This window comes from Pseudomonas sp. ANT_J12 (assembly GCF_008370045.1).
Taxonomy (GTDB): Bacteria; Pseudomonadota; Gammaproteobacteria; order Pseudomonadales; family Pseudomonadaceae; genus Aquipseudomonas.
Genome location: NZ_VOBN01000032.1, coordinates 1 through 55614 on the forward strand (window position 1 = coordinate 1; position 55614 = coordinate 55614).

Here is a 55614-nt window from a genome sequence, read left to right on the forward strand (position 1 = left end):
CGGCGACAGAGACTTCAGACTAACAATGCAAACCTGCGTCGCTGCGCTCCGACTGCCTGTCCGAATGAGCGTGGAATGAGTGTCCGGATGTTGGTGGGCTGAGTGTCCGGATGGCGTGGAATCCGCACACAGCAGGCTGGCGCTAAAATAGAGGGCATTGAGGGCGCAACCAAACGATGTCATCATCTTGCCATCAATAGGGAGAGGGATTTCCAAGATGACGCCATTCGGATCAGCGAGCTACCTGGCCATGAAAGGTGGGCGCCTAAATGGCTGAGCCTACACTTGAGTGCCGTCATACAGGGCAGCAGATTCCCTATCAAATCCATAAGGGCTTAGCGCCCTTGTACGTGTTTCAGCTGAGTGAGCAGTGGGACACTGAGAAGCATCGGATTATGGGGCAGCTGTTAGCTGACATCCCTGCCGCCGCCACCGACCCCAACGTACTTTTCGATCAGTTGCCCACCTATGGGTTGTCTGATTTCCATTGGAGTTGGCTGGATAAAGCATTTGCGTTCCGGAGCGACGATTACCACTGGTTTTTCTTGACCGCGCTGGGACGGATTCAAGCGACTTGCGTCATCTACCATCCCAAGGAAAGCCGACTGGATGGCGAGCGTATTTTCTATATTGATTACGTTGCCTCGGCTTATTGGAATAGAGATCGACCGAACTATGGAAAGCAGTTCGGAAGTGTCAGTCGAATTCTGATTGCCCACGCCTCCCACTTCGCCATCAATACCCTCGGCTACCGGCCAGGCTTCTGCTTACATTCACTGCCGACTGCCGAGGGGTATTACCGCTACCTTGGCATGATTGAGTATGAAGTTGATGCCGAAAAAGAGAATCTGCGGTATTTCGAGGCGTCTCCAGAGATAGCAGGGAAGCTCGCAGGGGAGGCTCATCATGTCTGACACGCCAGAGATTCTCCCAGAGGATTTCGAGGTCTACCCATCCTCGCGGGCTGCTGCAGTGGAATTCACAACGGCTCTTTCTGGCTTAAGGAAAGCCTTGAAGCCAGCCGATGCCAAAACGCACGCAAGACCAGGTGAAGCCTATGACGACTTTATTATCCGGCTTGCGCTCAATGCAACTAACAATAGTAAAACTGTGCTCTACAGAAAGAATCACTCTGCTGAAGAGACCAAAGTTCAAGCCTGGTTGTCGTTGGTCAATGAGACATCGAAATTCGCCATGTTGAAACGAGCTGTCCCTGAGTTCCAAGGTTTGAGCCTTGAGCAACTTAGGGAGATCGCACTTCTAAGCCTAGAACCAGACAACACTACGTCTCTCATCGAGGTCTTGGCGGACGCCTATGGGATTCTCTTGGTAGTGGAGCCAGGTTTCAAGTCTATGAAGATGGACGGATGCACCTTCAAGCTTCCGCAGGGTACACCGGTTGTGGGAATAGCGCTTCGGTACAACCGGTACGATAGCTTTTGGTTCACGCTAATGCATGAGTTGGCACATATTTCTTTACATTACCAACAGCTTGATCAGCCAATTCTGGATGACTTTGAAGAAGATGATGAATCTGAAGTAGAGGTAGAAGCTAATATCATCGCTAAAGATAGTCTAGTCTCGCGAGAAAATTGGCGATTAATTTGGAATGCGCGAGCCGAAAAGCGTCAGTTCCTCATGTACTGTGAACGAGCAAGGGTTCATCCTGCTATCGCCGCCGGGATGCTGCGTCATCAAGCCAAAAACTACAAGCTTTACCCTGAGTTTGTCCCAATCATGAATTTGCGTGAAGCTTTTGGGTTTATCGATGATTAAGTACATCCCGTTTTTGAAATTTAAGCAAAATGAGATTCAAGGTGTTGCTCAGCTGGCGCCAGGAATTAGAAGTCAAATAACGCCATTGTATGATGTGCCGCGATCACAAAACATAATGACCGAGATCGAGATTTTAAAGCGAATTAGGTTGGCGTCGGCTGAGCTAAAAAAGTCTAAAGATGCAGATTCTGAGTATTGGTTTTTTGTAGACAACCTTGATATCGATGAAAGTATAAATCTTGCTGGATCTTTCCAGTATCGGTATATACTCGGTGCTCTCAAGGACTACAGCTTGATGCCAGTAGTTGCTCTGGATCGCAGCCCTGATCATAACTCTGCAGCTTTCGACTTCATTCGAATGAAGCCAGGCTCGCTAGGTGTGCGTTTACAAGAAACAGATATCGAAAGCTACGGCATCACTAAGCCAAGACTCGACCTACTTTGGAATGAAATTCAGGCCGCCCAGCCTGCTGGTGTCGTTCTTCTGATAGACCTTAGAATTGTTGATGACCATGTTGAGTCTAAAAGAAAAGTCGAACGCTTTTTGTCTAGATTCAATTTGGACTTCCAAGTTGACGCGACTTCAGTGTCAGGGTCTGTAATCCCAGGCAATATTGCAACGTTGATAGGAACGGATGTAAAAAAACATGTGATTCGAGAAGAATACCGGCTCTGGCGCACCTTGACGAGCTCGCCTGACTACCAAAACGTCCTTTATGGGGATTATGGCGTAGTTAGTCCTGAGTATTCGGATCTTGATCTCAATCCTGAGCTGATGAGTGGTGTATCAACGCCTAAAGTTTTCTACACGCACAGTGACCAATTCTATATATCACGTGGCAGGCGTTTCAAGACTCACGGTTACCAGCAGTATTTTACTATTTCCGATGATATTGTTGGGCAGGCTTTTTATCGAGGTGCTGCTTATTCATATGGCGATAACTATATTCATGAGCGAAGCTATCTTTCCGCGCATAGACCACCCAAAGGTGGAAGCCCCAGCACTTGGATAAAATCACTCACTGCTGCTCACATCACGTTCATCGTGAACAACATTTAATGTTCGACTGACGATGGCGCTCTGAATCCCGCTCAGGGCGTCCTCTTTAGTAACCCTCATGCTAATTGCCGTGGCAATGTCTGCCCGTGTGAAGGATTTTTTTACTAAGACTTGAGGGTGTGCGTTAGCAATAGCAGTCAGTTCGGCCTTCCAAAGCATCAGCAAAGCTTTTTGCTTACAAAAACTAGGGTTTGTGCCAGCCTTCCGAATATAGCTGAGCACGACACGATCCCTTTGCATTTTAGCTAGCATTAAGCCCCAATGCTCGGGAGCATGCGCAGCAGCCCACTTCATATGATTCTCAGTTGTAACCAAGGTAAGTTTAGGAAACGACTGAGAATAGAATTCAGATTGGGCTAGTAATCGCCTGACGTTGTCAGTCTGCCCTTTAATCTCGTAGCAATGCATTTCTCGATAGCACGCAACTACATCAGCAATGGCATTACCATTGTCGATGGTTAGTTCTTCAAGCACCCGAGCAGGCTTAGGCGACCGCCTTATCAAGTGGTCAACCAAGGCATATCGAATTTCTTTATCTCTGAGCACTTAGAACTCCAAGCAGATGCAAGCGTAGGATTTTAGCCGATGAGGCTCATTGTTGGGAGCCTAACGGAGGTGTGTGGTGAGGGTTCTGGACTTAGCGCCAAGGTCATTCGGATCGCTATAAGCCCTACTGGCCGTGCTAGAAAGCGGTTCGAGTGATAGCCTATTGGAGCGCCTCGGCTTCAACCAGCGCCACTGGAGCACAACATGATCACTGTCCAACGCCTCACAGCTTGGCTGTTCCCCGACCGCCGCCCCGAGCGGGAAAAAACGCGTGAGCGCGAGTTCATCCGTGCAGCGAACAGCTTCAAGACCCTCAGGGTGACACCAGAGGGAGGGATGTTTATCGATCCCGAAGAGCTCCGCGACCAGATAGTCGCCTCGCGTGAGCAGTTGAAGCATCTTGTCCGCAAACCAGGAGCGCCTAGCACACTGAGCTACATCCAAAGCTCAAAGGACTCAACTGATAATCAGTAACCACTTGGAATCAGAGCCCAACAGTAGAGGTTGTTCGCCTAAAGATCGCGTTGCTGGCTAGGTTTACCTAGGGCATCAAGCCCGTGCAAAATCGGACGACGGCGAAGTTCTATAGGAGCGTTTCATGGAACAGGATAAGGGGAAGGAAGATCGTCAGTCCTTGGTCGATAAAGGCTCACTTGGCGCAGAACCATCAGAAACATATCAAGAGAGAGTGAAGGGCTTAGACAACATTGTGCGGGAGTGCATGCACATCTCCCAAGACTATGCCGGGATCGAATCCCCCTCTGGAAAGCATTTCTACGCGTCTGTCCTATTCACGGCGCTTTGCACGAGGTCTGTTTCACTCTTGACCCTGGTGCCTCACACCCCTTGGGCATCAAAGCTGATTGAGCACTGGGACTACGCTTCGGTCGCTGGAATTACCAGAACGATTTTGGAGCTCCGGTTAGCTTTCCACTACCTATGTGCTGAGGCGTGCACTCAAGATGAATGGGATTGCCGCTGGAACATTTTCAATCTACATGACTGCACTTCTCGTCGCCGAATGTTCGAGGCGACAGAAGGTGAAGCGGAGCAGGTCGAGGGTTTCACAGCTCAAGCGGAAGAGCTGCGTGATCGGCTTCGAGCCAATCCTTTCTTCCAGTCCCTGCCAGCTAAGAGTCAAAAGAACCTGCTCCATGGCCAAACTGCATACTTAATGCCTCTTGAGGATATCGGAGAGCGAGTGGGTGTCGACAAGCAAACATTCCGCTGGCTCTACGTTTTGCTCTCCAGCCATGTTCATGGCCTTCCTATGTCGTTCTACCGGATAGGCGAAGGCGCTGAGGAACGAGGTCGTGGCCTACCTAGCGCAACTGAAGAAAGCTACACGTGCCTTTTCCTATCGTTTTCCATGAGCCTCTTGGTAGGCGCTCGAGATGAACTGCACGAGCTTTTCAGAGGTTTGATTCCCAAGAAGCCTAGGGAGAGCACCACCGCTCCCGTTCTCGACATTGAAGAGTCAGAACAGAAACTTCAGATAGGTGAAACAGTTGTTCTCCCTAACCAGGGAACGATACAAATAGAGGTTACTCGGGAGTCCGAAACGGCTCTTTCCATTGTCTTCATTGACATGGACTCTGGTGAACAGGTGCTTCGACGTCGAGAGTCTGAGGACGAAGGGCAGAGCTTGGAGTGGTTCGATCCACTTTTCTGGAGTAACCGTCCGGCCAAGTCATCTACCCAGTCCCGCAAAGCCAAGACATGGTGTGCACTTAAATTTAAGTGGACACCACTTCTAGCCTTTCAAGAGGGTCTTTCATGCAGCCACAACGCCGTTCCTATTCCAGGTCGTTCAAGGCCCAAGTCATTCAAGAGTGCGCCCAGCCCGGCGCTTCGATTGCCAGCATCGCGCTCAGCCATAGCCTCAACGCAAACCTCGTACACAAATGGATTCGGGCGCAGGAGCAGAAAAGCACCGTGCTGCAACCTGCATTTATTCCATTACCCATGCCGTTGGCCGGAGCAAGTTCGCACGCAGCGTCATCGAATATATGCGTTGAGATCCAGCACCCACGCGGCACCGTTAAAATGAACTGGCCAACTGAAAGTGCTGATGCCTGCGCGACCTTTCTTCGAGACCTGTTGCGATGATCCGCATCGACGCCATCTGGCTCGCCACCGAGCCCATGGATATGCGAGCTGGCACCGAGACCGCGCTGGCCAAAGTCGTTACGGTATTCGGTGCGGCGGAGCCGCACTGCGCTTATCTCTTTGCCAATCGACGGGCCAACCGAATGAAAGTGCTGGTACACGACGGGATTGGCGTCTGGCTGGCGGCACGCCGGTTGAATCAAGGCAAATTCCACTGGCCAGGCATTCGACAAGGTTGCGAGCTGGAGCTGGATACCGAACAACTTCAGGCCTTGGTGCTTGGTCTTCCGTGGCAGCGCGTTGGCGCTGGCGGCGCAATCAGGATCCTTTAAAAAGGCTGAAATTAACGCCTGATCCTGCTGCCGTAGGCGGTCTGTTTTGGTAAAATCCACGACATGACTTCTATGCCCGACCTCGACCAAATGACCCCCGACCAACTGCGTGCACTCGCTGCGCAGTTGATGTCGAAGGTCGACACCATGGGCAGAAAGAACCACCGCGATCAAACCATCATCGAACAGCTGACCCACGAGATCGCGATCCTCAAGCGGCACAGGTTTGCCAAGCGCAGTGAGCAGATCAGCCCTGAGCAAGGCAGCTTGCTCGACGATCTGCTTAACACCGATCTTGAAGCTATCGACGCCGAGTTGACGGCATTGCTTCCGACTTCTGCTCCTGAAGAAGTGCGCCAAAAACCAAAGCGCGCGCCGTTGCCGCCACAGTTTCCACGCACCGTCATTCATCATGAGCCAGAAAATACTCAGTGTTCCTGCGGTTGCCAACTCCAGCGCATCGGCGAGGACATCAGCGAGAAACTGGATTACACGCCAGGCGTCTTCACCGTCGAGCAACATGTACGTGGAAAATGGGCCTGCCGTCAGTGTGAAACGCTGATCCAGGCACCGGTGCCAGCCCAAGTGATCGACAAGGGCATCCCAACCGCAGGTCTGCTGGCTCATGTGATGGTGGCGAAGTTCGCTGACCACTTGCCGCTGTATCGGCAGGAGAGAATCTTTGGTCGTGCCGGTTTAGCAATTCCGCGCTCCACACTGGCTCAATGGGTTGGACAGACCGGTGTACAGCTTCAGCCGCTGGTTGATGCCTTGCGAGAAGCCGTACTGGCACAGCGAGTTGTCCACGCCGACGAGACGCCGGTGCAGATGCTTGCGCCCGGACAGAAGAAAACTCACCGTGCTTATGTTTGGGCTTACTGCACCACGCCGTTTTCGGCGCTCAAAGCAGTGGTCTATGACTTCAGTCCGAGCCGCGCCGGTGAGCATGCGCGTAACTTCCTCGGCACGTGGAACGGCAAGCTGGTTTGCGATGACTTTGCTGGCTACAAAGCTGGTTTCGAGAAAGGCATGATCGAAATCGGCTGCATGGCCCACGCCCGCCGCAAGTTTTTTGATCTGCACGTGGCGAATAAAAGTCAGTTGGCCGAACAGGCGCTTAACTCGATTGGTGGCCTATACGAAGTTGAACGCCAAGCGCGCGATATGAGCGATGAGGATCGCCGCCGAATACGGCAAGAAAAAGCAGCACCATTGGCGAAAGCACTGCACGACTGGATGTTGACCCAGCGCGATCTTGTGCCCAACGGATCAGCGACGGCCAAAGCCTTGGATTACAGCCTTAAACGCTGGGTAGCGCTGACGCGCTACCTGGGAGATGGGGCTGTACCCATAGACAATAATCCGGTCGAAAATCAGATCAGACCGTGGGCACTTGGACGTTCCAACTGGTTGTTTGCCGGGTCGCTTCGCAGCGGCAAACGGGCGGCGGCGATCATGAGTTTGATCCAGTCAGCGCGCATGAGCGGGCATGATCCGTATGCCTATCTTAAAGATGTGCTGACGCGGTTGCCGACGCAGCGGGCGAGTGAGATTGATCAGTTGCTGCCGCATAGATGGCAGCCGGTCTAATCACGCAAGGGGTGATGCCCTGACGCAATCAAGGAAGGAGCATTCGTTGAATATAATCAGCCTCAAAGATTTGACTGCACGGGACATCTTGGAAATATGGACGCTGTCAAAGCAGCCTGCCAAACCCTGCCACGGCACTGTGGGCTGGTCATTCGAAGGAAACGGTATTCGTACCCGTACCACGTTCATACAGGCGTTTGGACAGCTTGGTTTAGAATTCATAGAGCTTCCAAATCTTCTCAAGTCTAGAGAGCGTACAGCAGATCTGGCAGGCTATATTGATCCCTTTTATTCCATTTATGTTATCCGGGAATCCAACCACCAGAGGCTGATGGAGTTTGCTTCGGCAAGTAAAAGGCCCGTAATAAATGCAATGTCGACTATGGGCCATCCCTGCGAGGTGCTCTCTGATGGCTTTTATATCCACTCTAAATTTGGTGACATCCGTAGGCCAAAAATAGGTCTCTGGGGCCCAACAACAAATGTTATGCGCTCCTGGCACGAACTGGCGGAAGCACTAGGAATAGTGATCGTGCATTTCTGCGGCGAAAATTTTCATGATTTGAATCCCAGCGTTTCCTTTTCCGACGTTACGGATCGGCAAGTCGATATTTTGATTACCGATTCATGGCCAGCCAGTTACACAGGAGTTGAGTGGTCGCTCACAGAGGAGCATCTGAGGAAGTTAGGCAACCCAATTCTGCTACCAACGCCCCCCTTTTTTATCGGTGAAGAAATTAGCTTTGATCCTATCGGATATGCTGGGTTTGCTGGGTATGAACAGAAGGGCGCGCTGCTTCAGGTTCAGCGCGCAATCGTGGAGTACGCCATACGGGCATGACTTGCCAACCGTCATCTCGGTGCTGCTGAGCCATCAAACCAACGGGGAATAAGCACTTCCCGGTCGCAGCCCAGAATCTCTCCCGTCGGAGAGGTTTGCTGGGCGTATCGATTAAGTAGTCAAGGTGAGTTGGCCGTGCGCTTACTTTCTGGAGACTAATCATTAACGACAAGCCTGCTACCAGTGCTGCTTTCGACAAACTGCAGGAATTACCTTTCGCATTTCGCGTTGACTTCGAAGCACGAGAGATCCTCTTCAAGAGCTGAGCAAGCGATCACCCACGGCCCGTATGGCCACGATATCAGCTGCACACCTGCATGCTTCCGGCCCCCTCACAGGGGGCTGCATAGCTCCACCCAAGGGATGGATGGCTTGGGCAGCTTGAGGTTACCAGTCTTCGAGATGATCCTAAGCTGTGCATGCTTGAGATGATAGTCTTCCCAGGCTATGCGCAGATTTGTGTCCTCCAGAAAGGCGACCACACCATCACGCGATCCCACGACCACACCAAGTGGATTGATTTGGCTTGACTGACAGAAGCTGAAAAGTACCTGATCAAATGTGCTGGGGGCTATGTGATCGACGGCCACGTTATGTCGCCCCAGTAATTCTCCTGTCACTGGACACGAAACAGCACCAACCAACCTCTGGTCACGGAAAAGTCGGATCTGTTCCGTGATAGCTGTGCGAGCACCTGAACGAAAGTCCAGGAGCTTTTGGGGCTGGCGCTCTTTTGCTCGGGTGCTAGGGATAAGTTTTACCGAGTGCGTAAAGCCAATATCAATTTCCGTATCGCAATGCCGACGAAGCATAAAGCAGCGAGTACCGTGAGATGTCAGTTGGGTGGTGATGCCCTTGACGCCATCTCCGGCTTTCTCTGCCCACTCATCGTGGTGTTGGAAAAGTCCGTACAGAAAATCAGAATCAGCGTCACCTACCATCGTGCCGTCAGGTGTTCTAGCCAAGATCTGTCTGCAACGATCTGTAACAGCGTCCTTGGTTGCAAACCATTCATCATTGATCAGATATGGCACCGTCTTCCCTCAGGTAATGTCTCACGCAAGTTAATCGGTATAGCACGGAGAGTTAACCACATCTTTGAAAGCTCAAGCTCTAAAAAAAGCGCGGCAGGCGTTCATCAACGCAGTCGCGTCCGGGAGCGCTCGATGGTGCTTGGTTGTTGGCAGTAGGCGGTAGATCTCACTGGCAGTTTCACGCCCTACAAACACCTCCAGAGGCTTCAGCTGGAAGGTGGGCATCAGATCTGCTGCTTCGTATAGGACATCAAGCCAAAAGCTGTCTAGTGGCGAATCGCTGCAGAGAAGCTGCCCTGAAAACAGTTGATTCATATGTCTCGCCACAGTGACCGGCGTATCACCTTGCTGACGCAACCGATCCTGACTGAGGCCATGCATGTCTTGTGCATCAAACGACCAGTGCGTCCAGTAGCGGGCTGGCTTGACCAGCGTGCGGAAGGAGATCTCACTCGACACGACTGCCACCTCAATGGGATAGCTATCCGGGGCTATCCCTGAGGCCTCGAAATCGATAAAAAACGAAGGCCTTGCCACCTGCTACTCCTGTTTGGATATTGAGACTTCAGCGGGCTACACCGACTGTTTATGCATACGTGTTCCCATCGCTCGAACTAGCCGCTCTAGCCTCGAGCAGCCTGTGCATCACGGTGGTTCTGCAGATGCTGCATCTCATGCTCCCATTCATTCAAGAACTTCTCCCAATCGTGCACGTAAGCCCCTTCTGTTGCTCGCGTTGACCCCACGCTCGCATGCAGGAATCGCTCTCGCCAGGGTTGAGGGATGTTTTCTTCGCGGACTATGCGGCAGCCAATCGGATGAGGCTCGCTAGGAATGGCATCACGGAGCTCGCCAACACTGAGTACCGTTACCGAGCCTAAGATTTCATCGGCCTCGCTTAGCTCAATATCGTCGAGAACATCCAAGACGTCGAGCGCCCTAGGATCTCCTGGTGGAAGAGAGGCCAACGCCCAAAAAGCCTTCCGCCTGGCCTTTTCTCGATTCCGGAGTTCTTCGTTGTGATTCATCTTCCTGATTCTCCAACCCACCTGGAGGTCGCTGCTGGGCGTTGATAGGACGCAATATGCCCATCATACCTACCTCACTGATGTCCCCCTGAAGGCTCTTCGTACAGAGGATCCATATCAACATTCGTGAAGCCCCAGAAATACGCCAGATTCCGGGCCGCCTCTGGAGACGTCTGTAGCGCTGTGTGGCCTTTTGGGAAAAGCTCCGCGTAAAACGCTATCGCTCGAGCCAACACATGGACGCAGGTTTGCAAGGGCTGGCTTCAGCAAAAAATACTTTCAGAATGTGTACTCCCATTTTTGCGGGTACGCGCACACGTCCTACATCAGCTCAATGCAAATGGGACAAGCCCAGTCAATTGAGGATCAGCGAATGCTTGGCTTAGTCGCTTTCAAACAGATACTTCAAAGCGGCGATACACGCGTCCTCGAAAGCAGCCGCCATGTTTCGTCCAGGTCTAATACCCAGAAGTGTATCGGCCAATCTGCGCCCAGTCTTCTGGGGCATCTCTTTAGTTTCGGAAAGACCGGTCTCTAGGGCCAAGGCTGGCTTGGTGTAGGGAGATGTCGTTGCTTCGAAGAAGTGCTCCAGCTTCCGCGTAAGCCCTGGAAATCCAGCAGCGCGCCTGAATAGTTCCGCAGCATCCCAAATTTCGACCAGAGGGAATGCCTTTGCGGCTTCTGCCAAGCTAGGTGTTAATGGGCACGAAAAAGCGAGGATAGCAACGCGAGCTCCTACCAGCTCTCTTACGCTATCTGCCTGTCTGAGAGCCTTTAGAAATAGACTGGGGGTGGGAGGAGACAAATATCTGTAGTGCTTAACTTCGGCTACGCCAACCTCACCGTCCCTAATAAAGGAAACGTCGATCTCATAATGCCTTCCCAAGGCAGTCATGCCTCGAGGGTTGTTGCGAACATCCTCGTAACCCAGCGCCCGAAATATCTCGGCTACAAGCCGCTCCAGGTACTCTCCGTTTGAGTTGATATCGTGCACAAAAGCTCCTGTAAGCTACCTATAGAAGACCATCAAAAGTCTGCCATCGGTCGTCCATAATTTTTTGATAAGAAATCCGACTGATGCCGCGCAGGTTGGTGTAGCACACCACAGCCACCAAAATCTCATGACTTTGTTTCGACCTAAAAACCGCCAAGGCAGGGCCGCTGATTTGAGGTAGCTTTAAGTCATCAGGGAGCCACCTTTATGATGTGCTCGTACTGTCTCTAAGTTCTCCATGACAAGTTTAAAATCCGCTACGAATTCCGGGTCACGATCCTGCCCGCGATCTCCGAACCGGTTTGCCTTTCTTTTAACCTTAACCACTGACAGCCATCGACTGAGCCTGAGCTGGGAGCGCCACACAAAATGTTGGGCTGAGAGCTTATCTCCGCCGATGGGTACGGGCTCTGTGGTATCCCAATTGCTTTGAAAGAGTGAGTCTGGCTCAAGCCTTTGGCAACTGTCTTTGACATACCGAGTTTGAGAGCTCGAACTAAAAATCACTGAAGACGTCCGACTGCGGAACTGCAGCGAGTTCAATAACCTGACGTCTTCTGCAGCATTTAACTTGGTGAAGCCATCCCGCCCATTGCCCACCTTATAGGTACGACTATCATAAAAGGTAAGCATTAAGCGATTTGATATGGGTAGAAAAATGTGTACCCCCTGCTTCGTCAGGCTGGTGGCACTCATACCCGTTTCGTCTCTTAAATACCAGTTATAAAAGCAGGATGGATTGTCTGAAAGTACAAAATCCAAGGGTGTTGAGTTGATAAATACGTGGGGCTCTAGATCTCGAATGAGAGGCCAATTCAAAGCGCTTCCGACTGCTGAGATCCTTAACAGATCCTTCTCATCCTCAAGCACTATCGATACCCCTTCAAACTCCTTGGGATCATGACCAAGGATTTTAAGCTGCTGGGTCACATATGAGTCTGTGTAGCTTTTCAAATTACCCCTTGCCGTCCCATAAGCGCCGGGTGTTCTTCCTAACTGAACCAAAATAAAACGAAGAAGATCGATGTCCTGACGCGGAATTCTCTCAGTTGGGCTGGCTAATATCTGAGCAATCTTCGGGGCTGCCAGCGCCTCAACGGTACAAAGAAAATTTTCAACTTGGTTATCTTTGTCGTAAAAGAAGTTTTCTGATAAAACACCTTCAGGCTTGGTGGAGCGAAGAATATCGCGAGAGCCATCGTATGTCCAAACTTTGCCTTTGATAGCAAAGTTTCTAATTAATAATCGGGGGACATAATGCTGATTTTTTGTGATGTTAACCATGTGAACTTCCGTATTTATCCCATGTAGCAATGTCTGCCTACCAGAAATTTCGACAGGAGCATGAGGCTGGACACCCGGCACTCACTCTATGTGCCAAAGCCGCCCAACGGTGCTGCGTGGCAGTCCCAACTGCCGACTGACTTCCAACTGGGAAAGCCCAGTATTCTTCAGTTCCCGTACCGCCTTCAGTTTTTCTGCAGCAGCGGCTGATTGGGGGGCTACAAGTTTGTTTGGCTCACCAGGAAGCACCTCGTCGAGAACACCCAAGACAACCAATTCAGCGAGCGTCTCATTCAAAGCTGAGCGTGCCGTCTTACCCTCATGGGAGGCAGCCACCAGTGTGAGAAATGTAAGTGGTGTTACACCCAATGCCTGAGCGATATCAGCAGTTAGGTCGACACTGGCTGATCTAGTCGATGCCTCCAATCGGCTAATGTGGCCTTGATCGGTCTGAGCTTGGAGCTCTGTCTGCGATAAGCCCCGCCGCATCCTTAGCCACTGTAATGTTGCTGCGTACGCCTTGCGCAAAGACATCCGGGCTGTTCTCCCCCAAAAGGAGACGGTATGCCGCGTTTGATTGATCCCATTCAAATGTATATAGTCATAGCGATGGGATTTGCGGCCAGCCTGCGCCAATCAACACGTGCGCCGCACGCTGAATTTTGCTGTCGTCATGAGGATCATCAATTTATGGGTAATTCTTCGGAGCAAGAGTTGCTCCGGGAGGGTGAGATATCGTCCTTCGGAATAGAGCTACCTCAAGCCGAAATAGAGGCATTGGTGGCGGATCGCTTCGGTCGGAAACCGTACTGTCTGGTCGAGGATTGGCTCATATTTCACGTGGACGAGCCACCTGAATCGCTCGCCAGAGTGCGCGCCATAGGCCTGCAGACAATGTTCCTTTATTCCCATTGCGTCACCTACGACAGCCAGGGTCGGTTCCCTCCAGGGGGCTGGGTACGCTCGACCCTGTGCAAGTCGTTCGACGGCGTTTGCCTGTTCGAAACCCGGAATACGGTGTACGCCTTGGTAGGCAAAGGGCGCGAGATGACCGCATCGCTCAAGACAATATTCGGCTTATGTTAATCGCAGGCGCTAAGCAGGCCTGCTCCACACGAGATACACGATGTTCAGGATTAGCATGCAAGACCAGGCCGGCCCGGTGGGTATGTTTGGGGACGGTCTCGCTCATTTTCACGCCATGTCGCGATCCTTGGCTACTCATTGGTATCACGTCAGTCTCAAGCGCTGGCATGAGGGACGGTTCGTAGCTTATGAAGAGATGCTGAACGATGAGCCTCGCTTGGTGGAGCTGCTGGTCTCGCAAGACGAAAGCATGGTGATTCAAGATGTCCAAGTCGTTACCCCAGCATGGATGAACAAAGGGTCAGGCTGGAAGATGGAAAAGCTGAAATCACTTTCCATGGGGTTCAACCAGGCAGAAGTGCCGATCTGTGTTCTGCAGGTCGAGAGTGGTGATATGTACGTCAATACCCATCAGCGCGACCTCGATGTTAATGCCTTAGTTGGCGTCAGGGAGCTATATCGGCGCAGTGCTGCGACCACCGGCGTAGCCTCGGCTTCGGAGGCTGTGTAAGCGTCTATGAATGCTTTGGCTACCTTCTCACGCATCGCGGTCAAATTAATCCGCAACGCTTCACCTGAAGAAGGAGAAGCGGTCAGCTCGTCGATGTACCAGAGAAGATGTTGTGATGCTGTATTAAGGCGTTTGTTGCGGGTATCAGGACTAACGGCGAGTTTTGCGACTTTATTGCTGGTGGGCTGTGGCCGGCTCAGCTCTTCAATCAGACTGGTCAAGTCAGCCTCAGTAAATTGTTTACCAGAGCGAATACGGTCGTAAATATTCATACGGCGCTTGCGCGCCCATCGGTGAATTACCAACACTTCGCCGCTATTGCGCATCAGAGTTTGAAGTGCAAGGTGACGACGGCGAAGGAACCATTCACACGCCTCCGGAACGGGAAGATCATCGTCATCTAACAACATAGGCAAACGCTCGCCTGACGAAAAAATCACCTGTTCCACTCGCATAACCGCGCCCCCGTTCTTTACATTTCGGTTTAGCGCGTTTCCTTTTCTTGTCAAAACCGTTTGTCCGGTTTATCTCGCGTTGCTTTACACACACGCAAAAAAAACCTCCAAGATCTTTACAAATCTTGGAGGTCTTTCATCATAAAAATACTAGGTGGTTCAGTCAGTTATGCAACTTTGTTTACATACATGACTTTTATCCGGGCTAGAACGGGATATCGTCATCAAAGCTGTCGAAATCCGGAGCCGGCTGCGGTGCTGCCTGCTGTGGCGGCGGAGCCTGGCGCGACTGCTGCGGTGCCGACTGCTGCGGACGCGGAGCCTGCTGCTGGCGTGGGGCTGGAGCGGACTGCTGGTAGTTGTTGCCCCCGCCTTGTTGGTCGCCCTGTTGTGGACGGCCGCCCAGCAGTTGCATGGTGCCTTGCATGTCGACCACGATTTCAGTGGTGTAACGCTTGATACCGTCTTTTTCCCACTCGCGGGTCTGCAGCTTGCCTTCGATGTAGACCTGCGAACCTTTACGCAGGTATTCGCCGGCGATTTCGGCCACTTTGCCGAACATCGAAACACGGTGCCATTCGGTCTTCTCGACCTTCTGACCGGTTTGCTTGTCAGTCCACTGTTCGCTGGTCGCCAGACTCAGGTTGGTCACGGCGTTACCGTTAGGCAAGTAGCGAACTTCGGGATCCTGGCCGCAAGTGCCGACCAATATGACTTTGTTAACCCCACGGGCCATAACGTTCTCCTAGGCTACGCACGCTGCCTCGGCCGGGTTGTTCACCAAGCGCTCAAGGGTCGTGCGATCCAATAGTTCTGTGTCCAATTTGATGTAAATCGCCGCTTCGTCTGCGACGACCACTGCATCTGTTACCCCTACGACGGCCTTCAGGCGCTCGACCAGACCCGCTTCGCGGATCGCCTCGGGCGACAATGGCAAGCGCAAGCTCGTCACGTAGGGAGGTTCGCGCATGGTAACAGCAAAGGCCAGCCAGAGGGCAGCCAGGCCGGCGCATCCGAGGAAGACAACCGACAAACCGCCATGCTGGAATAGCCAACCACCGAGGATCCCGCCCAGCGCCGAACCGAGGAACTGGCTGGTGGAATAAACCCCCATCGCCGTGCCTTTGCCGCCCGCCGGTGAAACCTTGCTGATCAACGATGGCAAGGACGCTTCCAGCAGATTGAACGCGGTAAAGAACACCACCGTCCCGATCACCAGAGCCCGCAAGCTGTCGCCGAACTGCCAGAAGAATAGCTCAGTGAGCATCAGCGTCGCGACGGCGCCCAGCAAAACTCGTTTCATTTTGCGTCGCTTCTCGCCATAGATGATGAACGGGATCATGGCGAAGAAGGAAATCAGCAGCGCGGTCAGATACACCCACCAGTGCTGCTCTTTCGGCAGCCCGGCTTTTTCCACCAGGGCCAGGGGCAATGCGACGAAGCTCGACATCAACATCGCATGCAACACAAAAATGCCCAGGTCCAGGCGCAACAGGTCCGGGTGCTTGAGCGTCGGGATCAGCGCCTGGCGCGCAACGCCGGACTCGCGATGCTGCAGCGGCCCGGTGGCGCGCGGCACCATGAACATCACGATGACGATGCCGAACAGCGCCATGCCGCCCGTCGCCAGGAACAACCCGGACAGGCCGAAGGCGCGGGTCAGCAAGGGGCCGACCACCATGGCCACCGCGAACGACAGACCGATGGTCATGCCGATCATGGCCATGGCCTTGGTGCGATGCTGTTCCCGGGTCAGGTCCGACAGCAACGCCATGACCGCCGCGGAAATCGCCCCGGCGCCTTGCAGGACGCGTCCGGCGATGACGCCCCAGATTGAATCGGCATTGGCCGCCAGCAGGCTGCCGAGGGCAAAAACGATCAGACCCAGGTAAATCACCGGGCGCCGACCGATACGGTCGGAAATGAAACCGAACGGAATCTGGAACAGCGCCTGGGTCAGGCCGTAAGCGCCAATCGCCAGCCCGATCAGGGCCGGGGTCGCTCCGGCCAGGTCCATGCCATAGGTCGCCAGTACCGGCAACACCATGAACATGCCAAGCATACGGAAGGCGAACACCAGAGCCAGACCGCTGGCTGCGCGGGTCTCACTGCCACTCATGCGTTCGCTGTTGGGATCGTGCATGGAAAAACCTCATGTGAACCGGCGGCGATTCTACCAGTCCCATCGATTGACGGGGTATATCGCGACGCTATGACGCGCATAGATGACGCAGTCTTCATGTAAGCCTGCGCACTCCGTATTTGATAGTGTGCATCCATCCAGTATTTGGCCGTATACTCCTACGTTTTCGACGCCCGCCGAGCGAGGCCACTTTGGACAAGATCCTGATTCGTGGGGCCCGAACCCACAACCTGAAGAACATCGACCTGACCCTGCCACGGGACAAACTGATCGTCATCACCGGCCTGTCCGGATCCGGCAAGTCGTCCCTGGCTTTCGACACGCTGTACGCCGAAGGCCAGCGCCGCTATGTCGAATCGCTGTCGGCCTACGCCCGGCAATTCCTGTCGATGATGGAAAAGCCTGACGTCGACACCATCGAAGGCCTGTCGCCAGCGATTTCCATCGAGCAGAAGTCGACCTCGCACAACCCGCGTTCGACGGTCGGCACCATCACCGAAATCTACGACTACCTGCGCCTGCTGTACGCCCGCGTCGGTATTCCGCGCTGCCCGGACCACGACATTCCACTGGAAGCCCAGACTGTCAGCCAGATGGTTGACCTGGTGATGGCGCAACCGGAAGGCAGCAAACTGATGCTGCTGGCGCCGGTGATTCGCGAACGTAAAGGCGAGCACCTGTCGGTCTTCGAAGAACTGCGTGCCCAAGGTTTTGTGCGGGCGCGGGTCAACGGCCGGCTCTGCGAGCTGGACGAGTTACCGAAGCTGGATAAACAGAAGAAGCATTCGATTGATGTGGTGGTGGACCGCTTCAAGGTCCGCGCCGATCTGCAACAGCGTCTGGCCGAGTCGTTCGAGACCGCGCTGAAACTGGCGGACGGTATCGCCCTGGTGGCACCGATGGACGACGAGCCCGGCGAAGAGATCATCTTCTCCGCCCGCTTCGCCTGCCCGATCTGCGGCCACGCCATCAGCGAGCTGGAACCGAAGCTGTTCTCCTTCAACAACCCGGCCGGCGCCTGCCCGACCTGCGATGGCCTGGGGGTTAAGCAATTCTTCGACATCAAGCGACTGGTGAACGGCGAACTGACCTTGGCCGAAGGCGCGATTCGCGGCTGGGACCGGCGCAACGTCTATTACTTCCAGATGCTCGGGTCGCTGGCGTCCCATTACAAGTTCAGCCTCGAAGTGCCGTTCAACGACCTGCCGGCCGATCAGCAGAAGTTCATCCTGCACGGCAGCGGTTCGCAGAACGTCGACTTCAAATACCTGAACGACCGTGGCGACATCGTCAAACGCTCGCACCCGTTCGAAGGCATTGTGCCGAACCTGGAACGCCGCTACCGCGAAACCGAGTCCGCCTCGGTCCGTGAAGAGCTGGCCAAGTTCCTCAGCACCCAGCCTTGCCCGGATTGCCGTGGCACCCGTCTGCGTCGCGAAGCGCGGCACGTGTGGGTGGGCGAGAAGACTTTGCCAGCGGTCACCAACCTGCCAATCGGCGACGCCTGTGAGTATTTCGGCGTGCTGAAGCTGACCGGGCGCCGTGGTGAGATTGCCGACAAAATTCTCAAGGAAATCCGCGAGCGCCTGCAGTTCCTGGTTAACGTGGGTCTGGATTATCTGTCGCTGGATCGCAGCGCCGACACGTTGTCTGGTGGTGAGGCTCAGCGTATTCGCCTGGCCAGTCAGATCGGCGCAGGTCTGGTCGGGGTTCTGTACATCCTCGATGAACCGTCGATTGGCTTGCACCAGCGGGACAACGATCGGTTGCTCGGTACCCTCAAGCACCTGCGGGACATCGGTAATACCGTGATTGTGGTCGAGCACGACGAAGACGCGATTCGTCTGGCGGACTACGTGGTAGACATCGGCCCTGGTGCCGGCGTACATGGCGGGCACATTGTTGCTGAAGGCACCCCAGCCGAAGTCATGGCTCACCCGGATTCGCTGACCGGGAAATACCTGTCGGGCCGAGTGAAGATTGCCGTACCGGCCAAACGTACACCGCGTAACAAAAAGCTGACCCTGTCGCTCAAGGGTGCTCGCGGTAACAACCTGCGCAATGTCGATCTGGAGATCCCTCTGGGTCTGCTGACCTGTGTGACGGGCGTGTCCGGTTCGGGCAAATCGACGCTGATCAACAACACGCTGTTCCCGCTGAGCGCCACGGCACTCAATGGCGCCACGACCCTTGAAGCTGCCGCTCACGACAGCATCAAGGGCCTGGAGCATCTGGACAAGGTTGTGGACATTGACCAGAGCCCGATCGGTCGGACGCCGCGCTCCAACCCGGCGACTTACACCGGGCTGTTCACGCCGATTCGCGAGTTGTTCGCCGGCGTGCCGGAGTCGCGCTCCCGTGGTTACGGCCCGGGACGCTTCTCCTTCAACGTGAAGGGCGGACGCTGCGAAGCTTGCCAGGGCGATGGCCTGATCAAGGTGGAAATGCACTTCCTGCCGGACATCTATGTCCCGTGCGACGTCTGCAAGAGCAAGCGCTACAACCGCGAAACCCTGGAGATCAAGTACAAGGGCAAGAACATCCACGAAACCCTCGAGATGACGATCGAGGAAGCGCGGGTGTTCTTCGACGCGGTTCCGGCGTTGGCGCGCAAGCTGCAGACGTTGATGGATGTCGGCCTGTCGTATATCAAGCTCGGGCAGTCGGCAACGACGCTGTCTGGTGGTGAAGCCCAGCGGGTGAAACTGTCCCGTGAGCTGTCCAAGCGCGATACCGGCAAGACCCTGTATATCCTCGATGAGCCGACTACCGGCCTGCACTTCGCGGACATCCAGCAATTGCTCGACGTGCTGCATCGTCTGCGTGACCACGGCAACACCGTGGTGGTGATCGAGCACAATCTGGACGTGATCAAGACTGCCGACTGGTTGGTGGATCTGGGGCCGGAAGGTGGTTCCAAAGGTGGGCAGATTATTGCCGTCGGTACGCCGGAGGAAGTCTCGGAGATGAAGCAATCTCACACCGGCTTCTACTTGAAACCGCTGTTGGCTCGCGACAAGGCCTGATCAAGGCCCATGAAAAAGCCCCTGTCACTTCATCGGTGACAGGGGCTTTTTTATGTCTTGCACCTGTAGGAGCAAAGCTTGCTCGCGATGGCGACTTCTAAAACGCCATCGCCAGCAAGCCGTGCTCCTGCAAAGCAGAATCAGGTGTGCGATTGCAGGTAGTTCTCGAGACCGATCAACTTGATCAGACCCAACTGCTTCTCCAGCCAGTAGGTGTGATCTTCTTCAGTGTCGTTCAGCTGGATGCGCAACATCTCGCGGCTGACGTAGTCCTTGTGCTGCTCGCAGAGCTCTATGCCCTTGCAAAGCGCGGCACGGACCTTGTATTCCAGTCGCAGATCCGCAGCGAGCATGTCAGGTACCGTGGTGCCGACATCCAGGTCATCCGGACGCATGCGCGGCGTACCTTCAAGCATCAGGATGCGACGCATCAGGGCATCAGCGTGCCCGGCTTCTTCTTCCATCTCGTGGTTGATACGTTCGTAGAGCTTGGTGAAACCCCAGTCCTCATACATCCGCGAATGAACGAAATATTGATCACGCGCGGCCAGTTCGCCGGTCAGCAACGTGTTGAGGTAATCGATTACGTCTGGGTGGCCTTGCATCGCCCTACATCTCCCTGCTTGAAAGTCTGTAGTTTGAACCAAGGCGACTGTTTGGTCACGCCGATAGCGCGATAAAAGCGAAGATATTCTGAGAAAAGTAGTTTAAATAACGCAAAAACCGCCCAAATGAGGGCGGTTCTGCTTCTCGTTTAGACTTAGTTAAGCTGTACGCCCAACGCCTTTGCGATTGCTTCTCCATACGCCGGGTCAGCTTTGTAGAAGTGCTGCAACTGACGATCAACCACGTCGCCGGAAACCTCGGCCATCGCTCCGGCGATGTTGCTGATCAGCAGATGTTTTTGCTCATCATTCATCAGGCGGAACAGCGCACCGGCGTGGCTGTAGTAATCGGTGTCTTCGCGATGATCGTAACGATCCGCTGCACCGCTCAAGGCCAGCGCAGGTTCGGCGTAACGCGGCGCTTGTTTCGGCGACTCTACGTAGCTGTTCGGCTCGTAGTTGGGTGCAGCACCACCGTTGCTGCCGAACGCCATGGAACCATCACGCTGATAGCTGTTGACCTGATTGCGCGGCGCATTCACTGGCAGTTGCTGGTGATTGGTGCCTACGCGATAGCGGTGAGCATCGGCGTATGCGAACACGCGACCTTGCAGCATGCGATCCGGCGACAGACCTACACCTGGAACCATGTTGCTCGGGCCGAAGGCCGCTTGCTCTACCTCAGCGAAGTAGTTCTGCGGATTGCGGTTGAGTTCCAATTCACCGACTTCGATCAGCGGGAACTCTTTCTGCGACCAGGTCTTGGTCACATCGAACGGGTTCTCATAGTGCGCAGCGGCTTGAGCCTCGGTCATGATCTGAATGCACACACGCCATTTCGGGAAGTCACCACGCTCGATTGCACCGAACAGATCGCGCTGAGCGTAATCCGGATCGGTACCGGCCAGGCGTGCAGCATCTGCCGGCGCCAGGTTCTTGATCCCTTGCTGAGTCTTGTAGTGCCATTTCACCCAGTGACGCTCACCTGTGGCGTTGATCAGGCTGTAGGTGTGGCTGCCGAAGCCGTGCATGTGACGGTAACCGTCAGGGATACCGCGATCCGAAAACAGGATAGTGACCTGGTGCAGCGCCTCTGGGGAGTGCGACCAGAAGTCCCACATCATTTGTGCGCTTTTCAGGTTGCTTTGCGGCAGGCGCTTTTGCGTGTGGATAAAGTCAGGGAATTTCAGTGGATCGCGAATGAAGAACACCGGGGTGTTGTTGCCAACGATGTCCCAGTTGCCTTCTTCGGTGTAGAACTTGAGGGCAAAGCCTCGTGGATCGCGCTCGGTATCAGCCGAACCGCGCTCGCCGCCTACAGTGGAGAAGCGCAGGAAGGTCGGGGTTTGTTTGCCGACGGATTCGAACAGTTTGGCGCTGGTGTACTCAGTGATGTCGCGGGTAACGGTGAACGTACCGTAAGCACCCGAGCCTTTAGCGTGTACGCGGCGCTCTGGGATGTTTTCACGGTTGAAGTGGGCAAGCTTCTCGATCAGATGAAAATCGTCGAGCAGCAGCGGGCCACGAGGGCCGGCGGAGCGGGAATTCTGGTTGTCGGCGACAGGAGCGCCACTGGCGGTCGTAAGCGTTTTGTTTTGGCTCATGCGATCTTCTTCCTCTGTCAGTTTTGGAACTGCCGGCTCATCGGCTTGGGACGGAGTATTGACCATTGATCAGGAAGGCTACAAATTCATTAATTTGTGGCGATCAATAGAAAAATACTACCAACGAATCCCGCTCGCATCATGACGGCGTGAACCGCAGGGAAGCTTGTATAAACAGCGCGTTTCTTACAGGCACAAAAAACCGGGCACTAGGCCCGGTTCTTCGTTTCAGACTGACGTCTTACTCAGCGGATACAGCTTCACCGCCAACTGGACGATCAACCAACTCGACGTACGCCATAGGCGCGTTGTCGCCAGTGCGGAAGCCGCACTTGAGGATGCGCAGGTAGCCACCCTCACGGGTAGCGTAACGCTTGCCCAGGTCGTTGAAGAGCTTACCAACGATAGCTTTCGAACGAGTACGGTCGAAAGCCAGACGGCGGTTAGCCAGGCTGTCTGTCTTGGCCAAAGTGATCAGCGGCTCAGCAACGCGACGCAGTTCTTTAGCTTTCGGCAGTGTAGTTTTGATCAGCTCGTGCTCGAACAGCGACACTGCCATGTTTTGAAACATGGCCTTGCGGTGCGAGCTAGTGCGGCTCAGGTGACGACCACTTTTACGATGACGCATGGTTCATTCCTTACCAAACACAACGTTCGGTGATTACGACGATCAGGCAGTCGCCTTGTCGTCCTTCTTAAGACTTGCAGGCGGCCAGTTGTCGAGGCGCATGCCGAGGGACAGACCGCGGGAGGCCAGAACGTCCTTGATTTCAGTCAAGGATTTCTTGCCAAGGTTCGGAGTCTTCAACAGCTCTACTTCGGTACGCTGAATCAGGTCACCGATGTAGTAGATGTTTTCCGCCTTAAGGCAGTTAGCCGAACGTACAGTCAGTTCCAGATCGTCAACCGGGCGAAGCAGGATCGGATCGATCTCGTCTTCCTGCTCGACAACCACTGGCTCACTGTCACCTTTGAGATCGACGAACGCAGCCAGCTGCTGTTGCAGGATGGTTGCAGCACGGCGGATAGCCTCTTCAGGATCCAGGGTACCGTTGGTTTCCAGATCAATAACCAGCTTGTCCAGGTTAGTACGCTGCTCGACACGGGCGTTTTCCACCACGTATGCGATACGGCGAACCGGGCTGAACGAAGAGTCAAGCTGCAAGCGACCAATGCTGCGGCTTTCGTCTTCATCGCTCTGACGCGAGTCTGCCGGTTCATAACCACGACCACGAGCTACGGTGAGCTTCATGTTCAGGGCGCCGTTAGACGCCAGGTTAGCGATTACGTGATCGGGGTTAACGATCTCGACATCATGATCCAGCTGAATATCGGCAGCGGTAACCACCCCCGAACCCTTCTTCGACAAGGTCAGCGTAACTTCGTCACGGCCGTGCAGCTTGATAGCCAGACCTTTAAGGTTCAACAGGATTTCAATTACGTCTTCCTGTACACCTTCGATGGCGCTGTACTCGTGGAGCACACCGTCAATCTCGGCCTCGACTACTGCACAGCCGGGCATTGAGGACAACAGGATGCGTCGCAGCGCGTTGCCCAGGGTGTGGCCGAAACCACGCTCGAGAGGCTCGAGTGTGATCTTGGCGCGGGTTGGACTGACAACCTGCACATCAATATGGCGGGGTGTCAGGAACTCATTTACCGAAATCTGCATGGATGCACCTATTTTCTAGCCCTTACTTGGAGTAGAGCTCGACAATCAGGCTTTCGTTGATGTCGGCGGACAGATCACTGCGAGCAGGAACGTTCTTGAAAACGCCCGACTTCTTCTCAGTGTCTACTTCTACCCATTCTACGCGGCCACGTTGGGCACACAGATCGAGAGCTTGGACAATGCGAAGTTGGTTCTTTGCTTTCTCGCGAATCGCGACCACGTCACCAGCACGAACCTGGTACGACGGCACGTTTACGGTCTGACCGTTAACGCTTACGGATTTGTGCGATACCAGCTGACGGGATTCGGCACGAGTAGAGCCAAAACCCATACGGTATACAACGTTGTCCAGACGGCATTCGAGCAGCTGCAACAGGTTTTCGCCAGTTGCGCCTTTCTTGCCAGCAGCTTCTTTGTAGTAGCCGCTGAATTGACGCTCGAGAACGCCGTAGATACGACGGACCTTCTGCTTTTCACGCAGTTGGGTGCCGTAATCGGACTGGCGACCGCGGCGTTGGCCGTGGATACCAGGTGCTGCTTCAATGTTGCACTTCGATTCGATCGCGCGCACGCCGCTCTTCAGAAAGAGATCGGTGCCTTCACGACGAGCGAGTTTGCATTTTGGACCAATGTAACGAGCCATTCTTTACAATCTCCTGGATTACACGCGGCGCTTCTTCGGCGGACGGCACCCGTTGTGCGGGATTGGCGTCACGTCGGTGATGCTGGCGATCTTGTAGCCACAGCCGTTCAAAGCGCGGACTGCGGATTCACGACCTGGGCCTGGACCTTTGACGTTAACGTCGAGGTTTTTCAGACCGTATTCCAGCGCAGCTTGACCAGCACGTTCAGCAGCTACTTGAGCAGCAAACGGCGTGGACTTGCGGGAACCGCGGAAACCCGAACCACCGGAGGTAGCCCAGGAAAGAGCGTTGCCTTGACGGTCGGTGATGGTCACGATTGTGTTGTTAAACGACGCGTGGATGTGGGCGATGCCATCAACCACTGTCTTTTTAACTTTTTTACGAGGACGAGCAGCAGGTTTAGCCATGATTAATTTCCTGTCGATTCGCTGGGGCGATTACTTGCGGATCGGCTTACGCGGACCTTTACGGGTACGCGCGTTAGTCTTGGTACGCTGACCGCGCACTGGAAGACCACGACGATGACGCAGACCGCGATAGCAACCGAGGTCCATCAAACGCTTGATTTTCATGTTGATTTCGCGACGCAGGTCACCTTCAGTGGTGAACTTCGCCACTTCGCCACGCAGCTGTTCAATCTGCTCGTCGCTCAGATCTTTGATCTTTGCGGCTGGGTTTACCCCAGTCACTGCACAAATCTTCTGTGCAGTAGTGCGACCAACACCATAGATGTAGGTCAGCGAGATAACAGTATGCTTGTTATCTGGAATGTTAACGCCTGCAATACGGGCCATTCAGTGGGACTCCAATTGACAGCTACCTACGCCCCGGAAGCCAAGAAATAGGGCGCGAGATAATATCGCTGTAATAACAAATAATCAACCCGGCAGCGCACTAGCTGCCGGGCTTGAAGCACAATCACACTCAGCCTTGGCGCTGTTTGTGACGCGGTTCCGCGCTGCAAATTACTCGAACAACACCTTCGCGGCGAATAATCTTGCAGTTACGGCACAGCTTTTTCACCGATGCACGAACTTTCATCACCAACTCCTCGAACCTTATGGGTACTCAGCGCAACATGCCGCTGCCGTAACCCTTCAGGTTGGCTTTCTTCATCAGGGATTCGTACTGGTGCGAAACGAGGTGCGATTGTACTTGGGACATGAAGTCCATCACAACCACGACGACGATCAGCAACGAGGTCCCGCCAAGGTAGAACGGTACGTTTGCCGCAACCACCAGAAACTGGGGCAGCAGGCACACGGCCGTCATGTAAAGAGCACCGAACATGGTCAAACGAGTCAGAACGCCATCAATGTAGCGCGCAGACTGCTCGCCTGGACGGATGCCCGGAATAAAGGCACCGGACTTCTTCAGGTTTTCCGCTACGTCTTTCGGATTGAACATCAACGCCGTATAGAAGAAGCAGAAGAAAATAATCCCTGCACTAAACAGCAGAATATTCAACGGCTGACCAGGAGCGATCGACTGCGAGATGTCCTGCAACCAGCCCATACCTTCAGACTGACCGAACCAGGCACCCAACGAAGCCGGGAACAGCAAAATGCTGCTCGCGAAAATAGCCGGAATAACACCGGCCATGTTCACCTTCAGCGGCAAGTGGCTAGTCTGCGCAGCAAAAACCTTGCGGCCCTGCTGACGCTTGGCGTAGTGAACAGCAATACGACGCTGACCACGCTCAATGAACACCACGAAACCGATAATCGCTACTGCCAGCAAACCGATGGCTACCAGGGCGAAGATATTGATATCACCCTGACGTGCAGACTCGAAAGACTGCCCGATCGCTCTCGGAAGACCGGCGACGATACCCGAAAAAATCAACATCGAGATACCGTTGCCAACACCACGCTCAGTAATCTGCTCACCCAGCCACATCATGAACATCGCACCAGCCACAAAAGTGGATACCGCGACGAAATGGAAGCCAAAGTCACCAGTGAACGCAACACCCTGCCCCGCCAGACCAATGGACATGCCAATAGCCTGAACGAGAGCGAGGATGACAGTGCCGTAGCGGGTGTACTGGCTGATCTTGCGACGGCCAGCTTCACCTTCCTTCTTCAACTGCTCCAGCTGCGGGCTGACGGCGGTCATCAGTTGCATGATGATCGATGCCGAAATGTACGGCATGATCCCCAGTGCAAAGATGCTCATCCGCTCCAGCGCGCCGCCGGAAAACATGTTGAACAAGCTAAGAATGGTCCCCTCATTCTGTCGAAACAGGTCCGCGAGTCGGTCCGGGTTGATACCTGGAACCGGGATGTGTGCGCCTATTCGGTAGACGATAATCGCCAGGAACAGAAAACGCAGACGAGCCCAGAGTTCAGACATACCGCCTTTGCCGAGCGCAGAGAGAGCACCTTGCTTAGCCATTTATTCCTCGAACTTGCCGCCAGCTGCTTCGATAGCCGCACGCGCACCTTTGGTGGCGCCGATTCCCTTTCCGATGGTGACAGCGCGAGTAACTTCGCCGGACAGCATGATTTTCACACGCTGTACGTTGACGTTAATCACGTTGGCATCTTTCAGGGACTGCACGGTGACGATGTCGCCTTCCACTTTGGCCAGCTCGGACAAACGCACTTCTGCGCGATCCATGGCTTTCAGGGAAACGAAACCGAACTTCGGCAGGCGACGATGCAGCGGCTGTTGACCGCCTTCAAAGCCTGGAGCAATGGTGCCACCGGAGCGGGAGGACTGACCTTTGTGGCCACGGCCACCGGTCTTGCCCAAACCACTACCGATACCACGGCCCGGACGATGCTTTTCGCGACGGGAACCCGGCGCTGGACTCAGATCATTGAGTTTCATCGATTAACCCTCGACACGCAGCATGTAGTAAGCCTTGTTGATCATCCCGCGATTCTCGGGAGTATCAAGTACTTCTACAGTGTGACCGATGCGACGCAGACCCAGACCCTTAACGCACAGTTTGTGGTTAGGGATGCGGCCGGTCATGCTTTTGATCAGCGTAACTTTAACGGTAGCCATGATCAGAAGATCTCCTTGACGCTTTTGCCACGCTTGGCGGCAATGGATTCAGGAGATTGCATAGCTTTCAAACCTTTGAAAGTGGCGTGAACCACGTTTACCGGGTTAGTCGAGCCGTAGCACTTGGCCAGAACGTTCTGAACGCCAGCAACTTCGAGGACAGCACGCATAGCGCCGCCAGCGATGATACCGGTACCTTCAGAAGCAGGCTGCATGTACACCTTCGAAGCGCCGTGACCGGACTTCATTGCGTACTGCAGCGTGGTGCCGTTCAGATCAACTTGGATCATGTTGCGACGAGCAGCTTCCATTGCCTTCTGGATCGCGGCAGGCACTTCACGTGACTTGCCACGGCCGAAGCCAACACGCCCTTTACCATCACCCACCACGGTCAACGCGGTGAAAGTGAAGATACGGCCGCCTTTTACGGTTTTGGCTACGCGGTTAACTTGAACCAGCTTCTCAATGTAGCCTTCGTCGCGCTTTTGGTCGTTATTTGACATAACTTAGAACTCCAGCCCAGCTTCACGAGCAGCATCAGCCAGCGCCTTGACGCGGCCGTGGTACTTGAAGCCAGAGCGGTCGAAAGCCACCTGCGAGACGCCAGCGGCTTTAGCACGCGTAGCGACCAGCTGGCCAACCTTAGTGGCCGCGTCGATGTTGCCAGTGGCGCCATCACGCAGTTCTTTATCCAAAGTCGAGGCAGATGCCAGGACTTTGTTGCCGTCGGCCGAAATGACCTGGGCGTAGATGTGCTGCGACGAGCGGAACACGCAGAGACGCACGACTTCGAGTTCGTGCATTTTCAGGCGTGCTTTGCGAGCGCGACGCAGTCGAGTAACTTTTTTGTCGGTCATTTGCTATGCCCTACTTCTTCTTGGCTTCTTTACGACGGACGACTTCGTCCGCGTAGCGCACACCTTTGCCTTTGTACGGCTCTGGTGGACGGAAGTCGCGGATCTCGGCGGCCACTTGACCTACCAGCTGCTTATCGATGCCCTTGATCAGGATATCGGTCTGGCTAGGAGTCTCAGCGGTGATGCCTTCCGGCAGTTCATAATCCACTGGGTGCGAGAAGCCAAGAGCCAGGTTCAGCACTGTGCCTTTTGCTTGCGCTTTGTAACCAACACCGACCAGCTGGAGCTTGCGCTCGAAGCCTTGGCTTACGCCTTGGACCATGTTGTTTACCAACGCACGAGTGGTACCAGCCATTGCGCGAGTTTGTTGATCGCCATTGCGAGCAGCGAAACGCAGCTCACCAGCTTCTTCAACGATCTCAACGGACGAATGGATGTTCAGTTCGAGAGTGCCCTTGGCACCCTTCACCGAAAGCTGTTGGCCTGCGAATTTGACTTCGACACCGGCTGGCAGCTTAACGGGGTTCTTAGCGACGCGTGACATGCTTATCCCCCCTTAGAACACAGTGCAAAGAACTTCGCCGCCGACACCGGCAGCGCGCGCAGCACGATCCGTCATCACACCTTTGTTGGTGGAGACGATAGACACACCGAGACCGCCACGAACTTTTGGCAGATCATCGACGGACTTGTACTGACGCAGGCCTGGACGGCTAACGCGCTTCACTTCCTCGATGACCGGACGGCCTTCGAAGTACTTCAGCTCGATGGACAGCAGTGGTTTGATTTCGCTGCTGATCTGATAACCCGCAATGTAACCTTCGTCCTTCAGGACTTTGGCAACAGCTACCTTCAAAGTAGAAGATGGCATGCTTACGACGGACTTTTCAGCCATCTGGGCATTACGGATTCGAGTTAGCATGTCCGCTAACGGGTCCTGCATACTCATGGGCTAGACGCTCCTAATACAAAAAAATTAGCCTTGCGGCTACTACTTGTCGCCGAGCTCATCCATGCGAAAAAAGCACGGGCTCAGGCGAGCCGGGTATTCTAGACACACCCCACAAATGAATCAAGCCCCAAAAGGGGCTTGATTCAAGTTCAAGGTCACCGGCGGTCAGGATCTTGCGAACCTGGACGCCGAGACTTTGATAGTGCTTACCAGCTGGCTTTAACCAGACCAGGTACGTCACCACGCATTGCAGCTTCACGCAGTTTGTTACGGCCGAGGCCGAACTTGCGGTAAACGCCGTGTGGACGACCGGTCAGGCGGCAGCGGTTACGCATGCGCGAAGCGCTTGCGTCACGTGGCTGCTTCTGCAGAGCTACTGTAGCTTCCCAACGCGCTTCTGGACTTGCGTTCAGATCAACGATGATAGCTTTCAGTGCTGCACGCTTTTTGGCGTACTTGGCAACCGTGAGCTGACGCTTCAGCTCGCGGTTTTTCATGCTCATCTTGGCCATTTTCCTACTCCAATCAGTTGCGGAACGGGAATTTGAAAGCACGCAACAGGGCGCGACCTTCATCATCGTTCTTGGCAGTGGTGGTCAGGGTAATGTCCAGACCGCGGAGAGCATCGATCTTGTCGTAGTCGATTTCCGGGAAGATGATCTGCTCTTTAACGCCCATGCTGTAGTTACCACGACCATCGAAGGACTTGGCATTCAGGCCGCGGAAGTCGCGAACCCGAGGCAGGGAGATCGACAGCAGACGATCCAGGAACTCATACATACGCTCACGGCGCAGGGTCACTTTGACGCCGATCGGCCAACCTTCACGGACTTTAAAGCCAGCGATGGATTTCCGAGCGTAAGTCACAACGACTTTCTGACCGGTGATCTTTTCCAGGTCGGCAACAGCGTGCTCGATGACTTTTTTGTCACCGACCGCTTCGCCCAGACCCATGTTCAGGGTGATCTTTGTAACGCGTGGAACTTCCATCACGTTCGAAAGCTTAAGTTCTTCCTTAAGCTTCGGTGCGATTTCCTTCCAGTAAATCTCTTTTAGTCGTGCCATGGTCTTCTACCTAGCAGTGTTCAAGCATCAACCGCTTTTTGGGTCGACTTGAAGACACGAATTTTCTTGCCGTCTTCTACTTTGAAACCAACGCGATCAGCCTTGTTGGTTTCGCCGTTGAAAATGGCGACGTTAGAAGCGTCCAGTGGAGCTTCTTTTTCGACGATACCGCCTTGTACGCCCGACATCGGGTTAGGCTTGGTATGACGCTTAACCAGGTTCAGACCACCAATAACCAGACGGTTATTAGCGAGAACCTTAAGCACCTTACCGCGCTTACCTTTGTCTTTGCCGGCGATCACGATGATCTCGTCGTCACGACGAATCTTTTGCATGTCGGATCTCCTTACAGCACTTCTGGGGCGAGCGAGACGATCTTCATGAACTTCTCAGTACGAAGTTCACGGGTCACTGGCCCAAAGATACGGGTGCCGATCGGCTCTTGCTTGTTGTTCAGAAGAACAGCAGCGTTGCCATCAAAGCGGATAATGGAGCCATCAGCACGACGTACGCCGTGACGAGTGCGGACTACAACAGCAGTCATCACTTGGCCTTTTTTCACTTTACCGCGAGGAATTGCTTCCTTCACGGTAACTTTGATGATGTCACCGATACCAGCGTAACGACGATGGGAGCCACCCAGCACCTTGATGCACATAACGCGGCGTGCGCCGCTGTTATCGGCCACATCGAGCATGGATTGAGTCTGAATCATATAATTTCTCCGACCCCTAGTCCTTAGACTTCCACAGCGCGTTCGAGAACATCAACCAGCGCCCAAGACTTAGTCTTGGCCAAAGGACGAGTTTCACGAATAGTGACTTTGTCGCCGATGTGGCACTGATTGGTTTCGTCGTGCGCGTGCAGCTTAGTCGAACGCTTAACGTATTTACCGTAGATCGGGTGCTTAACGCGACGCTCGATCAGAACGGTGATGGTCTTGTCCATTTTGTCGCTGACAACACGGCCAGTCAGCGTACGGACGGTTTTTTCGGCTTCAGCCATGATTACTTACCTGCCTGCTGTTTGAGCACAGTCTTCACGCGAGCGATGTCACGCTTAACTTGCCGGAGCAGGTGAGACTGCCCCAACTGGCCAGTTGCTTTCTGCATACGCAGATTGAACTGGTCGCGCAGCAGGCCGAGCAGTTGCTCGTTAAGCTGCGGCGCGTCTTTTTCACGAAGTTCGTTCGCTTTCATCACATCACCGTCCGTTTAACAAAGGCGGTGGCGAGCGGCAGCTTTGCAGCAGCCAGGGCAAAAGCCTCACGCGCCAGCTCTTCAGAAACGCCCTCGATTTCATACAGGACTTTGCCTGGCTGAATCTGGGCAACCCAGTACTCCACACTACCCTTACCTTTACCCATCCGAACTTCGAGGGGCTTTTTGGAAATAGGCTTGTCCGGGAATACACGGATCCAGATCTTGCCGCCACGTTTAACGTGACGGGTCAGTGCACGACGCGCTGACTCGATCTGACGAGCGGTGAGACGACCACGAGCTACAGACTTCAGCGCGAACTCGCCGAAGCTGACTTTGCTACCGCGCTGAGCCAGACCACGGTTGTGGCCTGTCATCTGCTTGCGGAACTTCGTACGCTTTGGTTGCAACATTTGGCGTACCCCTTACTTAGCAGCTTTTTTACGAGGCGCTGGTGCTTGTGGTTTCAGTTCTTCTTGGCGACCACCAATTACTTCGCCTTTGAAGATCCAAACCTTTACACCGATCACACCGTAAGTGGTGTGAGCTTCGTAGTTGGCATAGTCGATGTCGGCACGCAGGGTGTGCAGTGGCACACGACCTTCGCGATACCATTCAGTACGTGCGATTTCAGCACCGCCGAGACGACCGCTCACTTGGATTTTGATGCCTTTGGCACCAATGCGCATGGCGTTCTGTACAGCGCGCTTCATAGCGCGACGGAACATTACGCGACGCTCCAGCTGCTGAGCTACGCTCTGCGCAACCAACATACCGTCGAGTTCCGGCTTGCGGATTTCTTCGATATTGATGTGCACAGGCACACCCATTTGTTTGGTCAGGTCCTGACGCAGTTTCTCAACATCTTCACCTTTCTTCCCGATAACGATACCTGGACGAGCGGTGTGGATGGTGATACGTGCAGTTTGGGCCGGACGATGGATATCGATACGGCTTACGGACGCGCTTTTTAGTTTGTCTTGGAGATACTCGCGCACCTTCAGATCAGCGAACAAATAGTCCGCATAAGTCCGACCGTCTGCGTACCAGACGGAGGTGTGCTCCTTGACGATTCCCAGGCGAATGCCAATGGGATGTACTTTCTGACCCATCTCTTCGACTCCGTTACTTGTCAGCAACCTTGACAGTGATATGGCAAGACCGCTTGACGATGCGATCAGCACGGCCTTTGGCACGTGGCATGATTCGCTTCAGCGAACGCCCTTCGTTGACGAAAACGGTGCTGACTTTAAGGTCATCAACGTCTGCGCCTTCGTTATGCTCGGCGTTGGCTACGGCCGACTCCAGCACTTTCTTCATGATCTCGGCGGCTTTCTTACTGCTGAAAGCCAACAGGTTGAGCGCTTCGCCCACCTTCTTCCCGCGGATCTGGTCGGCGACCAAGCGGGCTTTCTGGGCGGAGATTCGAGCGCCCGACAACTTAGCGGCTACTTCCATCGTTCCTTACCCCTTAACGCTTGGCTTTCTTGTCTGCCACGTGCCCACGATATGTGCGGGTACCGGCAAACTCGCCTAGTTTGTGGCCGACCATGTCTTCGTTCACGAGAACTGGAACATGTTGACGACCGTTATGCACAGCAATGGTCAAACCGACCATTTGTGGCAGGATCATGGAACGGCGCGACCAGGTCTTAACTGGTTTGCGATCGTTCTTTTCCGCCGCCACTTCGATCTTCTTCAGTAGGTGAAGATCAATAAAAGGACCTTTTTTCAGAGAACGTGGCACTGTCGTATCCCTCTATTTACTTGCGACGACGGACGATCATTTTGTCGGTACGCTTATTACCACGAGTCTTCGCGCCCTTAGTCGGGAAGCCCCATGGCGATACCGGATGACGACCACCAGAGGTACGACCTTCACCACCACCATGTGGGTGGTCAACCGGGTTCATGGCAACACCACGAACGGTTGGGCGAACGCCACGCCAGCGTTTGGCACCAGCTTTACCCAGCGAACGCAGGCTGTGCTCGGAGTTCGAGACTTCACCCAGGGTCGCGCGGCATTCAGCCAGCACTTTACGCATCTCACCAGAACGCAGACGCAGGGTCACGTAGACACCTTCACGAGCGATCAGCTGAGCCGAAGCACCAGCGGAACGAGCGATTTGCGCGCCTTTACCTGGCTTCAATTCGATGCCGTGTACGGTGCTACCAACTGGAATGTTACGCAGTTGCAGAGCGTTGCCCGGCTTGATCGGCGCCAAAGCACCTGCGATCAGCTGATCGCCAGCACTCACGCCTTTAGGGGCGATGATGTAGCGACGCTCGCCATCTGCGTACAGCAGCAGAGCGATGTGAGCAGTACGGTTTGGATCGTATTCAATACGCTCGACAGTGGCAGCGATGCCATCTTTGTCGTTGCGACGGAAATCGACCAGACGATAATGCTGCTTATGGCCACCACCAATGTGACGAGTGGTAATACGACCATTGTTGTTACGACCACCAGTCTTCGATTTTTTCTCGAGCAGCGGTGCGTGAGGAGCGCCTTTATGCAGCTCCTGGTTGACCACCTTGACCACAAAACGGCGGCCAGGGGAAGTCGGTTTGCATTTAACGATTGCCATGATGCACCCCTTCCTTACTCAGCACTGCTGCTGAAATCGAGATCTTGGCCTGGCTGAAGGGAGATAACTGCCTTCTTCCAGTCATTACGCTTGCCCAGACCGCGAGCAGTGCGCTTGCTCTTACCCAGAACATTCAGGGTAGTAACACGCTCTACTTTCACGCTGAACAGGCTTTCGACGGCCTTCTTGATTTCCAGCTTGGTTGCGTCAGTTGCAACCTTGAAAACGAACTGGCCTTTCTTGTCAGCCAGAACCGTAGCCTTTTCGGAAACGTGCGGGCCAAGCAGAACTTTAAATACGCGTTCCTGGTTCATCCCAGCAGCTCCTCGAATTTCTTCACGGCCGACACGGTGATCAACACCTTGTCGTATGCGATCAGACTAACTGGATCGGAACCTTGAACGTCACGTACATCAACGTGTGGCAGGTTACGAGCAGCCAGGTACAGGTTCTGATCAACTACTTCAGACACGATCAAGACGTCAGTCAGGCCCATGCCAGTCAGTTTGTTCAGCAGATCTTTGGTCTTCGGTGCATCAACAGCGAAGTCCTGAACCACAACCAGACGATCAGTACGCACCAGCTCAGCAAGGATGGAACGCATTGCTGCGCGATACATCTTCTTGTTCAGCTTCTGGGTGTGATCCTGAGGACGAGCTGCGAAAGTGGTACCGCCGCCACGCCAGATTGGGCTACGGATGGTACCGGCACGAGCACGGCCAGTACCTTTCTGACGCCAAGGGCGCTTACCGCCACCACGAACGTCGGAACGGGTCTTTTGCTGCTTGCTACCTTGACGGCCGCCGGCCATGTAGGCCACGACTGCTTGGTGAACCAGCGTCTCGTTGAATTCGCCGCCAAATGTCAGTTCGGAAACTTCGATCGCTTGAGCGTCATTTACATTTAATTGCATGTCAGCTTCCCCTTAACCGCGAGCCTTGGCTGCTGGACGTACAACCAAGTTGCCGCCAGTAGCGCCAGGAACAGCACCCTTGACCAACAACAGATTGCGTTCAGCGTCCACGCGCACTACTTCCAGGGACTGCACGGTCACGCGCTCAGCGCCCATATGACCGGACATTTTTTTGCCCTTGAATACACGACCAGGAGTCTGGCACTGGCCGATAGAGCCTGGAACGCGGTGGGACACGGAGTTACCGTGGGTATTATCTTGCCCGCGGAAGTTCCAACGCTTGATCGTACCCTGGAAGCCTTTACCCTTGGACTGACCGGTTACATCAACCAGTTGACCAGCGGCGAAGATTTCAGCGTTGATCAGATCGCCGGCCTGGTACTCGCCTTCTTCAAGACGGAATTCCATTACGGTACGACCAGCGGCAACGTTCGCTTTAGCGAAGTGGCCAGCTTGAGCAGCTGTAACACGCGAAGCACGACGCTCGCCTACAGTGACTTGCACTGCACGATAGCCATCGGTCTCTTCAGTTTTGAACTGGGTGACGCGATTCGGTTCGATCTCAATGACCGTGACCGGAATGGAGACACCTTCTTCGGTGAAAATACGGGTCATACCGCATTTACGACCGACTACACCAATAGTCATGTTGTAAACCTCATGAGTGTACGGGGCTTTCACCCGCTATGGCCGCCCATTTCAGAGCGTTACACGACTAAGACCGAGTCTTAGCCGAGGCTGATCTGCACTTCCACACCGGCCGCAAGATCAAGCTTCATAAGAGCATCAACGGTTTTATCCGTTGGCTGGACGATGTCCAGAACGCGCTTATGAGTACGGATCTCGTACTGGTCACGCGCGTCTTTGTTGACGTGCGGGGAGACCAGAACGGTGAACCGCTCTTTACGGGTAGGCAGTGGAATTGGACCACGCACTTGAGCACCAGTACGTTTCGCGGTTTCCACGATTTCCTGGGTGGATTGGTCGATCAGGCGATGGTCAAAAGCCTTCAACCTGATACGGATTTGCTGATTTTGCATTGGATTTCAGACTCCGGCTGCTATTCCCAGCGAGCGCAATACGCCCGTTAAAAGGAGGCGCAATTCTATAGACGGGTTTCTACAGTGTCAACCCAATAAAAAAGCCCCCGCTAGGCGGGGGCTTTTTCAAGTCATCACTTATTAAGCGATGATTTTGGCTACGACGCCAGCGCCGACGGTACGACCGCCTTCACGAATAGCGAAACGCAGACCATCTTCCATTGCGATGGTTTTGATCAGGGTGACAACCATTTTGATGTTGTCGCCTGGCATTACCATTTCAACGCCTTCCGGCAGTTCGCAGTTACCGGTCACGTCAGTGGTCCGGAAGTAGAACTGTGGACGGTAGCCTTTGAAGAACGGAGTGTGGCGACCGCCTTCTTCTTTGCTCAACACGTACACTTCAGCTTCGAAGGTAGTGTGCGGCTTAACCGAACCTGGCTTGACCAGAACCTGGCCACGCTCAACGTCGTCACGCTTGGTGCCGCGCAGCAGCACGCCGCAGTTCTCGCCAGCACGACCTTCGTCGAGCAGCTTACGGAACATTTCAACACCGGTGCAGGTGGTGACAGTAGTGTCACGCAGACCAACGATTTCCAGTGGATCCTGAACCTTGACGATACCGCGCTCGATACGGCCAGTTACAACAGTACCGCGACCGGAGATCGAGAATACGTCTTCGATTGGCATCAGGAACGGCTTGTCGATAACACGGACTGGATCTGGGATGTAGCTGTCCAGAGTCTCAACCAGTTTACGAACGGCAGTGGTGCCCATTTCGTTGTCGTCTTGGCCGTTCAGAGCCATCAGAGCCGAACCGATGATGATCGGAGTGTCGTCACCTGGGAAGTCGTAAGTGCTCAGCAGGTCGCGCACTTCCATCTCAACCAGTTCCAGCAGCTCAGCGTCGTCAACCATGTCAGCCTTGTTCAGGAAGACAACGATGTACGGAACGCCTACCTGACGGGACAGCAGGATGTGCTCACGGGTTTGTGGCATCGGACCATCAGCGGCCGAGCAAACCAGGATAGCGCCGTCCATCTGCGCAGCACCGGTGATCATGTTCTTCACATAGTCAGCGTGACCTGGGCAGTCAACGTGAGCGTAGTGACGGATCAGCGAGTTGTATTCAACGTGCGCGGTGTTGATGGTGATACCACGAGCCTTTTCTTCTGGAGCGCTGTCGATTTTATCGAAAGCAACAACAGCGGAACCGAAAACTTCGGAGCAGACGCGAGTCAGAGCAGCGGTCAGCGTGGTTTTACCGTGGTCGACGTGACCGATGGTGCCAACGTTGACGTGCGGGAGGGTACGGTCAAATTTTTCTTTAGCCACGACAATTAACTCCTAGCCTAAAGGGGCTGAATCAGCCTTGTTTTTTGGTAACGGTTTCGACGATGTGCGACGGAGCCGTATTGTATTTTTTGAATTCCATAGAGTAGCTTGCGCGACCTTGGGACATGGAACGAACGTCGGTTGCGTAACCGAACATCTCACCCAACGGAACCTCGGCGCGAATCACTTTGCCGGAAACCGTGTCTTCCATACCCAGGATCATGCCGCGACGACGGTTAAGGTCGCCCATCACGTCACCCATATAGTCTTCAGGCGTAACAACCTCTACCGCCATGATCGGCTCAAGCAACTCACCACCGCCCTTCTGGGCCAGTTGCTTGGTCGCCATGGAAGCAGCCACCTTAAACGCCATCTCGTTGGAGTCGACGTCATGGTAGGAACCATCAAACACGGTAGCCTTCAGGCCGATCAGCGGATAGCCGGCAACAACGCCGTTCTTCATCTGCTCTTCGATACCCTTCTGGATAGCCGGGATGTATTCCTTAGGAACCACACCACCTACTACTTCGTTCACGAATTGCAGACCTTCCTGACCTTCGTCAGCAGGAGCAAAGCGAATCCAGCAGTGACCGAACTGGCCACGACCGCCGGATTGACGAACGAACTTACCTTCGATTTCACAGTTCTTCGTGATGCGCTCACGATAGGAAACCTGAGGCTTACCGATGTTGGCTTCGACGTTGAACTCACGGCGCATCCGGTCAACCAGGATGTCCAGGTGCAACTCGCCCATGCCGGAGATGATCGTTTGACCAGTCTCTTCATCAGTCTTGACGCGGAAAGACGGGTCTTCCTGAGCAAGTTTGCCCAGAGCGATACCCATTTTTTCCTGGTCGTCCTTGGTCTTAGGCTCTACGGCAACCGAAATAACCGGCTCCGGGAAGTCCATGCGAACCAGGATGATTGGCTTGTCAGCGTTGCACAAAGTCTCACCAGTGGTGACGTCCTTCATGCCGATCAAGGCCGCGATGTCGCCAGCGCGCACTTCCTTGATTTCTTCACGGGCGTTTGCGTGCATTTGCACCATACGACCCACGCGCTCTTTCTTGCCTTTAACCGAGTTGATCACGCCGTCACCGGAGGCCAACACGCCCGAGTAAACTCGAACGAAGGTCAAGGTACCCACGAATGGGTCGGTAGCGATCTTGAACGCCAGAGCCGAGAACGGCTCGCTGTCGTCTGCGTGACGCTCCATTTCCTTGGTCTCGTCATCCGGGTCAGTACCCTTGATGGCAGGAATGTCGGTTGGAGCAGGCAGGTAGTCGATAACGGCGTCGAGAACCAGGGGAACACCCTTGTTCTTGAAGGAAGAACCGCAAACAGCCAGAACGATCTCACCAGCGATAGTACGCTGACGCAGAGCGGCCTTGATTTCCGCGTTGGTGAGTTCTTCACCTTCGAGGTACTTGTTCATCAGCTCTTCGCTGGCTTCGGCCGCAGCCTCAACCATATTACCGCGCCACTCGTCAGCCAGTTCCTGCAGTTCAGCAGGGATAGGCTTACGAACTGGAACCATGCCTTTGTCAGCATCATTCCAATAAACAGCTTCCATAGCCAACAGATCGATCTGACCCTGGAAGTTATCTTCGGAACCGATAGCCAACTGGATTGGCACCGGAGTGTGACCCAGACGCTGTTTGATCTGACCGATCACGCGCAGGAAGTTCGCACCAGCACGGTCCATCTTGTTTACGTAAACAAGACGTGGAACGCCGTACTTGTTGGCTTGACGCCATACGGTTTCCGACTGAGGCTCAACACCCGAGGTACCGCAGAACACAACGACCGCGCCGTCGAGAACACGCAGGGAACGTTCAACTTCAATAGTGAAGTCAACGTGGCCTGGGGTGTCGATGACGTTGAAACGGTATTGGTCCTTGTGCTGCTTCTCGGAACCCTGCCAGAAGGCGGTAATAGCAGCAGAAGTAATGGTAATACCACGCTCCTGCTCCTGCACCATCCAGTCTGTGGTCGCGGCGCCGTCATGCACCTCGCCCATTTTGTGACTTTTGCCAGTGTAAAAAAGGACGCGCTCGGTGGTGGTGGTTTTACCAGCATCCACGTGAGCAACGATACCAATGTTACGGTAGCGGTTAATCGGTGTAGTACGAGCCATAAAGCCCTCGCAAAATTAGTGACGCTAAAATTAGAAGCGGTAGTGCGAGAAAGCCTTGTTGGCTTCAGCCATACGGTGCACGTCTTCACGCTTCTTAACTGCAGCACCTTTACCTTCAGCGGCGTCCAACAGTTCGCCAGCCAAACGCAGAGCCATAGACTTCTCGCCGCGCTTGCGGGCGAAGTCTACCAACCAGCGCATTGCCAGGGCGTTACGACGGGACGGACGAACTTCGACCGGAACCTGGTAAGTAGCACCGCCTACACGGCGCGACTTCACTTCGACCAGCGGAGCGATGGCGTCGAGAGCTTTCTCGAAGATTTCCAGGGGATCGCTGTTCTTGCGTTCTTTAACCTTTTCCAGCGCGCCATAAACGATACGTTCGGCAACGGCTTTCTTGCCGCTTTCCATAACGTGGTTCATGAACTTGGCCAGGATTTGGCTTCCGTATTTTGGATCGTCAAGCACTTCGCGCTTGGCTGCTACGCGTCTTCTTGGCATGGATAAGCCCTCAAACGGTCTTCAGGTTCGCTCGGAATCGGTGCCCTTTCGGGACGCCTCCGACCTTACTCTTATCGACTCAGAAAAATAGAAAATCAGTTTTTACAAAAAGCCGCTACTACTTAGGCTTCTTGGTACCGTACTTCGAACGACCCTGGTTACGACCTTTAACGCCGGAAGTATCCAAAGAACCGCGCACGGTGTGGTAACGAACACCTGGCAAGTCTTTTACACGACCGCCGCGGATCAGTACCACGCTGTGCTCTTGCAGGTTGTGGCCTTCACCGCCGATGTACGAGGAAACCTCGAAACCGTTGGTCAGACGCACACGGCATACTTTACGCAGTGCCGAGTTAGGTTTTTTCGGCGTGGTGGTATACACACGAGTGCATACGCCACGACGTTGCGGGCAGTTCTGCAGCGCAGGCACGTCGGATTTCTCGACGATACGCTTACGCGGCTGACGTACCAGCTGGTTGATAGTTGCCATCTACTAGCTCCACTGTTGTCTTGCGACGCTATTGTCTTGCAAGAAAAGCAAAATGGCAGGAACGAATTCCCGCCAAATTTAGGGGTACAAGAGTCTAAAGAGGATCTTGTCCCCAGTCAAGGCAAGGCCCCGACCTCCCCGCTCATCCAACCTCGACAAATTGTCTCGATTCGATGAACGGAACGACCGGGGCCCCACACTCATTTACTGCAGAACTCAGTTACCGCTCGAGTTCAGTGCTTCGGTCAGTGCAGCTTCCACTTCACTGGCGCTTACGCGCAACGGTTTGTCAGCATCACGGCGGCGCTTACGCTCGCTGTGATAAGCCAGACCGGTACCGGCCGGGATCAGACGACCCACGACTACGTTTTCTTTCAGGCCGCGCAGGTAATCGCGCTTGCCGGTTACCGCCGCTTCGGTCAGTACGCGAGTGGTTTCCTGGAAGGAAGCCGCCGAGATGAACGATTCGGTGGACAACGACGCCTTGGTGATACCCAACAGCACGCGAGTGAACTTGGAAACGAATTTCTCGTCGCCAGCCAGACGCTCGTTCTCTACCAGAACGTGAGTCAACTCCATCTGGTCGCCCTTGATGAAAGTCGAGTCGCCGGATTCAGCGATTTCAACTTTACGCAGCATCTGACGCAGGATGGTCTCGATGTGCTTATCGTTGATCTTCACGCCTTGCAGACGATAAACGTCCTGGATCTCGTTCACGATGTACTTGGCCAGCGCACTCACACCCAGCAGACGCAGGATGTCGTGTGGATCGCTCGGGCCGTCGGAGATAACTTCGCCGCGGTTTACCTGTTCGCCTTCGAAGACGTTCAGGTGACGCCACTTCGGAATCAGCTCTTCGTACGGATCGGTACCGTCGTTCGGGGTGATAACCAGACGGCGCTTGCCTTTGGTCTCTTTACCGAACGCGATGGTGCCGCTGACTTCAGCCAGAATCGAGGCTTCTTTCGGACGACGGGCTTCGAACAAGTCGGCAACACGCGGCAGACCACCGGTGATGTCGCGGGTTTTCGAAGTTTCTTGCGGGATACGAGCGATAACATCACCGATCGCAACCTGCACACCATCCGCTACACCGACCAGGGCGTTAGCCGGCAGGAAGTACTGAGCCGGTACGTCGGTACCTGGCAGCAGCAGATCCTTGCCATCGACACCGACCATCTTAACGGCAGGACGGATGTCTTTACCGGCAGCTGGACGGTCTTTGGCGTCGAGTACTTCAATGTTGGTCATACCGGTCAATTCGTCAGTCTGACGCTTGATCGTGATGCCTTCTTCCATGCCCACGTAGGTCACGGTACCTTTCATTTCGGTAACGATTGGGTGAGTGTGCGGATCCCACTTGGCCACGATTGCGCCAGCGTCGACCTTGTCACCTTCTTTAACCGAAATCACAGCACCGTACGGCAGCTTGTAACGCTCGCGCTCACGACCGAAGTCATCAGCGATTGCCAGCTCACCGGAACGGGACACCGCAACCAGGCAACCATCCACTCGCTCAACGTGCTTCAGGTTGTGCAGACGGACGGTACCGCCATTCTTCACCTGAACGCTGTCAGCTGCGGAGGTCCGGCTTGCCGCACCACCGATGTGGAACGTACGCATGGTCAGCTGAGTACCCGGCTCACCGATGGACTGGGCAGCGATAACGCCGACCGCTTCACCGATGTTCACCTGGTGACCACGAGCCAAGTCACGGCCGTAGCACTTGGCGCAAATGCCGTAGCGGGTTTCGCAGCTGATCGGCGAACGCACGATCACTTCGTCGATGCTGTTCAGCTCGATGAACTCGACCCACTTCTCGTCTACCAGCGTGCCGGCAGGAACGATGATTTCTTCGCTACCAGGCTTGAACACGTCACGGGCAATGACACGACCCAATACGCGCTCACCCAGCGGCTCAACAACGTCACCGCCTTCAATGTGCGGAGTCATTACCAGGCCATGCTCGGTGCCGCAATCGATCTCGGTCACAACCAGATCCTGCGCCACGTCTACCAGACGACGAGTCAGGTAACCGGAGTTCGCAGTTTTCAACGCGGTATCCGCCAAACCTTTACGAGCACCGTGAGTGGAGATGAAGTACTGAAGTACGCTCAAACCTTCACGGAAGTTCGCAGTAATCGGCGTTTCGATAATGGAACCGTCCGGCTTGGCCATCAGGCCACGCATACCGGCGAGCTGACGAATCTGCGCAGCAGAACCCCGTGCGCCCGAGTCGGCCATCATGTACATCGAGTTGAAGGACTCTTGGTCGACTTCGACGCCATGACGGTCGATGACTTTCTCTTTCGAGAGGTTGGCCATCATCGCCTTGGAAACTTCGTCGTTCGCCTTGGACCAAAGGTCGATCACTTTGTTGTACTTCTCGCCCTGGGTTACAAGGCCGGAGGCGTACTGACTTTCGATCTCTTTCACTTCATCAGTAGCAGCATTGATGATGCGGGCTTTTTCATCCGGGATAACGAAGTCGTTAACACCGATGGAAACGCCGGAAATGGTCGAATAGGCAAAACCGGTGTACATCAACTGGTCAGCGAAGATCACGGTCTCTTTCAAACCAACCACGCGGTAGCACTGGTTGATCAGCTTGGAGATCGCTTTTTTCTTCATCGGCTGGTTGACGACGTCGTACGACAGGCCAGGCGGAACAACCTGGAACAACAGCGCACGGCCGACAGTGGTGTCGACGATACGGGTGTTCTTGACGCTGCCACCATCGCGATCGTTGACGGTTTCGTGGATCCGCACTTTAACTTTAGCGTGCAATGCGGCTTCGCCAGCACGGAACACACGGTCAACTTCCTGCAGATCCGCGAACACACGACCTTCGCCTTTGGCGTTGATCGCTTCACGAGTCATGTAGTACAGACCCAATACAACGTCCTGCGACGGAACGATGATTGGCTCACCGTTGGCTGGCGACAGAATGTTGTTGGTCGACATCATCAACGCACGCGCTTCCAACTGGGCTTCCAGTGTCAGCGGTACGTGCACGGCCATTTGGTCGCCGTCGAAGTCGGCGTTGTACGCAGCACAGACCAACGGGTGCAGCTGGATAGCCTTACCTTCGATCAGTACCGGTTCAAACGCCTGGATACCCAGACGGTGAAGGGTCGGTGCACGGTTGAGGAGAACCGGGTGTTCGCGGATTACTTCAGCGAGAACGTCCCAAACTTCCGGCAGCTCGCGCTCGACCATCTTCTTGGCAGCTTTGATGGTGGTAGCGAGACCACGCATTTCCAGCTTGCCGAAAATGAACGGCTTGAACAGCTCGAGAGCCATCTTCTTCGGCAGACCGCACTGGTGCAGACGCAGGGTCGGACCTACGGTAATTACCGAACGACCGGAGTAGTCAACACGCTTACCGAGCAAGTTCTGACGGAAACGACCTTGTTTACCCTTGATCATGTCAGCCAGGGATTTCAGAGGACGCTTGTTGGAACCGGTGATAGCGCGGCCACGACGACCGTTGTCGAGCAGTGCATCGACGGCTTCCTGCAACATACGCTTTTCGTTGCGCACGATGATGTCCGGAGCGGACAGATCGAGCAGACGCTTCAAGCGGTTGTTACGGTTGATCACTCGACGATACAGATCGTTGAGGTCGGAAGTCGCGAAGCGACCACCATCCAGCGGGACCAGTGGACGCAGATCTGGCGGCAGAACCGGCAGAACGGTCAGCACCATCCATTCTGGAAGGTTGCCGGAACCCTGGAAGGCTTCCATCAACTTCAGACGCTTGGACAGCTTCTTGATCTTGGTTTCGGAGTTGGTTTGCGGAATTTCTTCGCGCAGACGGCCAATCTCGTGCTCCAGGTCGATAGCGTGCAGCAGTTCACGGACAGCTTCGGCACCCATGCGGGCATCGAAATCGTCGCCGAACTCTTCCAGCGCTTCGAAGTACTGCTCGTCGTTCAGCAGCTGACCTTTTTCAAGGGTGGTCATGCCCGGGTCGATAACGACATAGCTCTCGAAATAGAGAACGCGTTCGATATCACGCAGGGTCATGTCCATCAGCAAGCCGATACGCGACGGCAGCGATTTCAGGAACCAGATGTGGGCAACCGGCGAAGCCAGTTCGATGTGCGCCATGCGCTCACGACGAACTTTAGCCAGCGCGACTTCAACGCCGCACTTCTCGCAGATCACACCACGGTGCTTCAAGCGCTTGTACTTACCGCACAGGCACTCGTAATCCTTTACCGGGCCAAAGATCTTGGCGCAGAACAGGCCGTCACGCTCAGGTTTGAACGTACGGTAGTTGATGGTTTCCGGCTTTTTAACTTCACCGAACGACCACGAACGGATCATCTCAGGCGATGCCAATCCAATACGGATGGCGTCGAACTCTTCGACTTGACCCTGGTTTTTCAGCAAATTCAGTAGGTCTTTCAAGGCCTTTCCTCCTGGCGGAGCAGAGAGCGGGCAATCCTGCCCCGCTCTCGATTCGCGTCACGTGTTATTCGGTTTCCAGATCGATATCGATGCCGAGGGAACGAATTTCCTTGATCAACACGTTGAAAGACTCGGGCATGCCCGGCTCCATACGGTGATCGCCATCCACGATGTTTTTGTACATCTTGGTACGGCCGTTCACATCGTCCGACTTCACTGTGAGCATTTCTTGCAGAGTGTAAGCGGCACCGTATGCTTCCAGTGCCCAGACCTCCATCTCCCCGAAACGCTGACCACCGAACTGTGCCTTACCACCCAGCGGCTGCTGGGTAACCAGGCTGTACGAACCGGTAGAACGAGCGTGCATCTTGTCGTCTACCAAGTGGTTCAGCTTCAGCATGTACATGTAGCCAACAGTAACCGGGCGCTCGAACTTGTTGCCGGTACGGCCGTCGGTCAGCTGCATCTGGCCGCTTTCTGGCAGGTCTGCCAGTTTCAGCATGGCCTTGATTTCGCTTTCCTTGGCACCGTCGAACACTGGAGTGGCCATTGGAACGCCGCCACGCAGGTTCTTCGCCAGATCCAGGATTTCCTGGTCGGAGAAGCTATCCAGATCTTCGTTACGACCGCCGATCTGGTTGTAGATCTCGTCGAGGAATTTACGAAGTTCAGCGACTTTGCGCTGTTCTTCGATCATCCGGTTGATCTTCTCGCCCAGACCTTTAGCCGCGAGGCCGAGGTGAGTTTCAAGGATCTGACCAACGTTCATACGCGAAGGTACGCCCAACGGGTTGAGGACGACGTCGACCGGGGTGCCATTGGCATCGTGCGGCATGTCTTCAACCGGCATGATCACGGAGACCACACCTTTGTTACCGTGACGACCGGCCATCTTGTCGCCCGGCTGGATGCGACGACGGATTGCCAGGTAAACCTTGACGATTTTCAGCACGCCTGGAGCCAGGTCATCGCCCTGCTGCAGTTTGCGCTTCTTGTCTTCGAACTTGTCGTCCAGCAGACGGCGACGATCAACGATGTAGGCCTGGGCCTTCTCGAGTTGCTCGTTCAGAGCATCTTCAGTCATGCGCAGTTTGAACCACTGACCATGCTCAAGACCGTCGAGCACTTCGTCGGTGATGTCCTGACCTTTCTTCAGGCCGGCGCCGCCTTCGGCTTTGTGGCCGACCAGAGCGGAACGCAGACGTTCGAAAGTTGCGCCTTCAACGATACGGAACTCTTCGTTCAGGTCCTTGCGGATCTCGTCGAGTTGAGTCTTCTCGATCGACAGTGCACGAGCATCACGCTCTACGCCGTCACGAGTGAAGACCTGTACGTCGATGACGGTACCCTTGGTGCCGGTAGGCACACGCAGGGAGGTGTCTTTAACGTCGCTGGCTTTTTCACCGAAGATGGCACGCAACAGCTTCTCTTCCGGAGTCAGTTGGGTCTCGCCTTTCGGAGTGACCTTACCAACCAGAATGTCGCCTGCGCCAACTTCAGCACCTACGTAAACGATACCGGCTTCGTCCAGCTTGTTCAGAGCAGCTTCACCCACGTTCGGGATGTCGGCAGTGATTTCCTCTGGCCCAAGCTTGGTGTCACGTGCCACACAGGTCAGTTCCTGAATGTGGATCGTGGTGAAGCGATCTTCTTGAACAACTCGTTCCGACAGGCAGATGGAGTCTTCGAAGTTGTAACCGTTCCAGGCCATGAACGCGATGCGCATGTTCTGACCCAGCGCCAGTTCACCCATGTCGGTGGACGGACCGTCGGCCATGATGTCGCTACGCTGAACACGATCACCTTTACGCACCAGCGGACGCTGGTTGATGCAGGTGTTCTGGTTGGAACGGGTGTATTTGGTGAGGTTGTAGATGTCGACACCAGCTTCACCGGTTTCAACTTCATCATCAGCAACACGAACCACGATACGGCTGGCATCAACGGAATCGATCACGCCGCCACGACGAGCCACGACGCAAACGCCGGAGTCACGAGCTACGTTACGCTCCATGCCGGTACCGACCAGCGGCTTGTCAGCGCGCAGGGTTGGTACAGCTTGACGCTGCATGTTCGAACCCATCAACGCACGGTTGGCGTCATCGTGCTCGAGGAACGGGATCAGCGACGCTGCAACCGAAACAACCTGCTTCGGCGAAACGTCCATCAAGGTGACGTCTTCCGGCGCCTTGACGGTGAACTCGTTCAAGTGACGAACAGCTACCAGTTCGTCGATCAGCATTTTCTTGTCGTTCATCGTGGCCGAAGCCTGGGCGATCACGTGATCAGCTTCTTCGATGGCGGACAGGAAAACGATCTCGTCGGTGACCAAAGCGTCTTTCACCACGCGGTACGGGCTCTCGAGGAAGCCGTACTGGTTGGTGCGCGCATAGGCAGCCAGGGAGTTGATCAGACCGATGTTCGGACCTTCCGGCGTTTCAATCGGGCATACACGACCGTAGTGAGTCGGGTGTACGTCACGAACTTCAAAGCCAGCACGCTCACGAGTCAAGCCGCCAGGGCCGAGTGCAGACACACGACGCTTGTGGGTGATCTCGGACAGCGGGTTGTTCTGGTCCATGAACTGGGACAGCTGGCTGGAACCGAAGAACTCTTTCACCGCCGCAGCCACTGGCTTGGCGTTGATCAGGTCTTGCGGCATCAGGCCTTCGCTTTCAGCCATCGACAGACGCTCTTTGACCGCACGCTCAACACGTACCAGGCCAACGCGGAACTGGTTTTCAGCCATTTCGCCTACGCAGCGAACACGACGGTTACCCAGGTGGTCGATGTCATCGACGATGCCTTTACCGTTACGGATGTCGACCAGAGTCTTCAGGACCGCAACGATGTCTTCCTTGCACAACACGCCCGAACCTTCGATCTCGGTACGACCGATACGACGGTTGAACTTCATCCGGCCGACCGCAGACAGGTCATAGCGCTCAGGGCTGAAGAACAGGTTGTTGAACAGAGTCTCGGCAGCGTCTTTGGTTGGCGGCTCGCCTGGACGCATCATGCGATAGATCTCGACCAGCGCTTCCAATTGGTTGCTGGTGGAGTCGATCTTCAGAGTGTCGGAGACGAACGGACCGCAGTCGATATCGTTGGTGTACAGAGTTTCGATGCGAACAACCTGGGACTTGGCGATTTTCGCCAGGATCTCGGTGTTCAGCTCGGTGTTGCACTCTGCAAGGATTTCGCCGGTTGCCGGATGCACGATGACCTTGGCTGTAGTGCGGCCCAGGACGTAGTCCAGAGGCACTTGCAGCTCTTTGATCCCTGCCTTTTCCAGCTGGTTGATGTGGCGAGCAGTAATACGACGACCTTGCTCGACAATAACCTTGCCTTTGTCATCCAGGATATCCAGGACAGCAATTTCACCGCGCAGGCGATGAGGCACCAGTTCCAGGCTGAGGTTTTCACCTTGCACGTGGAAGACGTTGGTGGTGTAGAACGCGTCCAGCACTTCTTCAGTGGTATAGCCGAGCGCGCGCAGCAATACCGATGCAGGCAGCTTGCGACGACGGTCAATACGCACGAATACGCAGTCTTTCGGATCGAACTCAAAGTCCAACCACGAACCGCGGTAAGGGATGATGCGCGCGGAGTACAGCAGTTTACCGGAGCTGTGCGTCTTGCCACGGTCGTGGTCGAAGAACACGCCCGGGGAACGGTGCAGCTGGGAAACGATTACACGCTCGGTACCGTTGATTACGAAGGTACCGTTCTCAGTCATCAGGGGGATTTCACCCATGTAGACTTCTTGCTCTTTGATGTCCTTGATCGCTTTGTTCGACGATTCTTTGTCGAAAATGATCAGGCGCACTTTTACCCGCAACGGTACGGCGTAAGTTACACCGCGCAATACGCATTCTTTGACATCAAATGCCGGTTCGCCCAGGCGATAACCGACGTACTCCAGCGCAGCATTGCCGGAGTAGCTGATGATCGGGAAAACGGATTTGAAGGCCGCATGCAGGCCCACGTCGCGGAACTGATCTTTAGTCGCTCCCGCTTGCAAGAATTCACGATACGAATCCAGCTGGATGGCCAGGAGGTACGGCACATCCATGACGTCCGGCAACTTGCTAAAGTCCTTGCGGATACGTTTTTTCTCAGTATATGAGTAAGCCATCAGCGTTCCCCAGCTTGGTCACCTGCTTGTTTGGCCCCTCCCGACGGGAGCAGCCAGAAAATCGTGCAAACCCCATGGTTTGCTCCACCGCATCGGGTGGTTACAGCTCGTTACCAGCACCGACCCAGTCGGCTGCCAATAACGGAAAAAGGCCGGTGGCAAGAGCCACCAGCCATCAGCCTTTCGCTTAACGCTCGGGCTGGAGACGCAAAGTCGATGCTTACTTCAGCTCGACTTTAGCGCCTGCTTCTTCCAGAGTGGCTTTGGCTTTGTCAGCTGCGTCTTTCGAAACAGCTTCCAGAACCATGGCAGGAGCGCCGTCAACTACAGCCTTGGCTTCTTTCAAGCCCAGACCGGTCAGTTCACGTACTGCCTTGATCACGTTAACTTTCTTCTCGCCAGTTTCGGTCAACATGACGTTGAATTCGGTTTGCTCTTCAGCAACAGCGGCAACAGCGGCTGGGCCGGCGGAAGCAGCAGCAGCGGAAACGCCGAATTTTTCTTCGAAAGCTTTGATCAGCTCAACAACCTGCAGAACCGACATTTCAGCTACGGCGTTGAGGATATCTTCTTGGGAGATAGACATTACTGTATTTCCTGAATTGGGGGACGGCCTACGCGGCCATCGAAATAAACAAAAATACGCGAAAGGAGATGCTCAGCCTTAGGCTGCAGCAGCTTCTTTTTGCTCGCGAACTGCAGCCAGAGTACGAGCCAACTTGCTGGTAGCGCCTTGAATCACGCTCATCAGCTGAGAAATAGCTTCGTTACGGGTCGGCAGTGTTGCCAGTACGTCGATTTGGTTAGCTGCGAGGAACTTGCCCTCGAACGCAGCTGCCTTGATCTCGAACTTATCCTGACTCTTGGCGAATTCCTTGAACAAACGGGCAGCAGCGCCTGGATGATCCTTGGAGAACGCGATCAGAGTCGGGCCGGTGAACACGTCGTTGAGGACACTGTATTCAGTGCCAGCAACAGCGCGCTTGAGCAGGGTGTTACGTACAACACGTACGTATACGCCAGCTTCACGAGCCTCTTTACGGAGTCCGGTCATTGCGCCTACTGTCACACCGCGGGCATCAGCCACAACAGCAGACAGGGCAACTTTGGCAGCCTCGTTGACTTCAGCGACGATGGCCTTCTTGTCTTCGAGATTAATTGCCACGGGTTTAACTCCTGCTTGTTACCGTTTCATCCAACCGGAGCCGGATGTCGTTTTGGTGTCTGATTCGGTAAGGAACCGGGAGCACCATCTGCGTAGGCTTGAGGTTTAAGACTTGCGCCGCCTACGGTCTTGGATAGCCCCCGCCAGGCAGGGACCCCAATCTTTCAATTGGCGCAATCGCTTGCGCCAACCTGTGTCTTACGCGTCGAGCGAGCCTTGGTCGATGACCAGACCTGGACCCATGGTGGTGCTCAGGGTAACGCGCTTGACGTAAATACCTTTCGAAGAAGCTGGCTTGATACGCTTCAGATCAGCGATCAGGGCTTCAACGTTTTCCTTCAGCTTGACGGCGTCGAAACCGACTTTGCCAACGGAGGTGTGAATGATGCCGTTTTTGTCGGTGCGATAACGAACCTGACCAGCCTTGGCGTTTTTAACCGCGGTAGCTACGTCTGGGGTTACGGTGCCGACTTTAGGGTTAGGCATCAGACCACGTGGGCCGAGGATCTGACCCAACTGACCAACAACGCGCATTGCATCCGGGGATGCGATAACTACGTCATAGTTCAGGTCGCCGCCTTTCATTTCGGCAGCCAGATCGTCCATACCTACACGGTCAGCGCCGGCAGCCAGAGCGGCCTCAGCAGCTGGCCCCTGGGTGAACACAGCAACGCGAACAGTCTTGCCAGTGCCGTGCGGCAGCACAGTAGCGCTACGAACGACCTGGTCGGATTTACGCGGGTCAACGCCCAGGTTAACAGCAACGTCGAACGACTCGCTGAACTTGACAGTCGACAGCTCAGCCAGCAGAGCAGCAGCGTCTACAAAGTTGTAGGCCTTGCCTGCTTCGATTTTGCCGGCGATAGCCTTTTGACGCTTGGTCAACTTAGCCATTACACACCCTCCACGTTAAGGCCCATGCTACGAGCAGAACCGGCGATAGTACGCACGGCTGCGTCCATATCAGCTGCAGTCAGATCCGCGTTTTTGGTTTTCGCGATTTCTTCCAGCTGAGCACGGGTCACGGTGCCAACCTTAACGGTGTTCGGACGAGCAGAACCGCTAGTCAGACCAGCAGCCTTCTTCAGCAGAACCGAAGCAGGTGTGGATTTGGTTTCGAAAGTGAAGCTACGGTCGCTATAGACAGTGATGATCACTGGAGTCGGCAGACCAGCTTCAAGACCCTGAGTACGGGCGTTGAAAGCCTTGCAGAATTCCATGATGTTCACGCCGTGCTGACCCAGAGCAGGACCAACAGGTGGGCTTGGGTTAGCCTGAGCGGCCTTCACTTGCAGCTTGATGTAAGCGGTAATCTTCTTGGCCATGAGGCACTCCAATTACGGGTTCGAACGCCTCGAAAGGCTCCCCGGTTACTTGCGCGTTTATCCCAGTGACGACAAAACCCCACAGCCTAGGGCTGCGGGGTTGGGATGCTTGCTCAGCTAGACCTTTTCGACCTGACTGAACTCTAACTCTACCGGAGTAGAGCGACCGAAAATAAGCACTGCCACTTGGATTCGGCTCTTTTCGTAGTTAACTTCTTCGACCGTGCCAGTGAAATCAGCAAACGGCCCATCGTTGACACGCACCGATTCGCCTGGCTCGAAGAGTGTCTTCGGCTTCGGCTTGTCGCTACCGTCAGCAACGCGACGCAGAATCGCTTCTGCCTCTTTATCTGTGATCGGTGCAGGCTTATCGGCGGTACCGCCAATGAAACCCATCACCCGAGGAGTATCCTTGACCAAGTGCCAAGTCCCCTCGTTCATATCCATTTGGACCAGCACATAACCTGGGAAGAACTTGCGCTCGCTTTTGCGTTTCTGGCCATTACGCATTTCAACCACTTCTTCAGTGGGAACCAGAATTTCGCCGAAGCCATCTTCCATGCCAGCCAGCTTTACGCGCTCTACCAACGAGCGCATGACATGCTTCTCGTAACCGGAGTAAGCATGCACAACGTACCAACGCTTAGCCACGGGACACCCTTAGCCGACAATCAAGGAAACAAGCCAGCCGAGGAGGGAGTCAAGCCCCCACAACAGCAACGCCATAACCAGAACAACAGCCACAACAATCAACGTGGTCTGCGTGGTTTCTTGGCGAGTTGGCCATACGACTTTACGAATCTCGGTGCGAGCTTCCTTAACCAGTACAAAGAAAGACTTGCCCTTGACTGTCTGCAGGCCTACAAAGGCAGCTAAAGCAGCAATGGCGAGCAAAGCTAGTACGCGGTACAGGATCGGCGAAGCAGAGTAATACTGATTGCCAACAACGCCAACAACCACCAAAGCGACTACTACTAGCCACTTGAGCAGATCGAAGCGAGAGCCTTGAGCTTCAGCTTTAGGAGTCATCTATGAAGATCCTGTGAAAAGAAAGCCAGACACACCAAGTGAATCTGGCAGGTCAGGAGGGAATCGAACCCCCAACCTACGGTTTTGGAGACCGTCGCTCTGCCAATTGAGCTACTGACCTAAAACAAAATCAGGCCGACCATTATGCCGGCCTGAAAAAGACATTACAACAACTTACTCGATGACTTTAGCCACGACACCAGCGCCGACGGTACGACCGCCTTCACGGATAGCGAAACGAAGACCATCTTCCATCGCGATGGTTTTGATCAGGGTAACGGTCATCTGAACGTTATCACCCGGCATCACCATTTCAACGCCTTCTGGCAATTCGCAGTTACCGGTCACATCCGTAGTACGGAAGTAGAACTGTGGACGGTAACCCTTGAAGAACGGCGTATGACGACCACCCTCCTCCTTGCTCAGAACATAAACCTCTGCAGTGAACTTGGTGTGAGGCTTGACAGTGCCTGGCTTGACCAGGACCTGGCCACGCTCGACATCATCACGCTTGGTGCCACGCAGCAGCACACCACAGTTCTCGCCAGCACGACCTTCGTCGAGCAGCTTGCGGAACATCTCAACACCAGTACAAGTAGTTTTGACAGTGTCACGAAGACCCACAATCTCAACTTCTTCCTGAATGCGAACAATGCCACGCTCAACACGACCAGTCACAACAGTGCCGCGACCGGAGATCGAGAACACATCCTCGATCGGCATCAGGAACGGCTTGTCGATAGCACGCTCAGGCTGCGGAATGTAGCTATCCAGAGTCTCAACCAACTTCTTGACGGCAGTAGTACCCATCTCGTTGTCATCTTGACCGTTCAACGCCATCAGCGCAGAACCAATGATGATCGGAGTGTCATCACCTGGGAAATCGTAAGTACTCAGCAGATCGCGCACTTCCATCTCAACCAGCTCGAGCAGCTCCGCATCATCTACCATGTCAGCCTTGTTCAGGAAGACAACAATGTACGGAACGCCAACCTGGCGAGAGAGCAGGATATGCTCGCGGGTTTGCGGCATCGGACCATCAGCGGCCGAGCAAACCAGGATCGCGCCATCCATCTGAGCAGCACCGGTGATCATGTTTTTTACGTAGTCAGCGTGACCTGGACAGTCAACGTGTGCGTAGTGACGCACGGCCGAATCGTATTCAACGTGAGCGGTGTTGATGGTGATGCCACGAGCTTTTTCTTCTGGGGCGCTATCGATTTTATCGAAGTCGACCTTTGCCGAACCGAAAACTTCGGAGCAGACACGAGTCAAGGCTGCGGTCAGAGTAGTTTTGCCATGGTCTACGTGACCGATGGTACCTACGTTGACGTGCGGCTTATTACGTTCGAACTTTTCCTTAGCCATCGAAATAACTCCCAGCAGAAGAATTGAGCAAGTAACATCAGCCATTAAAACAAAGGCAGATATTTTCATATCTGCCTTGTTATATGGAGCTCTTGAGCGGATTTGAACCGCTGACCTCACCCTTACCAAGGGTGTGCTCTACCAACTGAGCTACAAGAGCGCAACACTTTGCAGGACCTGCAAACTTGGAGCGGGTAGCGGGAATCGAACCCGCATCATCAGCTTGGAAGGCTGAGGTTCTACCACTAAACTATACCCGCGGAGCTTGCAGCTCTCGCTAAAAATGGTGGAGGGGGAAGGATTCGAACCTTCGAAGTCGTAGACGTCAGATTTACAGTCTGATCCCTTTGGCCGCTCGGGAACCCCTCCTAAGCGAGCCGGCATTCTATATCATGCCAGCCTTCTGTCAAGCATTTTCTCATTAAAAACCTGAGGTTAGCTGCGTTGACCTCGTTTCGCACTGTTTACCGTAGAAGGTCTTCACTGCGAAGCGGGCGCCATTCTATTCAAACTATTCGACGGGTGCAACCCCCTCGCATGGCATTATTTTATGTTTTAACTCATTGAATTCTTTAGAAAGGTTTTGCAGCTTCGAGTCATCCAGTAAACGCCGGCTTTCAGGCGTCACACGGAGCCAAAATCCTCCAGGTTCCAGGGCATCCTTAGGCAAGACCTGAGCCTTGATCTCCAAACCACTCAACCGACGCTCGATCGCCTGTACCGTTTCCTGACGAGCAAAACCTCCCACATAGAGGCAATCACCGTCCGCCTGGAGAGGCTTACCTTTATCGCGAGCAACGTCAGTCGTCTCGCTCAACAAACGTATGTCCTGCTGAGAGCCTCGATACAAGTTCAGGGGCGTCACATCCTTCGCACGAAGGGGCGCCTCTTGTTGATGCCAGACGTAATAAAAAACATTGAGGACGACCAGCAACAGAAACAACCAACGCATAAGAACCTCAGGGCAAGGGACACGCCATAGCCAAACCTACAAACACCAGATCAGGAACCACCCTGGCATCAGGCACGATCCCGGCAACCAGGTCAGCATCACCACCAGTGAGGAATACAGTGAAACCCTCTCCCCAATAGCTGCGCGCCAGCTGGAGCTGGGTCAGGACAAAACCCTGAAGCATCAAGGAACACCCCCTCTCAACTGCCTCTACAGTTGTGCGACCAGGCACAAGGCTTTCCAGAGCGCGCTCAGCCGCAAGATCGCCATAGCGGATTCTTCGGGTATGGGTGCGCAACTGATTGCGCATCAAGGGCATACCTGGACAAATGAATCCCCCAAGATGCTCTCCGTCGCTCGCAATAAAGTCTGCAGTGACCGCCGTGCCGAAATCCAACACAAGACAGGCGCCCGAAGCTAGGTGGAACCCTCCAAGCATCGCAAGCCATCGATCAAGACCAAGCCTTTCATAATCATCGTAGCCATTACGGACGCCGGACATTTCGCGGGCAGACACCGCACACATGACGGACACCCCAAACGCGTCAGTCAAAAGGCAAATCAGGGCACTGGTTTCTTCACCAGTCCTGACACTCACCAATCGACAATGCTTGAGAGCCAACCCATTGACCTGCTTCAAGCTCTCCAGCAAGGCAAGATCCGAATCGACAATACCTTCCGCAACCACTGACCGGACGTCCGCACCGAGCAACCGCCACTTTATAAAGCTATTACCGCAGTCGAGCTCAAGAATCATCACGCAACCTCAAACTGAGCTCACCGCCACTA

67 protein-coding genes, 4 tRNA genes and 1 pseudogene (1 of these 72 only partly in view) are annotated in these 55614 nt (G+C 54.4%); 12 read left to right on the top strand and 60 right to left on the bottom strand.

Annotated features, from left to right (window positions below; translation table 11 throughout):
• Nucleotides 1-269: 269 nt before the first annotated feature.
• From FQ192_RS31935 to FQ192_RS31945, 3 genes are read left to right on the top strand one after another with little or no spacing between them, the layout of a single operon-like run.
• The gene (locus FQ192_RS31935; protein WP_149662038.1) at nt 270-914 is read left to right on the top strand and encodes a hypothetical protein; all 645 of its coding nucleotides are present in this window, start codon (nt 270-272) and stop codon (nt 912-914) included.
• Nucleotides 907-1776: an ImmA/IrrE family metallo-endopeptidase gene (locus FQ192_RS31940; RefSeq protein WP_149662039.1), complete on the top strand. Its 870-nt coding sequence runs from the start codon at nt 907-909 to the stop codon at nt 1774-1776. The genes FQ192_RS31935 and FQ192_RS31940 overlap by 8 nt, the downstream gene beginning before the upstream one ends.
• Nucleotides 1769-2836 carry a beta family protein gene (locus FQ192_RS31945; RefSeq protein WP_168188509.1) on the top strand — a complete coding sequence of 356 codons (1068 nt, stop codon included), beginning with the start codon at nt 1769-1771 and terminating at the stop codon, nt 2834-2836. Before FQ192_RS31940 ends, FQ192_RS31945 begins: the two co-directional genes overlap by 8 nt.
• On the opposite strand, the gene FQ192_RS31950 is transcribed toward FQ192_RS31945, so the two are convergent.
• The gene (locus FQ192_RS31950) at nt 2792-3382 is read right to left on the bottom strand and encodes a sce7726 family protein (RefSeq protein ID WP_077506333.1); all 591 of its coding nucleotides are present in this window, start codon (nt 3380-3382) and stop codon (nt 2792-2794) included. The two genes, FQ192_RS31945 and FQ192_RS31950, sit on opposite strands and share 45 nt — an antisense overlap.
• Nucleotides 3383-3586: 204 nt before the next feature.
• Between FQ192_RS31950 and FQ192_RS34140 the strand changes: the two genes are divergently transcribed.
• The 6 genes and pseudogenes from FQ192_RS34140 to FQ192_RS31985 all read left to right on the top strand — a co-directional run bounded on the left by FQ192_RS34140 (nt 3587) and on the right by FQ192_RS31985 (nt 8254).
• A complete protein-coding gene (locus tag FQ192_RS34140; RefSeq protein ID WP_077506332.1) occupies nt 3587-3856 on the top strand; it encodes a hypothetical protein in 270 nt (89 codons plus the stop codon).
• Nucleotides 3857-4103: 247 nt separating this feature from the next.
• Nucleotides 4104-4658 (top strand): annotated as a pseudogene (locus tag FQ192_RS34750) (DUF5677 domain-containing protein); the annotation flags it as partial.
• 500 nt (nt 4659-5158) lie between these two features.
• Nucleotides 5159-5491: a transposase gene (locus FQ192_RS31970; protein WP_256672428.1), complete on the top strand. Its 333-nt coding sequence runs from the start codon at nt 5159-5161 to the stop codon at nt 5489-5491.
• Nucleotides 5488-5823: an IS66 family insertion sequence element accessory protein TnpB gene (gene tnpB, locus FQ192_RS31975; protein ID WP_149662041.1), complete on the top strand. Its 336-nt coding sequence runs from the start codon at nt 5488-5490 to the stop codon at nt 5821-5823. Before FQ192_RS31970 ends, tnpB begins: the two co-directional genes overlap by 4 nt.
• Nucleotides 5824-5886: 63 nt before the next feature.
• Nucleotides 5887-7413 carry an IS66 family transposase gene (locus tag FQ192_RS31980; protein WP_149662042.1) on the top strand — a complete coding sequence of 509 codons (1527 nt, stop codon included), beginning with the start codon at nt 5887-5889 and terminating at the stop codon, nt 7411-7413.
• A gap of 46 nt (nt 7414-7459) precedes the next feature.
• Entirely contained in the window at nt 7460-8254 is a 795-nt protein-coding gene (locus FQ192_RS31985) for an ornithine carbamoyltransferase (RefSeq protein WP_149662043.1), read from the top strand.
• Nucleotides 8255-8586: 332 nt separating this feature from the next.
• On the opposite strand, the gene FQ192_RS31990 is transcribed toward FQ192_RS31985, so the two are convergent.
• The 6 genes from FQ192_RS31990 to FQ192_RS32015 form a co-directional block, all read right to left on the bottom strand.
• Nucleotides 8587-9288 (bottom strand): DUF3223 domain-containing protein, encoded by a 702-nt coding sequence (locus tag FQ192_RS31990; RefSeq protein ID WP_149662044.1) that lies wholly within the window; start codon nt 9286-9288, stop codon nt 8587-8589.
• 72 nt (nt 9289-9360) lie between these two features.
• Nucleotides 9361-9825 carry a hypothetical protein gene (locus FQ192_RS31995; RefSeq protein ID WP_149662045.1) on the bottom strand — a complete coding sequence of 155 codons (465 nt, stop codon included), beginning with the start codon at nt 9823-9825 and terminating at the stop codon, nt 9361-9363.
• Nucleotides 9826-9911: 86 nt separating this feature from the next.
• Complete coding sequence (locus FQ192_RS32000; protein WP_149662046.1) at nt 9912-10316, bottom strand: hypothetical protein; 405 nt, start codon at nt 10314-10316, stop codon at nt 9912-9914.
• A 382-nt stretch (nt 10317-10698) separates the two neighbouring features.
• Nucleotides 10699-11310, bottom strand: coding sequence for a restriction endonuclease (locus FQ192_RS32005; RefSeq protein ID WP_149662047.1), 612 nt, complete (start codon nt 11308-11310; stop codon nt 10699-10701).
• A 183-nt stretch (nt 11311-11493) separates the two neighbouring features.
• On the bottom strand, nt 11494-12594 hold the full coding sequence (locus tag FQ192_RS32010) for a DUF4238 domain-containing protein (RefSeq protein WP_149662048.1): 1101 nt from the start codon (nt 12592-12594) through the stop codon (nt 11494-11496).
• 81 nt (nt 12595-12675) lie between these two features.
• Nucleotides 12676-13128, bottom strand: a complete 453-nt coding sequence (locus FQ192_RS32015) for a helix-turn-helix domain-containing protein (protein ID WP_149662049.1) — start codon at nt 13126-13128, stop codon at nt 12676-12678.
• Between the two features lie 156 nt (nt 13129-13284).
• On the opposite strand from FQ192_RS32015, the gene FQ192_RS32020 reads away from it, so the two are divergent.
• Complete coding sequence (locus FQ192_RS32020; RefSeq protein ID WP_077508798.1) at nt 13285-13680, top strand: hypothetical protein; 396 nt, start codon at nt 13285-13287, stop codon at nt 13678-13680.
• Between the two features lie 40 nt (nt 13681-13720).
• On the top strand, nt 13721-14191 hold the full coding sequence (locus FQ192_RS32025) for a hypothetical protein (protein WP_149662050.1): 471 nt from the start codon (nt 13721-13723) through the stop codon (nt 14189-14191).
• Here the strand turns inward: FQ192_RS32025 and FQ192_RS32030 are convergent.
• The 3 genes from FQ192_RS32030 to FQ192_RS32040 all read right to left on the bottom strand — a co-directional run bounded on the left by FQ192_RS32030 (nt 14092) and on the right by FQ192_RS32040 (nt 16789).
• Nucleotides 14092-14640, bottom strand: a complete 549-nt coding sequence (locus FQ192_RS32030; protein WP_149662051.1) for a hypothetical protein — start codon at nt 14638-14640, stop codon at nt 14092-14094. The genes FQ192_RS32025 and FQ192_RS32030 overlap by 100 nt on opposite strands.
• 211 nt (nt 14641-14851) lie before the next feature.
• A complete protein-coding gene (locus FQ192_RS32035; RefSeq protein ID WP_123404375.1) occupies nt 14852-15382 on the bottom strand; it encodes a single-stranded DNA-binding protein in 531 nt (176 codons plus the stop codon).
• 9 nt (nt 15383-15391) lie between these two features.
• Nucleotides 15392-16789: an MFS transporter gene (locus FQ192_RS32040; protein ID WP_149662052.1), complete on the bottom strand. Its 1398-nt coding sequence runs from the start codon at nt 16787-16789 to the stop codon at nt 15392-15394.
• A gap of 191 nt (nt 16790-16980) precedes the next feature.
• On the opposite strand from FQ192_RS32040, the gene uvrA reads away from it, so the two are divergent.
• Nucleotides 16981-19815 (top strand): excinuclease ABC subunit UvrA, encoded by a 2835-nt coding sequence (gene uvrA / locus FQ192_RS32045; RefSeq protein ID WP_149662053.1) that lies wholly within the window; start codon nt 16981-16983, stop codon nt 19813-19815.
• 140 nt (nt 19816-19955) lie between these two features.
• Here uvrA and bfr read toward each other — a convergent pair whose 3' ends face one another.
• The 50 genes from bfr to birA form a co-directional block, all read right to left on the bottom strand.
• Entirely contained in the window at nt 19956-20420 is a 465-nt protein-coding gene (gene bfr, locus FQ192_RS32050) for a bacterioferritin (RefSeq protein WP_008030905.1), read from the bottom strand.
• A 155-nt stretch (nt 20421-20575) separates the two neighbouring features.
• Complete coding sequence (locus FQ192_RS32055) at nt 20576-22024, bottom strand: catalase (protein ID WP_149662054.1); 1449 nt, start codon at nt 22022-22024, stop codon at nt 20576-20578.
• 241 nt (nt 22025-22265) lie between these two features.
• Nucleotides 22266-22652, bottom strand: coding sequence for a 50S ribosomal protein L17 (gene rplQ, locus FQ192_RS32060; RefSeq protein ID WP_007896790.1), 387 nt, complete (start codon nt 22650-22652; stop codon nt 22266-22268).
• Nucleotides 22653-22694: 42 nt separating this feature from the next.
• Nucleotides 22695-23696, bottom strand: coding sequence for a DNA-directed RNA polymerase subunit alpha (rpoA, locus tag FQ192_RS32065; protein ID WP_003186012.1), 1002 nt, complete (start codon nt 23694-23696; stop codon nt 22695-22697).
• 22 nt (nt 23697-23718) lie between these two features.
• The gene (gene rpsD, locus FQ192_RS32070) at nt 23719-24339 is read right to left on the bottom strand and encodes a 30S ribosomal protein S4 (protein WP_003210056.1); all 621 of its coding nucleotides are present in this window, start codon (nt 24337-24339) and stop codon (nt 23719-23721) included.
• An 18-nt stretch (nt 24340-24357) separates the two neighbouring features.
• Nucleotides 24358-24747: a 30S ribosomal protein S11 gene (rpsK, locus tag FQ192_RS32075; protein WP_002555466.1), complete on the bottom strand. Its 390-nt coding sequence runs from the start codon at nt 24745-24747 to the stop codon at nt 24358-24360.
• Between the two features lie 30 nt (nt 24748-24777).
• Entirely contained in the window at nt 24778-25134 is a 357-nt protein-coding gene (gene rpsM / locus FQ192_RS32080) for a 30S ribosomal protein S13 (RefSeq protein WP_003186020.1), read from the bottom strand.
• Between the two features lie 130 nt (nt 25135-25264).
• Nucleotides 25265-25381 carry a 50S ribosomal protein L36 gene (rpmJ, locus tag FQ192_RS32085; RefSeq protein WP_002555468.1) on the bottom strand — a complete coding sequence of 39 codons (117 nt, stop codon included), beginning with the start codon at nt 25379-25381 and terminating at the stop codon, nt 25265-25267.
• Nucleotides 25382-25408: 27 nt separating this feature from the next.
• Nucleotides 25409-26737 carry a preprotein translocase subunit SecY gene (gene secY / locus FQ192_RS32090; protein WP_077574735.1) on the bottom strand — a complete coding sequence of 443 codons (1329 nt, stop codon included), beginning with the start codon at nt 26735-26737 and terminating at the stop codon, nt 25409-25411.
• Entirely contained in the window at nt 26738-27175 is a 438-nt protein-coding gene (gene rplO / locus FQ192_RS32095) for a 50S ribosomal protein L15 (protein ID WP_007896782.1), read from the bottom strand.
• A gap of 3 nt (nt 27176-27178) precedes the next feature.
• Nucleotides 27179-27355 carry a 50S ribosomal protein L30 gene (gene rpmD, locus FQ192_RS32100; RefSeq protein WP_003186033.1) on the bottom strand — a complete coding sequence of 59 codons (177 nt, stop codon included), beginning with the start codon at nt 27353-27355 and terminating at the stop codon, nt 27179-27181.
• A gap of 2 nt (nt 27356-27357) precedes the next feature.
• Nucleotides 27358-27858, bottom strand: a complete 501-nt coding sequence (rpsE, locus tag FQ192_RS32105) for a 30S ribosomal protein S5 (RefSeq protein ID WP_007943782.1) — start codon at nt 27856-27858, stop codon at nt 27358-27360.
• 3 nt (nt 27859-27861) lie between these two features.
• Complete coding sequence (rplR, locus tag FQ192_RS32110; protein WP_003186037.1) at nt 27862-28212, bottom strand: 50S ribosomal protein L18; 351 nt, start codon at nt 28210-28212, stop codon at nt 27862-27864.
• 10 nt (nt 28213-28222) lie between these two features.
• Nucleotides 28223-28756, bottom strand: a complete 534-nt coding sequence (gene rplF, locus FQ192_RS32115; protein WP_003176412.1) for a 50S ribosomal protein L6 — start codon at nt 28754-28756, stop codon at nt 28223-28225.
• A gap of 12 nt (nt 28757-28768) precedes the next feature.
• Entirely contained in the window at nt 28769-29161 is a 393-nt protein-coding gene (rpsH, locus tag FQ192_RS32120) for a 30S ribosomal protein S8 (RefSeq protein WP_003186040.1), read from the bottom strand.
• A 209-nt stretch (nt 29162-29370) separates the two neighbouring features.
• The gene (rpsN, locus tag FQ192_RS32125; RefSeq protein ID WP_003176414.1) at nt 29371-29676 is read right to left on the bottom strand and encodes a 30S ribosomal protein S14; all 306 of its coding nucleotides are present in this window, start codon (nt 29674-29676) and stop codon (nt 29371-29373) included.
• 13 nt (nt 29677-29689) lie between these two features.
• Nucleotides 29690-30229, bottom strand: a complete 540-nt coding sequence (gene rplE, locus FQ192_RS32130; RefSeq protein WP_003176415.1) for a 50S ribosomal protein L5 — start codon at nt 30227-30229, stop codon at nt 29690-29692.
• 20 nt (nt 30230-30249) lie between these two features.
• Nucleotides 30250-30564, bottom strand: a complete 315-nt coding sequence (rplX, locus tag FQ192_RS32135) for a 50S ribosomal protein L24 (protein ID WP_003176416.1) — start codon at nt 30562-30564, stop codon at nt 30250-30252.
• Between the two features lie 11 nt (nt 30565-30575).
• On the bottom strand, nt 30576-30944 hold the full coding sequence (gene rplN / locus FQ192_RS32140) for a 50S ribosomal protein L14 (protein ID WP_002555479.1): 369 nt from the start codon (nt 30942-30944) through the stop codon (nt 30576-30578).
• Nucleotides 30945-30967: 23 nt separating this feature from the next.
• Nucleotides 30968-31234 (bottom strand): 30S ribosomal protein S17, encoded by a 267-nt coding sequence (gene rpsQ, locus FQ192_RS32145; protein ID WP_003176419.1) that lies wholly within the window; start codon nt 31232-31234, stop codon nt 30968-30970.
• 2 nt (nt 31235-31236) lie between these two features.
• Entirely contained in the window at nt 31237-31428 is a 192-nt protein-coding gene (gene rpmC, locus FQ192_RS32150) for a 50S ribosomal protein L29 (protein WP_008030901.1), read from the bottom strand.
• Complete coding sequence (gene rplP / locus FQ192_RS32155; protein WP_007896757.1) at nt 31428-31841, bottom strand: 50S ribosomal protein L16; 414 nt, start codon at nt 31839-31841, stop codon at nt 31428-31430. The genes rpmC and rplP overlap by 1 nt, the downstream gene beginning before the upstream one ends.
• 12 nt (nt 31842-31853) lie before the next feature.
• A complete protein-coding gene (gene rpsC, locus FQ192_RS32160; protein ID WP_003176422.1) occupies nt 31854-32540 on the bottom strand; it encodes a 30S ribosomal protein S3 in 687 nt (228 codons plus the stop codon).
• 13 nt (nt 32541-32553) lie between these two features.
• Nucleotides 32554-32886, bottom strand: a complete 333-nt coding sequence (gene rplV, locus FQ192_RS32165) for a 50S ribosomal protein L22 (RefSeq protein WP_003103908.1) — start codon at nt 32884-32886, stop codon at nt 32554-32556.
• 13 nt (nt 32887-32899) lie between these two features.
• Nucleotides 32900-33175: a 30S ribosomal protein S19 gene (gene rpsS / locus FQ192_RS32170; protein ID WP_002555486.1), complete on the bottom strand. Its 276-nt coding sequence runs from the start codon at nt 33173-33175 to the stop codon at nt 32900-32902.
• A 16-nt stretch (nt 33176-33191) separates the two neighbouring features.
• Nucleotides 33192-34016, bottom strand: coding sequence for a 50S ribosomal protein L2 (gene rplB / locus FQ192_RS32175; protein WP_003210080.1), 825 nt, complete (start codon nt 34014-34016; stop codon nt 33192-33194).
• 14 nt (nt 34017-34030) lie between these two features.
• Nucleotides 34031-34330 (bottom strand): 50S ribosomal protein L23, encoded by a 300-nt coding sequence (gene rplW / locus FQ192_RS32180; protein WP_002555488.1) that lies wholly within the window; start codon nt 34328-34330, stop codon nt 34031-34033.
• The gene (gene rplD / locus FQ192_RS32185) at nt 34327-34929 is read right to left on the bottom strand and encodes a 50S ribosomal protein L4 (RefSeq protein ID WP_007896707.1); all 603 of its coding nucleotides are present in this window, start codon (nt 34927-34929) and stop codon (nt 34327-34329) included. The genes rplW and rplD overlap by 4 nt, the downstream gene beginning before the upstream one ends.
• Before the next feature lie 12 nt (nt 34930-34941).
• Nucleotides 34942-35577: a 50S ribosomal protein L3 gene (gene rplC / locus FQ192_RS32190; protein ID WP_003186059.1), complete on the bottom strand. Its 636-nt coding sequence runs from the start codon at nt 35575-35577 to the stop codon at nt 34942-34944.
• 80 nt (nt 35578-35657) lie between these two features.
• On the bottom strand, nt 35658-35969 hold the full coding sequence (rpsJ, locus tag FQ192_RS32195; protein WP_003186070.1) for a 30S ribosomal protein S10: 312 nt from the start codon (nt 35967-35969) through the stop codon (nt 35658-35660).
• A gap of 141 nt (nt 35970-36110) precedes the next feature.
• Nucleotides 36111-37304, bottom strand: coding sequence for an elongation factor Tu (gene tuf / locus FQ192_RS32200; RefSeq protein ID WP_008145495.1), 1194 nt, complete (start codon nt 37302-37304; stop codon nt 36111-36113).
• A gap of 31 nt (nt 37305-37335) precedes the next feature.
• Nucleotides 37336-39441 carry an elongation factor G gene (fusA, locus tag FQ192_RS32205; protein ID WP_064680057.1) on the bottom strand — a complete coding sequence of 702 codons (2106 nt, stop codon included), beginning with the start codon at nt 39439-39441 and terminating at the stop codon, nt 37336-37338.
• A 30-nt stretch (nt 39442-39471) separates the two neighbouring features.
• The gene (gene rpsG / locus FQ192_RS32210) at nt 39472-39942 is read right to left on the bottom strand and encodes a 30S ribosomal protein S7 (protein ID WP_002555493.1); all 471 of its coding nucleotides are present in this window, start codon (nt 39940-39942) and stop codon (nt 39472-39474) included.
• A gap of 118 nt (nt 39943-40060) precedes the next feature.
• On the bottom strand, nt 40061-40432 hold the full coding sequence (gene rpsL / locus FQ192_RS32215) for a 30S ribosomal protein S12 (protein WP_002555494.1): 372 nt from the start codon (nt 40430-40432) through the stop codon (nt 40061-40063).
• A 216-nt stretch (nt 40433-40648) separates the two neighbouring features.
• Nucleotides 40649-44848: a DNA-directed RNA polymerase subunit beta' gene (gene rpoC, locus FQ192_RS32220; protein ID WP_149662055.1), complete on the bottom strand. Its 4200-nt coding sequence runs from the start codon at nt 44846-44848 to the stop codon at nt 40649-40651.
• A 64-nt stretch (nt 44849-44912) separates the two neighbouring features.
• Nucleotides 44913-48986, bottom strand: a complete 4074-nt coding sequence (gene rpoB, locus FQ192_RS32225; RefSeq protein ID WP_123596816.1) for a DNA-directed RNA polymerase subunit beta — start codon at nt 48984-48986, stop codon at nt 44913-44915.
• 220 nt (nt 48987-49206) lie between these two features.
• The gene (rplL, locus tag FQ192_RS32230; protein WP_149662056.1) at nt 49207-49572 is read right to left on the bottom strand and encodes a 50S ribosomal protein L7/L12; all 366 of its coding nucleotides are present in this window, start codon (nt 49570-49572) and stop codon (nt 49207-49209) included.
• Nucleotides 49573-49650: 78 nt separating this feature from the next.
• Nucleotides 49651-50151: a 50S ribosomal protein L10 gene (gene rplJ / locus FQ192_RS32235; RefSeq protein WP_149662057.1), complete on the bottom strand. Its 501-nt coding sequence runs from the start codon at nt 50149-50151 to the stop codon at nt 49651-49653.
• Between the two features lie 198 nt (nt 50152-50349).
• Nucleotides 50350-51045, bottom strand: a complete 696-nt coding sequence (gene rplA / locus FQ192_RS32240; RefSeq protein WP_019693883.1) for a 50S ribosomal protein L1 — start codon at nt 51043-51045, stop codon at nt 50350-50352.
• Complete coding sequence (gene rplK / locus FQ192_RS32245) at nt 51045-51476, bottom strand: 50S ribosomal protein L11 (protein ID WP_003228756.1); 432 nt, start codon at nt 51474-51476, stop codon at nt 51045-51047. The genes rplA and rplK overlap by 1 nt, the downstream gene beginning before the upstream one ends.
• 117 nt (nt 51477-51593) lie before the next feature.
• Nucleotides 51594-52127, bottom strand: coding sequence for a transcription termination/antitermination protein NusG (nusG, locus tag FQ192_RS32250; RefSeq protein ID WP_007896622.1), 534 nt, complete (start codon nt 52125-52127; stop codon nt 51594-51596).
• A gap of 9 nt (nt 52128-52136) precedes the next feature.
• Nucleotides 52137-52505, bottom strand: coding sequence for a preprotein translocase subunit SecE (gene secE, locus FQ192_RS32255; protein WP_149662058.1), 369 nt, complete (start codon nt 52503-52505; stop codon nt 52137-52139).
• 45 nt (nt 52506-52550) lie between these two features.
• Nucleotides 52551-52626 (bottom strand) — tRNA-Trp (locus FQ192_RS32260).
• 53 nt (nt 52627-52679) lie between these two features.
• A complete protein-coding gene (gene tuf / locus FQ192_RS32265) occupies nt 52680-53873 on the bottom strand; it encodes an elongation factor Tu (protein WP_007896619.1) in 1194 nt (397 codons plus the stop codon).
• Nucleotides 53874-53957: 84 nt separating this feature from the next.
• Nucleotides 53958-54033, bottom strand: a tRNA-Thr gene (locus FQ192_RS32270).
• 26 nt (nt 54034-54059) lie between these two features.
• A tRNA-Gly gene (locus tag FQ192_RS32275) sits at nt 54060-54133 on the bottom strand.
• Between the two features lie 24 nt (nt 54134-54157).
• Nucleotides 54158-54242 (bottom strand) — tRNA-Tyr (locus FQ192_RS32280).
• 142 nt (nt 54243-54384) lie between these two features.
• The gene (locus tag FQ192_RS32285) at nt 54385-54825 is read right to left on the bottom strand and encodes a hypothetical protein (RefSeq protein WP_149662059.1); all 441 of its coding nucleotides are present in this window, start codon (nt 54823-54825) and stop codon (nt 54385-54387) included.
• Nucleotides 54826-54832: 7 nt separating this feature from the next.
• Nucleotides 54833-55582, bottom strand: coding sequence for a pantothenate kinase (locus FQ192_RS32290; RefSeq protein WP_149662060.1), 750 nt, complete (start codon nt 55580-55582; stop codon nt 54833-54835).
• A protein-coding gene (birA, locus tag FQ192_RS32295) for a bifunctional biotin--[acetyl-CoA-carboxylase] ligase/biotin operon repressor BirA (protein ID WP_149662061.1) crosses the window boundary here: on the bottom strand, nt 55572-55614 show its 3' portion. The gene runs 917 nt beyond the window's last position; the window shows 43 of its 960 coding nt (coding positions 918-960); the start codon falls outside the window, past its right edge — the gene reads right to left on this strand; its stop codon occupies nt 55572-55574. Before birA ends, FQ192_RS32290 begins: the two co-directional genes overlap by 11 nt.

Bases quoted from the DNA above. Each gene is read 5' to 3' on its own strand.
- FQ192_RS31935 (WP_149662038.1), top strand. From the start codon at position 270: ATGGCTGAGCCTACACTTGAGTGCCGTCATACAGGGCAGCAGATTCCC.
- FQ192_RS31940 (WP_149662039.1), top strand. From the start codon at position 907: ATGTCTGACACGCCAGAGATTCTCCCAGAGGATTTCGAGGTCTACCCA.
- FQ192_RS31945 (WP_168188509.1), top strand. From the start codon at position 1,769: ATGATTAAGTACATCCCGTTTTTGAAATTTAAGCAAAATGAGATTCAA.
- FQ192_RS34140 (WP_077506332.1), top strand. From the start codon at position 3,587: ATGATCACTGTCCAACGCCTCACAGCTTGGCTGTTCCCCGACCGCCGC.
- FQ192_RS31970 (WP_256672428.1), top strand. From the start codon at position 5,159: ATGCAGCCACAACGCCGTTCCTATTCCAGGTCGTTCAAGGCCCAAGTC.
- tnpB (WP_149662041.1), top strand. From the start codon at position 5,488: ATGATCCGCATCGACGCCATCTGGCTCGCCACCGAGCCCATGGATATG.
- FQ192_RS31980 (WP_149662042.1), top strand. From the start codon at position 5,887: ATGACTTCTATGCCCGACCTCGACCAAATGACCCCCGACCAACTGCGT.
- FQ192_RS32000 (WP_149662046.1), bottom strand. From the start codon at position 10,316: ATGAATCACAACGAAGAACTCCGGAATCGAGAAAAGGCCAGGCGGAAG.
- FQ192_RS32010 (WP_149662048.1), bottom strand. From the start codon at position 12,594: ATGGTTAACATCACAAAAAATCAGCATTATGTCCCCCGATTATTAATT.
- FQ192_RS32015 (WP_149662049.1), bottom strand. From the start codon at position 13,128: ATGTCTTTGCGCAAGGCGTACGCAGCAACATTACAGTGGCTAAGGATG.
- FQ192_RS32020 (WP_077508798.1), top strand. From the start codon at position 13,285: ATGGGTAATTCTTCGGAGCAAGAGTTGCTCCGGGAGGGTGAGATATCG.
- FQ192_RS32025 (WP_149662050.1), top strand. From the start codon at position 13,721: ATGTTCAGGATTAGCATGCAAGACCAGGCCGGCCCGGTGGGTATGTTT.
- FQ192_RS32035 (WP_123404375.1), bottom strand. From the start codon at position 15,382: ATGGCCCGTGGGGTTAACAAAGTCATATTGGTCGGCACTTGCGGCCAG.
- FQ192_RS32040 (WP_149662052.1), bottom strand. From the start codon at position 16,789: ATGCACGATCCCAACAGCGAACGCATGAGTGGCAGTGAGACCCGCGCA.
- bfr (WP_008030905.1), bottom strand. From the start codon at position 20,420: ATGCAAGGCCACCCAGACGTAATCGATTACCTCAACACGTTGCTGACC.
- FQ192_RS32055 (WP_149662054.1), bottom strand. From the start codon at position 22,024: ATGAGCCAAAACAAAACGCTTACGACCGCCAGTGGCGCTCCTGTCGCC.
- rplQ (WP_007896790.1), bottom strand. From the start codon at position 22,652: ATGCGTCATCGTAAAAGTGGTCGTCACCTGAGCCGCACTAGCTCGCAC.
- rpoA (WP_003186012.1), bottom strand. From the start codon at position 23,696: ATGCAGATTTCGGTAAATGAGTTCCTGACACCCCGCCATATTGATGTG.
- rpsD (WP_003210056.1), bottom strand. From the start codon at position 24,339: ATGGCTCGTTACATTGGTCCAAAATGCAAACTCGCTCGTCGTGAAGGC.
- rpsK (WP_002555466.1), bottom strand. From the start codon at position 24,747: ATGGCTAAACCTGCTGCTCGTCCTCGTAAAAAAGTTAAAAAGACAGTG.
- rpsM (WP_003186020.1), bottom strand. From the start codon at position 25,134: ATGGCCCGTATTGCAGGCGTTAACATTCCAGATAACAAGCATACTGTT.
- rpmJ (WP_002555468.1), bottom strand. From the start codon at position 25,381: ATGAAAGTTCGTGCATCGGTGAAAAAGCTGTGCCGTAACTGCAAGATT.
- secY (WP_077574735.1), bottom strand. From the start codon at position 26,737: ATGGCTAAGCAAGGTGCTCTCTCTGCGCTCGGCAAAGGCGGTATGTCT.
- rplO (WP_007896782.1), bottom strand. From the start codon at position 27,175: ATGAAACTCAATGATCTGAGTCCAGCGCCGGGTTCCCGTCGCGAAAAG.
- rpmD (WP_003186033.1), bottom strand. From the start codon at position 27,355: ATGGCTACCGTTAAAGTTACGCTGATCAAAAGCATGACCGGCCGCATC.
- rpsE (WP_007943782.1), bottom strand. From the start codon at position 27,858: ATGTCAAATAACGACCAAAAGCGCGACGAAGGCTACATTGAGAAGCTG.
- rplR (WP_003186037.1), bottom strand. From the start codon at position 28,212: ATGACCGACAAAAAAGTTACTCGACTGCGTCGCGCTCGCAAAGCACGC.
- rplF (WP_003176412.1), bottom strand. From the start codon at position 28,756: ATGTCACGCGTCGCTAAGAACCCCGTTAAGCTGCCAGCCGGTGTCGAA.
- rpsH (WP_003186040.1), bottom strand. From the start codon at position 29,161: ATGAGTATGCAGGACCCGTTAGCGGACATGCTAACTCGAATCCGTAAT.
- rpsN (WP_003176414.1), bottom strand. From the start codon at position 29,676: ATGGCCAAGATGAGCATGAAAAACCGCGAGCTGAAGCGTCAGCTCACG.
- rplE (WP_003176415.1), bottom strand. From the start codon at position 30,229: ATGGCACGACTAAAAGAGATTTACTGGAAGGAAATCGCACCGAAGCTT.
- rplX (WP_003176416.1), bottom strand. From the start codon at position 30,564: ATGCAAAAGATTCGTCGTGACGACGAGATCATCGTGATCGCCGGCAAA.
- rplN (WP_002555479.1), bottom strand. From the start codon at position 30,944: ATGATTCAGACTCAATCCATGCTCGATGTGGCCGATAACAGCGGCGCA.
- rpsQ (WP_003176419.1), bottom strand. From the start codon at position 31,234: ATGGCTGAAGCCGAAAAAACCGTCCGTACGCTGACTGGCCGTGTTGTC.
- rpmC (WP_008030901.1), bottom strand. From the start codon at position 31,428: ATGAAAGCGAACGAACTTCGTGAAAAAGACGCGCCGCAGCTTAACGAG.
- rplP (WP_007896757.1), bottom strand. From the start codon at position 31,841: ATGTTGCAACCAAAGCGTACGAAGTTCCGCAAGCAGATGACAGGCCAC.
- rpsC (WP_003176422.1), bottom strand. From the start codon at position 32,540: ATGGGTCAGAAAGTACATCCCATTGGCATTCGCCTGGGAATCGTCAAG.
- rplV (WP_003103908.1), bottom strand. From the start codon at position 32,886: ATGGAAGTAGCCGCTAAGTTGTCGGGCGCTCGAATCTCCGCCCAGAAA.
- rplB (WP_003210080.1), bottom strand. From the start codon at position 34,016: ATGGCAATCGTTAAATGCAAACCGACTTCCCCTGGCCGCCGTTTTGTG.
- rplW (WP_002555488.1), bottom strand. From the start codon at position 34,330: ATGAACCAGGAACGCGTATTTAAAGTTCTGCTTGGCCCGCACGTTTCC.
- rplD (WP_007896707.1), bottom strand. From the start codon at position 34,929: ATGCAATTAAATGTAAATGACGCTCAAGCGATCGAAGTTTCCGAACTG.
- rplC (WP_003186059.1), bottom strand. From the start codon at position 35,577: ATGACTATTGGTGTAGTCGGTCGTAAATGCGGTATGACCCGTATTTTC.
- rpsJ (WP_003186070.1), bottom strand. From the start codon at position 35,969: ATGCAAAATCAGCAAATCCGTATCAGGTTGAAGGCTTTTGACCATCGC.
- fusA (WP_064680057.1), bottom strand. From the start codon at position 39,441: ATGGCTCGTACTACACCGATTAACCGCTACCGTAACATTGGTATCGTT.
- rpsG (WP_002555493.1), bottom strand. From the start codon at position 39,942: ATGCCAAGAAGACGCGTAGCAGCCAAGCGCGAAGTGCTTGACGATCCA.
- rpsL (WP_002555494.1), bottom strand. From the start codon at position 40,432: ATGGCAACTATCAACCAGCTGGTACGTCAGCCGCGTAAGCGTATCGTC.
- rpoB (WP_123596816.1), bottom strand. From the start codon at position 48,986: ATGGCTTACTCATATACTGAGAAAAAACGTATCCGCAAGGACTTTAGC.
- rplL (WP_149662056.1), bottom strand. From the start codon at position 49,572: ATGTCTATCTCCCAAGAAGATATCCTCAACGCCGTAGCTGAAATGTCG.
- rplA (WP_019693883.1), bottom strand. From the start codon at position 51,045: ATGGCTAAGTTGACCAAGCGTCAAAAGGCTATCGCCGGCAAAATCGAA.
- rplK (WP_003228756.1), bottom strand. From the start codon at position 51,476: ATGGCCAAGAAGATTACCGCTTACATCAAGCTGCAAGTGAAGGCCGCT.
- secE (WP_149662058.1), bottom strand. From the start codon at position 52,505: ATGACTCCTAAAGCTGAAGCTCAAGGCTCTCGCTTCGATCTGCTCAAG.
- tuf (WP_007896619.1), bottom strand. From the start codon at position 53,873: ATGGCTAAGGAAAAGTTCGAACGTAATAAGCCGCACGTCAACGTAGGT.
- FQ192_RS32285 (WP_149662059.1), bottom strand. From the start codon at position 54,825: ATGCGTTGGTTGTTTCTGTTGCTGGTCGTCCTCAATGTTTTTTATTAC.
- FQ192_RS32290 (WP_149662060.1), bottom strand. From the start codon at position 55,582: ATGATTCTTGAGCTCGACTGCGGTAATAGCTTTATAAAGTGGCGGTTG.